Source organism: Candidatus Nitrosopumilus sp. bin_68KS (assembly GCF_054095825.1).
Window position 1 is genome coordinate 1 of record NZ_JBSWSP010000006.1, and the last position, 55,618, is coordinate 55,618.

At 34.0% G+C, this 55,618-nt stretch carries 69 protein-coding genes; 33 read left to right on the forward strand and 36 right to left on the reverse strand.

Annotated elements, in window-relative coordinates; genetic code table 11:
• The 3 genes from ACW9W3_RS01625 to ACW9W3_RS01635 form a co-directional block, all read right to left on the reverse strand.
• A partial coding sequence (locus ACW9W3_RS01625) for a 50S ribosomal protein L31e (protein ID WP_457764426.1) occupies nucleotides 1-441 on the reverse strand: 441 nt, incomplete at its 3' end.
• Entirely contained in the window at nucleotides 442-600 is a 159-nt protein-coding gene (locus ACW9W3_RS01630) for a 50S ribosomal protein L39e (RefSeq protein ID WP_048115676.1), read from the reverse strand.
• Nucleotides 601-637: 37 nt separating this feature from the next.
• Nucleotides 638-1,186, reverse strand: a complete 549-nt coding sequence (locus ACW9W3_RS01635) for an NUDIX hydrolase (protein ID WP_457764427.1) — start codon at nucleotides 1,184-1,186, stop codon at nucleotides 638-640.
• 73 nt (nucleotides 1,187-1,259) lie between these two features.
• On the opposite strand from ACW9W3_RS01635, the gene ACW9W3_RS01640 reads away from it, so the two are divergent.
• Entirely contained in the window at nucleotides 1,260-1,997 is a 738-nt protein-coding gene (locus ACW9W3_RS01640) for a 5,10-methenyltetrahydrofolate synthetase (RefSeq protein WP_457764428.1), read from the forward strand.
• On the opposite strand, the gene ACW9W3_RS01645 is transcribed toward ACW9W3_RS01640, so the two are convergent.
• Together ACW9W3_RS01645 and ACW9W3_RS01650 are read right to left on the reverse strand one after the other, a co-directional pair.
• Nucleotides 1,994-4,492 (reverse strand): dihydropteroate synthase, encoded by a 2,499-nt coding sequence (locus ACW9W3_RS01645; RefSeq protein ID WP_457764429.1) that lies wholly within the window; start codon nucleotides 4,490-4,492, stop codon nucleotides 1,994-1,996. The genes ACW9W3_RS01640 and ACW9W3_RS01645 overlap by 4 nt on opposite strands.
• A gap of 32 nt (nucleotides 4,493-4,524) precedes the next feature.
• Nucleotides 4,525-5,487 (reverse strand): homocysteine S-methyltransferase family protein, encoded by a 963-nt coding sequence (locus ACW9W3_RS01650; protein ID WP_457764496.1) that lies wholly within the window; start codon nucleotides 5,485-5,487, stop codon nucleotides 4,525-4,527.
• 112 nt (nucleotides 5,488-5,599) lie between these two features.
• Here ACW9W3_RS01650 and ACW9W3_RS01655 point away from each other — a divergent pair, with 112 nt between their 5' ends.
• Nucleotides 5,600-6,703, forward strand: coding sequence for an MFS transporter (locus tag ACW9W3_RS01655; RefSeq protein ID WP_457764430.1), 1,104 nt, complete (start codon nucleotides 5,600-5,602; stop codon nucleotides 6,701-6,703).
• Between the two features lie 5 nt (nucleotides 6,704-6,708).
• On the opposite strand, the gene ACW9W3_RS01660 is transcribed toward ACW9W3_RS01655, so the two are convergent.
• The 3 genes from ACW9W3_RS01660 to ACW9W3_RS01670 are packed head-to-tail and all read right to left on the reverse strand — an operon-like array spanning nucleotide 6,709 to nucleotide 9,262.
• Nucleotides 6,709-7,467: an ABC transporter permease gene (locus tag ACW9W3_RS01660; RefSeq protein ID WP_457764431.1), complete on the reverse strand. Its 759-nt coding sequence runs from the start codon at nucleotides 7,465-7,467 to the stop codon at nucleotides 6,709-6,711.
• 5 nt (nucleotides 7,468-7,472) lie between these two features.
• The gene (locus ACW9W3_RS01665; RefSeq protein WP_457764432.1) at nucleotides 7,473-8,237 is read right to left on the reverse strand and encodes an ABC transporter ATP-binding protein; all 765 of its coding nucleotides are present in this window, start codon (nucleotides 8,235-8,237) and stop codon (nucleotides 7,473-7,475) included.
• The gene (locus ACW9W3_RS01670) at nucleotides 8,237-9,262 is read right to left on the reverse strand and encodes an ABC transporter substrate-binding protein (RefSeq protein WP_457764433.1); all 1,026 of its coding nucleotides are present in this window, start codon (nucleotides 9,260-9,262) and stop codon (nucleotides 8,237-8,239) included. Before ACW9W3_RS01670 ends, ACW9W3_RS01665 begins: the two co-directional genes overlap by 1 nt.
• A 132-nt stretch (nucleotides 9,263-9,394) precedes the next feature.
• On the opposite strand from ACW9W3_RS01670, the gene ACW9W3_RS01675 reads away from it, so the two are divergent.
• The 13 genes from ACW9W3_RS01675 (at nucleotide 9,395) to ACW9W3_RS01735 (ending at nucleotide 20,216) form a co-directional block, all read left to right on the forward strand.
• Nucleotides 9,395-10,594 carry an argininosuccinate synthase gene (locus ACW9W3_RS01675; protein ID WP_457764434.1) on the forward strand — a complete coding sequence of 400 codons (1,200 nt, stop codon included), beginning with the start codon at nucleotides 9,395-9,397 and terminating at the stop codon, nucleotides 10,592-10,594.
• The gene (gene lysW/argW / locus ACW9W3_RS01680; RefSeq protein ID WP_014965593.1) at nucleotides 10,591-10,758 is read left to right on the forward strand and encodes an alpha-aminoadipate/glutamate carrier protein LysW; all 168 of its coding nucleotides are present in this window, start codon (nucleotides 10,591-10,593) and stop codon (nucleotides 10,756-10,758) included. Before ACW9W3_RS01675 ends, lysW/argW (ACW9W3_RS01680) begins: the two co-directional genes overlap by 4 nt.
• A complete protein-coding gene (gene lysX, locus ACW9W3_RS01685; RefSeq protein WP_457764435.1) occupies nucleotides 10,758-11,615 on the forward strand; it encodes a lysine biosynthesis protein LysX in 858 nt (285 codons plus the stop codon). Before lysW/argW (ACW9W3_RS01680) ends, lysX (ACW9W3_RS01685) begins: the two co-directional genes overlap by 1 nt.
• A 28-nt stretch (nucleotides 11,616-11,643) precedes the next feature.
• Nucleotides 11,644-12,690, forward strand: a complete 1,047-nt coding sequence (gene argC / locus ACW9W3_RS01690) for an N-acetyl-gamma-glutamyl-phosphate reductase (protein ID WP_457764436.1) — start codon at nucleotides 11,644-11,646, stop codon at nucleotides 12,688-12,690.
• Nucleotides 12,691-12,692: 2 nt separating this feature from the next.
• The gene (locus ACW9W3_RS01695) at nucleotides 12,693-13,496 is read left to right on the forward strand and encodes a [LysW]-aminoadipate/[LysW]-glutamate kinase (RefSeq protein WP_457764437.1); all 804 of its coding nucleotides are present in this window, start codon (nucleotides 12,693-12,695) and stop codon (nucleotides 13,494-13,496) included.
• Nucleotides 13,489-14,670, forward strand: a complete 1,182-nt coding sequence (locus ACW9W3_RS01700; RefSeq protein ID WP_457764438.1) for an aspartate aminotransferase family protein — start codon at nucleotides 13,489-13,491, stop codon at nucleotides 14,668-14,670. The genes ACW9W3_RS01695 and ACW9W3_RS01700 overlap by 8 nt, the downstream gene beginning before the upstream one ends.
• Nucleotides 14,657-15,076, forward strand: a complete 420-nt coding sequence (gene lysM / locus ACW9W3_RS01705) for an HTH-type transcriptional regulator LysM (protein WP_457764439.1) — start codon at nucleotides 14,657-14,659, stop codon at nucleotides 15,074-15,076. The genes ACW9W3_RS01700 and lysM overlap by 14 nt, the downstream gene beginning before the upstream one ends.
• A 117-nt stretch (nucleotides 15,077-15,193) precedes the next feature.
• Complete coding sequence (locus tag ACW9W3_RS01710; RefSeq protein WP_457764440.1) at nucleotides 15,194-16,360, forward strand: LeuA family protein; 1,167 nt, start codon at nucleotides 15,194-15,196, stop codon at nucleotides 16,358-16,360.
• Between the two features lie 22 nt (nucleotides 16,361-16,382).
• A complete protein-coding gene (lysW/argW, locus tag ACW9W3_RS01715; protein WP_457764441.1) occupies nucleotides 16,383-16,550 on the forward strand; it encodes an alpha-aminoadipate/glutamate carrier protein LysW/ArgW in 168 nt (55 codons plus the stop codon).
• On the forward strand, nucleotides 16,547-17,389 hold the full coding sequence (gene lysX, locus ACW9W3_RS01720; RefSeq protein ID WP_457764442.1) for a lysine biosynthesis protein LysX: 843 nt from the start codon (nucleotides 16,547-16,549) through the stop codon (nucleotides 17,387-17,389). The genes lysW/argW (ACW9W3_RS01715) and lysX (ACW9W3_RS01720) overlap by 4 nt, the downstream gene beginning before the upstream one ends.
• Nucleotides 17,390-17,431: 42 nt before the next feature.
• Nucleotides 17,432-18,517, forward strand: coding sequence for a M20/M25/M40 family metallo-hydrolase (locus ACW9W3_RS01725; RefSeq protein ID WP_457764497.1), 1,086 nt, complete (start codon nucleotides 17,432-17,434; stop codon nucleotides 18,515-18,517).
• The gene (gene dph5, locus ACW9W3_RS01730) at nucleotides 18,517-19,554 is read left to right on the forward strand and encodes a diphthine synthase (RefSeq protein WP_457764443.1); all 1,038 of its coding nucleotides are present in this window, start codon (nucleotides 18,517-18,519) and stop codon (nucleotides 19,552-19,554) included. The genes ACW9W3_RS01725 and dph5 overlap by 1 nt, the downstream gene beginning before the upstream one ends.
• Nucleotides 19,555-19,655: 101 nt before the next feature.
• Nucleotides 19,656-20,216, forward strand: coding sequence for an adenylyltransferase/cytidyltransferase family protein (locus ACW9W3_RS01735; protein ID WP_457764498.1), 561 nt, complete (start codon nucleotides 19,656-19,658; stop codon nucleotides 20,214-20,216).
• Here the strand turns inward: ACW9W3_RS01735 and ACW9W3_RS01740 are convergent.
• The 4 genes from ACW9W3_RS01740 to ACW9W3_RS01755 form a co-directional block, all read right to left on the reverse strand.
• Complete coding sequence (locus tag ACW9W3_RS01740; protein ID WP_457764444.1) at nucleotides 20,213-20,896, reverse strand: DUF120 domain-containing protein; 684 nt, start codon at nucleotides 20,894-20,896, stop codon at nucleotides 20,213-20,215. The genes ACW9W3_RS01735 and ACW9W3_RS01740 overlap by 4 nt on opposite strands.
• Before the next feature lie 8 nt (nucleotides 20,897-20,904).
• Nucleotides 20,905-22,050: a DNA primase DnaG gene (gene dnaG / locus ACW9W3_RS01745; protein WP_457764445.1), complete on the reverse strand. Its 1,146-nt coding sequence runs from the start codon at nucleotides 22,048-22,050 to the stop codon at nucleotides 20,905-20,907.
• A gap of 151 nt (nucleotides 22,051-22,201) precedes the next feature.
• Nucleotides 22,202-22,552, reverse strand: coding sequence for an iron-sulfur cluster insertion protein ErpA (gene erpA / locus ACW9W3_RS01750; protein WP_457764446.1), 351 nt, complete (start codon nucleotides 22,550-22,552; stop codon nucleotides 22,202-22,204).
• A gap of 90 nt (nucleotides 22,553-22,642) precedes the next feature.
• Complete coding sequence (locus ACW9W3_RS01755) at nucleotides 22,643-22,999, reverse strand: ArsR family transcriptional regulator (protein WP_457764447.1); 357 nt, start codon at nucleotides 22,997-22,999, stop codon at nucleotides 22,643-22,645.
• Nucleotides 23,000-23,094: 95 nt separating this feature from the next.
• Between ACW9W3_RS01755 and ACW9W3_RS01760 the strand changes: the two genes are divergently transcribed.
• Nucleotides 23,095-23,616, forward strand: coding sequence for a cupredoxin domain-containing protein (locus ACW9W3_RS01760; RefSeq protein WP_457764448.1), 522 nt, complete (start codon nucleotides 23,095-23,097; stop codon nucleotides 23,614-23,616).
• 62 nt (nucleotides 23,617-23,678) lie between these two features.
• Here the strand turns inward: ACW9W3_RS01760 and ACW9W3_RS01765 are convergent, their stop codons facing one another.
• From ACW9W3_RS01765 to ACW9W3_RS01775, 3 genes are all read right to left on the reverse strand, one after another.
• Nucleotides 23,679-24,440: an enoyl-CoA hydratase/isomerase family protein gene (locus tag ACW9W3_RS01765; protein ID WP_457764449.1), complete on the reverse strand. Its 762-nt coding sequence runs from the start codon at nucleotides 24,438-24,440 to the stop codon at nucleotides 23,679-23,681.
• A 36-nt stretch (nucleotides 24,441-24,476) separates the two neighbouring features.
• The gene (locus ACW9W3_RS01770; RefSeq protein WP_457764450.1) at nucleotides 24,477-26,594 is read right to left on the reverse strand and encodes a 3-hydroxypropionate--CoA ligase; all 2,118 of its coding nucleotides are present in this window, start codon (nucleotides 26,592-26,594) and stop codon (nucleotides 24,477-24,479) included.
• A 105-nt stretch (nucleotides 26,595-26,699) separates the two neighbouring features.
• Complete coding sequence (locus ACW9W3_RS01775; RefSeq protein ID WP_457764451.1) at nucleotides 26,700-27,449, reverse strand: sensor histidine kinase; 750 nt, start codon at nucleotides 27,447-27,449, stop codon at nucleotides 26,700-26,702.
• Between the two features lie 243 nt (nucleotides 27,450-27,692).
• Between ACW9W3_RS01775 and ACW9W3_RS01780 the strand changes: the two genes are divergently transcribed.
• The 3 genes from ACW9W3_RS01780 to ACW9W3_RS01790 all read left to right on the forward strand — a co-directional run bounded on the left by ACW9W3_RS01780 (nucleotide 27,693) and on the right by ACW9W3_RS01790 (nucleotide 30,917).
• The gene (locus ACW9W3_RS01780) at nucleotides 27,693-28,814 is read left to right on the forward strand and encodes a CFI-box-CTERM domain-containing protein (protein WP_457764452.1); all 1,122 of its coding nucleotides are present in this window, start codon (nucleotides 27,693-27,695) and stop codon (nucleotides 28,812-28,814) included.
• Nucleotides 28,815-28,970: 156 nt separating this feature from the next.
• Nucleotides 28,971-29,825, forward strand: a complete 855-nt coding sequence (locus tag ACW9W3_RS01785; protein WP_457764453.1) for a hypothetical protein — start codon at nucleotides 28,971-28,973, stop codon at nucleotides 29,823-29,825.
• Nucleotides 29,826-30,917 (forward strand): hypothetical protein, encoded by a 1,092-nt coding sequence (locus ACW9W3_RS01790; RefSeq protein WP_457764454.1) that lies wholly within the window; start codon nucleotides 29,826-29,828, stop codon nucleotides 30,915-30,917. It begins immediately after the preceding gene.
• Between the two features lie 117 nt (nucleotides 30,918-31,034).
• On the opposite strand, the gene ACW9W3_RS01795 is transcribed toward ACW9W3_RS01790, so the two are convergent.
• Entirely contained in the window at nucleotides 31,035-31,310 is a 276-nt protein-coding gene (locus ACW9W3_RS01795; RefSeq protein WP_457764455.1) for a hypothetical protein, read from the reverse strand.
• A 237-nt stretch (nucleotides 31,311-31,547) separates the two neighbouring features.
• Nucleotides 31,548-32,411, reverse strand: coding sequence for a matrixin family metalloprotease (locus tag ACW9W3_RS01800; protein ID WP_457764456.1), 864 nt, complete (start codon nucleotides 32,409-32,411; stop codon nucleotides 31,548-31,550).
• 124 nt (nucleotides 32,412-32,535) lie between these two features.
• On the opposite strand from ACW9W3_RS01800, the gene ACW9W3_RS01805 reads away from it, so the two are divergent.
• Nucleotides 32,536-32,850: a winged helix-turn-helix transcriptional regulator gene (locus ACW9W3_RS01805; protein WP_457764457.1), complete on the forward strand. Its 315-nt coding sequence runs from the start codon at nucleotides 32,536-32,538 to the stop codon at nucleotides 32,848-32,850.
• A 67-nt stretch (nucleotides 32,851-32,917) separates the two neighbouring features.
• Nucleotides 32,918-33,241, forward strand: a complete 324-nt coding sequence (locus ACW9W3_RS01810; protein WP_457764458.1) for a hypothetical protein — start codon at nucleotides 32,918-32,920, stop codon at nucleotides 33,239-33,241.
• 402 nt (nucleotides 33,242-33,643) lie between these two features.
• On the opposite strand, the gene ACW9W3_RS01815 is transcribed toward ACW9W3_RS01810, so the two are convergent.
• The 8 genes from ACW9W3_RS01815 to ACW9W3_RS01850 all read right to left on the reverse strand — a co-directional run bounded on the left by ACW9W3_RS01815 (nucleotide 33,644) and on the right by ACW9W3_RS01850 (nucleotide 39,160).
• On the reverse strand, nucleotides 33,644-34,588 hold the full coding sequence (locus ACW9W3_RS01815; protein WP_457764459.1) for a sensor histidine kinase: 945 nt from the start codon (nucleotides 34,586-34,588) through the stop codon (nucleotides 33,644-33,646).
• Between the two features lie 307 nt (nucleotides 34,589-34,895).
• Entirely contained in the window at nucleotides 34,896-35,096 is a 201-nt protein-coding gene (locus tag ACW9W3_RS01820; protein ID WP_457764460.1) for a hypothetical protein, read from the reverse strand.
• A 3-nt stretch (nucleotides 35,097-35,099) separates the two neighbouring features.
• Nucleotides 35,100-35,771, reverse strand: a complete 672-nt coding sequence (locus ACW9W3_RS01825; RefSeq protein ID WP_457764461.1) for a hypothetical protein — start codon at nucleotides 35,769-35,771, stop codon at nucleotides 35,100-35,102.
• A 3-nt stretch (nucleotides 35,772-35,774) separates the two neighbouring features.
• A complete protein-coding gene (locus ACW9W3_RS01830; RefSeq protein ID WP_457764462.1) occupies nucleotides 35,775-36,446 on the reverse strand; it encodes a hypothetical protein in 672 nt (223 codons plus the stop codon).
• 33 nt (nucleotides 36,447-36,479) lie between these two features.
• Nucleotides 36,480-36,941, reverse strand: a complete 462-nt coding sequence (locus ACW9W3_RS01835; RefSeq protein ID WP_457764463.1) for a hypothetical protein — start codon at nucleotides 36,939-36,941, stop codon at nucleotides 36,480-36,482.
• Nucleotides 36,942-37,066: 125 nt separating this feature from the next.
• Entirely contained in the window at nucleotides 37,067-38,380 is a 1,314-nt protein-coding gene (locus ACW9W3_RS01840) for a hypothetical protein (RefSeq protein ID WP_457764464.1), read from the reverse strand.
• A 71-nt stretch (nucleotides 38,381-38,451) separates the two neighbouring features.
• Entirely contained in the window at nucleotides 38,452-38,646 is a 195-nt protein-coding gene (locus ACW9W3_RS01845; protein ID WP_457764465.1) for a hypothetical protein, read from the reverse strand.
• Between the two features lie 61 nt (nucleotides 38,647-38,707).
• The gene (locus ACW9W3_RS01850) at nucleotides 38,708-39,160 is read right to left on the reverse strand and encodes a hypothetical protein (RefSeq protein WP_457764466.1); all 453 of its coding nucleotides are present in this window, start codon (nucleotides 39,158-39,160) and stop codon (nucleotides 38,708-38,710) included.
• A gap of 83 nt (nucleotides 39,161-39,243) precedes the next feature.
• Between ACW9W3_RS01850 and ACW9W3_RS01855 the strand changes: the two genes are divergently transcribed.
• From ACW9W3_RS01855 to ACW9W3_RS01885, 7 genes are all read left to right on the forward strand, one after another.
• Nucleotides 39,244-39,381 (forward strand): hypothetical protein, encoded by a 138-nt coding sequence (locus tag ACW9W3_RS01855; RefSeq protein ID WP_457764467.1) that lies wholly within the window; start codon nucleotides 39,244-39,246, stop codon nucleotides 39,379-39,381.
• Between the two features lie 178 nt (nucleotides 39,382-39,559).
• Nucleotides 39,560-39,817: a hypothetical protein gene (locus ACW9W3_RS01860; protein WP_457764468.1), complete on the forward strand. Its 258-nt coding sequence runs from the start codon at nucleotides 39,560-39,562 to the stop codon at nucleotides 39,815-39,817.
• A gap of 49 nt (nucleotides 39,818-39,866) precedes the next feature.
• Entirely contained in the window at nucleotides 39,867-40,268 is a 402-nt protein-coding gene (locus tag ACW9W3_RS01865) for a hypothetical protein (RefSeq protein ID WP_457764469.1), read from the forward strand.
• Nucleotides 40,265-41,086: a hypothetical protein gene (locus ACW9W3_RS01870; RefSeq protein ID WP_457764470.1), complete on the forward strand. Its 822-nt coding sequence runs from the start codon at nucleotides 40,265-40,267 to the stop codon at nucleotides 41,084-41,086. The genes ACW9W3_RS01865 and ACW9W3_RS01870 overlap by 4 nt, the downstream gene beginning before the upstream one ends.
• Nucleotides 41,079-41,639 (forward strand): hypothetical protein, encoded by a 561-nt coding sequence (locus ACW9W3_RS01875; protein ID WP_457764471.1) that lies wholly within the window; start codon nucleotides 41,079-41,081, stop codon nucleotides 41,637-41,639. The genes ACW9W3_RS01870 and ACW9W3_RS01875 overlap by 8 nt, the downstream gene beginning before the upstream one ends.
• The gene (locus tag ACW9W3_RS01880) at nucleotides 41,636-42,427 is read left to right on the forward strand and encodes a hypothetical protein (protein ID WP_457764472.1); all 792 of its coding nucleotides are present in this window, start codon (nucleotides 41,636-41,638) and stop codon (nucleotides 42,425-42,427) included. Before ACW9W3_RS01875 ends, ACW9W3_RS01880 begins: the two co-directional genes overlap by 4 nt.
• A gap of 160 nt (nucleotides 42,428-42,587) precedes the next feature.
• Complete coding sequence (locus ACW9W3_RS01885; RefSeq protein WP_457764473.1) at nucleotides 42,588-42,827, forward strand: hypothetical protein; 240 nt, start codon at nucleotides 42,588-42,590, stop codon at nucleotides 42,825-42,827.
• Nucleotides 42,828-42,938: 111 nt separating this feature from the next.
• Here ACW9W3_RS01885 and ACW9W3_RS01890 read toward each other — a convergent pair whose 3' ends face one another.
• The 3 genes from ACW9W3_RS01890 to ACW9W3_RS01900 all read right to left on the reverse strand — a co-directional run bounded on the left by ACW9W3_RS01890 (nucleotide 42,939) and on the right by ACW9W3_RS01900 (nucleotide 44,705).
• The gene (locus tag ACW9W3_RS01890; protein ID WP_457764474.1) at nucleotides 42,939-43,298 is read right to left on the reverse strand and encodes a hypothetical protein; all 360 of its coding nucleotides are present in this window, start codon (nucleotides 43,296-43,298) and stop codon (nucleotides 42,939-42,941) included.
• Nucleotides 43,299-43,441: 143 nt separating this feature from the next.
• Nucleotides 43,442-44,077 carry a transcriptional regulator gene (locus ACW9W3_RS01895; protein ID WP_457764475.1) on the reverse strand — a complete coding sequence of 212 codons (636 nt, stop codon included), beginning with the start codon at nucleotides 44,075-44,077 and terminating at the stop codon, nucleotides 43,442-43,444.
• 22 nt (nucleotides 44,078-44,099) lie between these two features.
• Nucleotides 44,100-44,705, reverse strand: coding sequence for a response regulator (locus ACW9W3_RS01900; protein WP_457764476.1), 606 nt, complete (start codon nucleotides 44,703-44,705; stop codon nucleotides 44,100-44,102).
• A 264-nt stretch (nucleotides 44,706-44,969) separates the two neighbouring features.
• Between ACW9W3_RS01900 and ACW9W3_RS01905 the strand changes: the two genes are divergently transcribed.
• On the forward strand, nucleotides 44,970-45,359 hold the full coding sequence (locus ACW9W3_RS01905; RefSeq protein WP_457764477.1) for a response regulator: 390 nt from the start codon (nucleotides 44,970-44,972) through the stop codon (nucleotides 45,357-45,359).
• Nucleotides 45,360-45,934: 575 nt separating this feature from the next.
• Here ACW9W3_RS01905 and ACW9W3_RS01910 read toward each other — a convergent pair.
• The 5 genes from ACW9W3_RS01910 to ACW9W3_RS01930 form a co-directional block, all read right to left on the reverse strand.
• Nucleotides 45,935-46,441, reverse strand: a complete 507-nt coding sequence (locus ACW9W3_RS01910; RefSeq protein WP_457764478.1) for a response regulator — start codon at nucleotides 46,439-46,441, stop codon at nucleotides 45,935-45,937.
• Between the two features lie 789 nt (nucleotides 46,442-47,230).
• Nucleotides 47,231-47,872, reverse strand: a complete 642-nt coding sequence (locus tag ACW9W3_RS01915; protein WP_457764479.1) for a hypothetical protein — start codon at nucleotides 47,870-47,872, stop codon at nucleotides 47,231-47,233.
• 32 nt (nucleotides 47,873-47,904) lie between these two features.
• The gene (locus ACW9W3_RS01920; protein ID WP_457764480.1) at nucleotides 47,905-48,207 is read right to left on the reverse strand and encodes a hypothetical protein; all 303 of its coding nucleotides are present in this window, start codon (nucleotides 48,205-48,207) and stop codon (nucleotides 47,905-47,907) included.
• 43 nt (nucleotides 48,208-48,250) lie between these two features.
• On the reverse strand, nucleotides 48,251-49,591 hold the full coding sequence (locus ACW9W3_RS01925; protein WP_457764481.1) for a tyrosine-type recombinase/integrase: 1,341 nt from the start codon (nucleotides 49,589-49,591) through the stop codon (nucleotides 48,251-48,253).
• Nucleotides 49,592-49,660: 69 nt separating this feature from the next.
• Entirely contained in the window at nucleotides 49,661-50,344 is a 684-nt protein-coding gene (locus ACW9W3_RS01930) for a type 1 glutamine amidotransferase (protein ID WP_457764482.1), read from the reverse strand.
• 50 nt (nucleotides 50,345-50,394) lie between these two features.
• On the opposite strand from ACW9W3_RS01930, the gene ACW9W3_RS01935 reads away from it, so the two are divergent.
• Nucleotides 50,395-50,772: a toprim domain-containing protein gene (locus ACW9W3_RS01935; RefSeq protein ID WP_457764499.1), complete on the forward strand. Its 378-nt coding sequence runs from the start codon at nucleotides 50,395-50,397 to the stop codon at nucleotides 50,770-50,772.
• Nucleotides 50,773-50,774: 2 nt separating this feature from the next.
• Here ACW9W3_RS01935 and ACW9W3_RS01940 read toward each other — a convergent pair whose 3' ends face one another.
• Together ACW9W3_RS01940 and ACW9W3_RS01945 are read right to left on the reverse strand one after the other, a co-directional pair.
• Nucleotides 50,775-52,049 carry a Glu/Leu/Phe/Val family dehydrogenase gene (locus ACW9W3_RS01940; protein ID WP_457764483.1) on the reverse strand — a complete coding sequence of 425 codons (1,275 nt, stop codon included), beginning with the start codon at nucleotides 52,047-52,049 and terminating at the stop codon, nucleotides 50,775-50,777.
• Nucleotides 52,050-52,116: 67 nt separating this feature from the next.
• On the reverse strand, nucleotides 52,117-52,500 hold the full coding sequence (locus ACW9W3_RS01945; RefSeq protein ID WP_457764484.1) for an ArsR/SmtB family transcription factor: 384 nt from the start codon (nucleotides 52,498-52,500) through the stop codon (nucleotides 52,117-52,119).
• A gap of 105 nt (nucleotides 52,501-52,605) precedes the next feature.
• Here ACW9W3_RS01945 and ACW9W3_RS01950 point away from each other — a divergent pair, with 105 nt between their 5' ends.
• Genes ACW9W3_RS01950 through ACW9W3_RS01960 form a run of 3 tightly spaced genes read left to right on the forward strand, consistent with a single transcriptional unit; the run spans nucleotide 52,606 to nucleotide 55,222 of the window.
• On the forward strand, nucleotides 52,606-53,331 hold the full coding sequence (locus ACW9W3_RS01950; protein ID WP_457764485.1) for an archaeal proteasome endopeptidase complex subunit alpha: 726 nt from the start codon (nucleotides 52,606-52,608) through the stop codon (nucleotides 53,329-53,331).
• 50 nt (nucleotides 53,332-53,381) lie between these two features.
• Complete coding sequence (locus ACW9W3_RS01955) at nucleotides 53,382-54,071, forward strand: class I SAM-dependent methyltransferase (RefSeq protein ID WP_457764486.1); 690 nt, start codon at nucleotides 53,382-53,384, stop codon at nucleotides 54,069-54,071.
• Entirely contained in the window at nucleotides 54,068-55,222 is a 1,155-nt protein-coding gene (locus tag ACW9W3_RS01960; RefSeq protein ID WP_457764487.1) for an MFS transporter, read from the forward strand. Before ACW9W3_RS01955 ends, ACW9W3_RS01960 begins: the two co-directional genes overlap by 4 nt.
• Here ACW9W3_RS01960 and ACW9W3_RS01965 read toward each other — a convergent pair.
• Nucleotides 55,219-55,533 (reverse strand): P-II family nitrogen regulator, encoded by a 315-nt coding sequence (locus ACW9W3_RS01965; protein WP_457764488.1) that lies wholly within the window; start codon nucleotides 55,531-55,533, stop codon nucleotides 55,219-55,221. The two genes, ACW9W3_RS01960 and ACW9W3_RS01965, sit on opposite strands and share 4 nt — an antisense overlap.
• Nucleotides 55,534-55,618: the final 85 nt, after the last annotated feature.

Here is a 55,618-nt window from a genome sequence, read left to right on the forward strand (position 1 = left end):
TTCTTCTTTCTTTGGTGCTTCTTTAGCTGGTTCTTCTTTCTTTGGTGCTTCTTTAGCTGGTTCTTCTTTCTTTGGTGCTTCTTTAGCTGGTTCTTCTTTCTTTGGTGCTTCTTTAGCTGGTTCTTCTACTTTATCTGGAATTTTTTTAGTTTCTTTTTCAGGAGTTACAGTAGATTCTACTTCATCAGTATATGGAGAAACAAGGACATATCCTTCATCAGTTTTACTCATTCTAACTCTAATTTTTCTTGGAGGACTTCTAACACCTTTTGCCCAAATCAAATGAGCAAGTTCTTCCTCAATTTTGATTTGTTCTACTTTCATATGATGGCGAGCAAATTCTTTGATCATGTTAATTGCTCTAACAGCTCTATGTTGAGACTGAGAAAGTAGAGCTTTACCTAGATTAATCGTATAAACACGTTCTAATTCTTGAGACATCTATCCTACCTCCACATCAGTTGATCTCCAAGCTCTACGTTTTGGATTTGTTCTAACACTTCTCTTTGTTTTGAGAATAATCCAAGCTGGTACGGGTGATGCTTGTCTTGTCTTTTTTAAAAGACGGATTTTTCTTGGAGAGGACTTGCGTGCAGCCATAGTTTTTCAGGCACGAAGAGCTCTTTTTAAATGAATCTCAAAATTTAAGAATATTTCGAATCTGTTTTAGGATTCTTGCAGATGCCCCCCAGACTATTTGATTTTGATACTCAAATGTATACATCTCTTGTATGATATTATGTGAAGGATCTGGATCTTTTGCCATGGTGTGCAAAAAGGATTCAAATGGAATATGAAAAATTTTTTCAACTTCACGGTTAGGCAATAGGGGAGGAATTTTATCAATGATTGAAATAAAGGGTAGAATTAGAAATCCAGAATTCAAAGTAACTACAGGTTCAAGTTGACCAATTACCTGCTCTCGTTTAATGTCAAGTCCAATCTCTTCACTAGTTTCACGCAATGCAGTATCAAGAAGATCTGTATCAGTATCATCCAATTTACCTCCAGGAAATGATATTTCTCCAGCATGAAATTTCATGTTTTGAGGTTTTTCAGTCATTACAATTATCGGATCTTTCCCATAAATTACAGCAAGTACTGATGCCAATCGGTAATTTTTATCATAATCAATTTTTGGATTTACAGGTCTAGATAGTACAGATTTTAGTTCATCTAAATTCATTTCAATCTTTCCTACAAACCCATATCAGTTTTGGTATTCAAAGGTTTTAACCAAGGTTGAAAGAAATTAGAATATGACAATCAGATATGAAGCAAATCCACCCAAAATTTTAACAGGTATAGATACTAATGAATCCATTTTAAAATTTATAGAAAAAATAAAAACTATTTCAAAAAAGTGTGATGCAGTTCATCTAACTGAAAATGTATTAGGATTTCAAAGAGTATCACCAATTGAGGTTGGAAGAATTATCAGAAAAGAAATTCCAGATTTACCAATCACAGTAAGTCTAAGAGTTAGAGACAAGAGTGAAAAGGAAATATTTACGTTTGTAGAAAATTGTATTTCAATTGGTTTTTCAGGAATTCTAGTATTAATGGGGGATCCATCACAATCAGGAAAGCAAGATTCAGGTCAAATTCCCAGTGTGATTGTCAAGAAATTAAGAGAACAAGGACTAGATTCAAAAATTGATTTGTATCTGTCTATTTCTAACAAGCCTAATTTTTCTAAGATTGTAAAAAAATTAGAATCAAAGCCAAAAGGATTCATGACTCAGGTAATTCAAAACATAGAACAGGTTGAAAATTTATCTAATAATTTAAAGGAATTTTCAATAATTCCCATCCTTTTGTACCCATCTCCAAAAAATGAAAAATCTGCAAAGTTTTTGAATTTAGATTTGGAATCATATAGCAAGGAATTTGAAGAGTTGTTAGAGAAAACACATGAAATGACTGAAGATGTGCTAATTACATCTCCAAATGACTTTAATGGATTGAATAATTTTTTGGGAAAATTACTGAATTAAAGAACAAAATATTTTGCATCTGGGTGATGAACTACAATTGCTGCAGTTGATTGCTCTGGAATAATTTGTCCAGATTCAGTCAAAGTCATTCCTGATTTTTCAGGTTGCAATAATTTCCACACCAAATGATGTTGAGAAACATCAGGACAACTAGGAAAACCCCAACTGTATCTTAGACCACCTTTTTCCAAACTCATTTCAGATTTTATTTTTTTATTTACCCATTCAGCTAAAGCTTCAGCAACTTCAACTGCAAGCCCATGTAGATAGTAAGCATCCGTGTATTTGTCTTCTTTATTCCATTGTTCAATAATATCTGCTACTTTATTTCCCACAGTTACAGATTGAAATGCAACTATATCATCATCACCAAAATAATCAGTCAGACATAGGTGTTCAGGTTTTGTAGAGCGAGGGAATTCTAATTCCACATCATCACCATAAGGATTCTCAACAAGTAACTTTCTATCTTTATTATGACATTTGAAAAAACCATAAACAATTTCAGGTTCAAAGAGTTTGTCTCTAATAATTTTCATTTTCCATTCAGTTAACAATTGTTCATGAGCATCCTCTGATTCAGAACCAGCTTTTCCTCTCAAACCCCAAGATAGTTTGAAGAGGGATTTTTTATCAATCATAGTCCAAACTTCGCCCATATTGATTTGTTCTGCTTTTAATCGAATTGGCTCTCCAATTGTTTTTGGGTTAGGTGCTTTTACTGGTTTGATGTCACTTTTTGGAAGTGTGTCAGGATCTATATCGGCTTTAGATTTTTCTTTCCAGTTTTCCAACTTTTCTTTCCAATCTGCTAATAGTTTTGATTTTTGATCTGAAACCAAAACATCCATTGTTTTAAGGCCCTCAAACATAGTATTGCAATAAAATACCCCTGGTTCATAAATTCCGTCTTCTTTTGCAATTCGATTTATGTAATTACTGTTAATTGCAGCACCACCACAAAGAATTGGAATCACCATATTGTTTTTTCTTGCATGTTCTACAAAGAATTTCATTTGTTTTGAAGTTGACACAAGTAATGCAGACAATCCAATTGCATCAGGTTTTGTTTCATCAATTTTTTCAAGGAATTTTTGTAACGGAACTTGTTTACCCAAATCATGTACAGTATATCCATTATTTTGAAAAATAGTCTTTACAAGATTCTTTCCAATATCATGAACATCACCATAAACAGTACCTAAAACAAGTACACCCTTACTTGTTCCCTCTTCTTTGACTAGATATTTCTCTAGTTCCCCAACTGCAGCCTTCATGCATTCTGCAGATTTTAGAACAAATGGTAAGATTAGTTCTCCTGAACCAAATTTATCCCCAACTTCTTTCATTGCAGGAAGTAAATCTTCATTGAGAGTTTTAATGGCACTATCATGAGTGACTTCTTTTGGTGCATCAAGTGACAGAATGCCACCAGTATCTTTGATAATATCATTTTTCCCAAGTTTTTCTGCAATTGCAGAGACAACATCATTTTGAATTCCATCTTTGAGTCTATTTACAATTCTAAAGTTGGAACGTTTTCCTGCAGGCCAAGAAGGATCAACATCCACTTTCTTTGAAGCAGTACCACTTTGAGGTCCGGCATTCTCAAAATAAGTAATTAGATCAGATAGGGCATTTGGATGAGTGTTAAAGATTAGATCTTCTGCAAGTTTTTTCTCTTTCTCATCAATTTCACCATAAGGAATAATCTCTTTTGCATTAACTATTGCAGTATCAAGACCAGTTTTGACTGCATGATACAAGAAAATAGAATTTAGAATTTTTCTCGCATAGGGTGCAAGGCCAAAGCTAATGTTACTAAGGCCCAAAGTAGTAAAACAGTTTGGAAATTTTTCCTTGACTAATCTTATTCCTTCAAGAGTATTTTTTCCTGCATCAAGGAATTCATCTTCTCCTGTTGCCAAAGTAAATGTAAGTACATCAAAAATAAATTGTTCAATTTTTAATCCATATTTTTTTCCAGTTTCATAAAGCAATTCTGCAGTATCAACTTTTTGTTGAGGTGTTTTGGCCATTCCCTCAGGTCCAATACACAAAGCAATTGCAGGTAAACCATACTTTGCCATAATAGGCGCTAATTTTTCAAACCTACTTCCATCACCTTCAAGATTTATTGAATTGATTATTGGCCTACCAGGTATCTGAGTAACAGAGGCCTCAATGACTTCAGGATCTGTAGAATCAATTACAAGTGGAGCATCAACTTCCAAACTCAATCGTTTTACTAAATTCAACATAAACTCACGTTCATCTGCACGTTCAGTAGTTGCAACACAGACATCAAGACAATGCGCACCATCCTCAACTTGAATTCTGCCTAAATCTACCAAACCGTCATAATCATCTTCAAGAACTAGCTTCTTTGCTTTTCGTGAACCCTGGGTATTGATTCTCTCCCCTATTATCAAAGGGGCAGGAATTTGTTTAAGATCCACCGCTTTTAGTGCTGAACTTACTCTTGGAACTGTCAATGTAGTAAAATCACATCTGTTTTTGTAAATACTTAACCCTCGATAGAGTTTGCTCTTTCGTCAATTACTTTCCTCAATGCCTTGATGTGTTCAGGATTCGTCCCACAGCAACCGCCAATTATTCGAACTTTTTTGTAATCATCAAGGAAATCACCTAGTGCCTTGCCCATTTTTTCAGGAGTCATTTTGTAAACTGCTTGTCCTCCATCATTTTCAGGCATGCCAGCATTTGGAACTACCAATACACTATGTTCATTTTGTTCATCAAGCCACCTAACACTAGAAGTCATCTCAATTGGGCCAGTTGAACAGTTCAATCCAAATATGTCAATACCCATATCAGAAACAGTTGTGTATGCTGCTTGAATATTTGTGCCAAGTAACATTTTCCCATATTGATCCAAAGTAGTATTGGCAATAATTGGAACTTTTTTACCCGTCTTTTTTATTGCATTATGACATGCCTCAATGACTAGTTTTACTTCAAGAATGTCTTGACTTGTTTCAATAAGTAATGCATCAACACCCCCAAGAATTAATCCTTCAGCTTGTAACTCAAAAGCCTCACGAATTTCATCAAGAGGTTTTTGACCTAGATCAGGATCATTTGAACTTGGTAGATAACCTGTCGGGCCCATTGACCCAATTACATATCGTGGTTTATCAGAATATTCTGCACAAACTTCAGAAGCAAGTGTGGCAATTTTTTTATTGAATTCAATTGTTTGATCACCAAAACCATATTCATCAAGTTTAATTTTATTTGAACCAAAAGAGTTTGTTTCAATACAATCAGAACCTGCATCTAAATAATTTCTGTGAATTTGTTTAATCCATTCTGGATGAGTAATTACTAAACCATCGTTAAAGCCATCTTGATTATTTGGAAAGTCTTCAGGTTTTGGATCATACCTTTGAATTTCAGTTCCCATCGCACCATCAAATAATAGTATTCGATTTTTCATTGCATCAAGAAATGGTTCTTTTTCAGTCAACATAATTTCAAAATATTCTAACACAGTTTAACTCTTTTCAGAAAAATACCTAGACATTGGTTAGAATGATACGTATGTTGAAATTAGGTAAAATGTTTTTTCCTATAGATTTATGCTTAAACTTCAAGTAAACAACCTAGTTCGAAGTGCCACATTTTTTCAGCATGCGGGTATTTCCATTATCTTTGTTTTCATGCCCATTATTGCAAAGGGTGTCACAGATTCAATTTTTGAGATTGGACTTTTAGTAGCCTCATTTAGTTTTGCCCAGATTTTATCTGAGATTTATTTTGGGAGACACTCAGATAAGAAAGGAACTAGGCTCAAATTCATCAGAATTGGTTTCATCGGATGTGCCATAGCCTTTGGACTGCATTATTTTGCAGAGGACCTCACCATGTTTTTCTTGGTAAGAATTGCTGCAGGAGTAGCAAGTGGAATTATGATTCCTGCAATGATCGCATATACCTATGAGGCAAATATTGACAAAAAGCGAGCAGCCACAGTGATATCTTTTCACGCATTAGGATGGTTAGCTGGAATTGCAGCAGCAGGAATTGCAAATGATCTCAAACTAATATTCTTACTTAGTTCGGCATCATTTGTAATCGGATTATTATTTACAATCAAACTACCAAATCCTCAACAAATAAAAGAACTCAAACCAGGAACTACAAAAAATGTTATTACTAAAAATAAATTTCTATTTTCATCATTATTGTTAAGACATATTGGAGCAGCAGCTGTATGGACAATTTTACCAATTATGTTAATGGAGAGATTGGGAGCTGAGCTATATCAAGTATCAATAGTATATGTTGCAAACACATTGACTGCATTTATTTTGATGAATGTAATGGCAAGTAAAATTCATCTATCAAATGTTACAAAATTTCAAATCGGTATTGGCTTTACAACTTTTGTATTCATTGGGTTAGCGCTAGTTACTGATTGGTGGATGGCAATGCCGTTTATGTCACTTGTTGGTGCAACATGGGCATTTTTATTTATTGGAGGTAATTTCCATTTGATGGAGAACAACCCACATTCCACATCGAGTGGAATATTCAGTTCTACTTTATCAATCGCTACAGTAGTTGGACCAGTAGTTGCAGGAGGTATTGCGTTTCTGTTTGATTATGTTGCAGTAATGTATTTTGCAATTGCGATAATTATTTGTGCATTTGCAGTATCACTGAAAATTAAAAAACAATAAAATAATTATCTCAATCCCCAACGAGACATTACTTTATTTTCAAGTCTAGTAAAGACGATTCCATCAATTGCTAATCCAATTCCCATTATCACCATCATTATAGCAATTACTTCTGAGACATCATTTAGAGAGCGTCCAGCATTTAGCAAAAACCCTAGACCTAAGAAAGAAAATAGAATTTCAGCACCTATTACACCTCTCCATGCAAATGCCCAGCCTTGTTTAAATCCAGAAATCATGTATGGGAATGCTGCAGGTATTAAGACTGCAGTGACTAGTTGACTACCCTTGGCACCCATATTTCGTGCAGCTTCAATAAAGTGAGGATCGATATTTTTGACACCTGTGTAGGTGTTTATTGTTACTGCAAAAATAGATCCAATTGCAGTAACAAAAATTATTCCACCGTCAGTTAATCCAAACCAAAGTATTGCAAGGGGAACCCAGGCAATTGAAGGTATTGATTGTAATCCCAAAACTAGTGAACCAACAGTTTGATTGATTGCCTCAACTCTTGCCATAAAAATTCCAAGAACTATTCCACCCATAATGGCTATTGCCAATCCAATTGACAACCTCCACATACTAGTTGCAATTCCATAAAATAGACTACCATCTGCAGCACCATATGCCAAATCTTCAGCTACTTCATAAGGTGATGGAAAAATATTGTCAGGCCAAATTCCACTCATTGCAATTATTTGCCAAACAACAACAATTCCAATGTAAAATGCTATTCTATGAGGTGTAAAATTTTTTGCCATGATGATCAGCCTTTACTTTTTTTTACCTCAGGTCTTAATTCTGCCAAAATATCTTGTTGAAATTTCAATAAGGTTTCGTCTTCAGTGACTCTAGGTCTTGGAAAATTATTATCAACTTCTTTTTTAATTATTGATGGACGATTACTAAAGATTGCAACTTTTGTTCCAAGAACTGCAGCTTCTGAAACATTATGAGTTACAAACAAAATGGTCTTTTTTGTCTTTTCCCAAATTAATTGCATCTCAACTAACAACAAGTCTCGAGTCTGTGCATCAAGTGCTGCAAATGGTTCATCCATTAATAACACATCAGGATCCATTACTAATGCTCTAGCAATAGCTACACGTTGTTTCATTCCGGTTGAAAGTTGGAAAGTGTAAGAGTCAGCAAATTTTGTAAGCTGCATCATGTCAAGATATCTATGAGATATCTTTGCTCTCTCCTCTTTGGGAATACCTGCCATCTTTAATCCAAATTCCACATTATCTTGAACCTTAAGCCATGGAAATAATGCACCCTCTTGAAAAACCATTATTCTCTCAGGTCCTGTTTGAGCAACAGGATGACCATCAAACAAAATTTGTCCCTCATCAGGAGATTCCAAGCCTGCAACTATGCGTAAAAATGTTGATTTTCCACATCCTGAAGGTCCAACCAAACACACAAAGTCTCCAGCCTCAACTTTGAGGTTTACGCCACCTAGTGCTTTTAGTTTATGAGAATCATGAGTAAAATATTTTACAATATTTTTTGCTTCTAGTTTAGTCATTACGAATTTTCCTCCAAGACAGAATTTGAATCAAGGGGGTAAAAAATCCCAGCTAAGTCATATCCATTTCTTCCCAAATATCCAAGAGCATCAGCTTTTTCTGCAAAAGAGTAAACAGAATCAAGAAGAGGATCAGTAGTTATTACAATATTGGATAAAGCAACATCCACAACATCATCAGAAAGAGATTGCCCCAAGTGAGATTTGAGAAAATTATTAAAAAGAATTCTAGTTTCTACAGGATTTTCATTAATCCAATTGGAGGTTTCATGATGAGAAGTCAACAAATCAGAAACGATCTTTTGGTTTTTTTCAACATAGTCCACATTTGCAATCAAAAGAACAGAAGCAAATTCGTTTTTTGGCCATAATTCCTCCTCATAGAATAATCTTTTTCCATCAAGTTCAGTTTCTAAAATAGTAGCCCACGGTTCAGCAACCCATGCGCCATCAATATCACCTTTTACAAATAAAGTATAGATATCAGGATTTGGAATATTATAAACAATTACTGAACCACCTTTTTCAGCAGTCTTCAAATTATTTACAGATAGATAGTGTCGTAAGGAAACATCTTGAGTGTTTCCAATTTGAGGTGCAGCAATCTTTTTGCCAGCAAAATCAGATGCAGATTTAATTTCAGATAAAGGATGAACAATAAAGCTTGCTCCACCACTAGCAGCTCCTGCAAGAATCTTTACATTGTGATTCTCTGAATTTAAAAATCCAATTATTGCAGGACCAGGTCCAACATATGCAAGATCAATGGAATTTGCAAATAGAGATTCTATTGCCTGAGGACCACTATCAAAAACGCGTGTTTCAATTTTTATTTCATCCCCAATACTTTTTTCAAAGAAACCCTTTTCCATTCCAACTATTGGAATTGCATGACTGATATTTGGAAAATATGCAATGCGAAGTTTATTTTCATAAGTTGAGTCACTAGAATTAAGAGCAATTCCTATTACAAATATCAGAATTATTCCAGTAATTCCTACTGAAACAATCGATCGAGTTTTCATAAAACAGCGTTATATTTGGCGGTTAAATAATCATCGAATTTTAGCTCAAGCTAGTCATCATTTTTTCAAAAATAATTGATTTCCAGGCCATCACAAAAGATAAATTCCAAAATACGACGGGAAAGTTGTTTTATGACACAAAAAGGAATTCTTGCATTTTCTGGAGGACTAGATACTTCAGTAGTTGTAAAATATTTGCAAGAAGAACATGACATGGATGTTATTACAGTAACAGTTGATGTAGGTCAATGCGATGATACTAAAAAAATTGCAGCTAAAGCAAAAAAACTTGGTGTAAAAAAACACTACAACATAGATGCCAGAAAAGAATTTGTTAAAGATTACATATTTCCATCAATCAAAGCTAATGCCCTTTATCAAAAAAAATATTGTCTTGCAACAGCTCTTGCACGACCATTAATTGCAGAAAAAGTTTTAGAAATTGCAAAGAAAGAAAAAGTAACATCACTGGCACATGGATGTTCAGGTAAAGGAAATGATCAAGTGAGATTTGATATCACATTACGTTCGGGTTCAGATCTTCCAATCATAGCTCCTATACGTGATAAAAATTTGGACAGAGAAACAGAACTAAAGTTTGCAAATAAACATGGAATTGAAATTGATGCTGTTGCAAAAAGATTCAGTATTGATCAAAACTTGTGGGGACGTGCAATAGAAGGCGGAGTATTAGAAGATCCATATAATGAACCACCAGAGGATGCTTTCATTTGGGTTAAAACAAAAAACTTACCAGACAAACCAACATACTTGGAAATTAAATTTGTGCAAGGAATTCCTGTTGCAGTTGATGGGAAGAAATTAGAATCACAAAAACTAATCGAATACATTAACAAAAAAGCAGGAGATGCAGGTGTTGGAATAGTCGATCATATAGAAGACAGGGTTGTTGGAATCAAATCCAGGGAAGTATATGAAACTCCAGCTGCCACATGTCTAATCGAAGCTCATTCAGATTTAGAAAAAATGGTCCATACAAAACATGAAAACAAGTTCAAATCAATAATAGATGATGAATGGGCATATTTGGTATATTCAGGACTTTGGCAAGATCCATTAAGAGTAGATCTAGACGGGTTTATTGAGCAATCACAAAAACCAGTTTCTGGAACTGTGAAACTAAAGATGTTCAAAGGAAGTCTCAGGGTTGTTGGAAGAAAATCAAATAACTCACTATACAGTCACAATATTGCCACATATGGTACAGAATCAACTTTTGATCAAAGATTGGCCAAAGGATTTGTAGAATTGTGGGGAATGCAATCAACAGAAGCTAATAAATTACAAAAGAAAAGGTCAACAAAAACATGAACTGCCCAGAATGTGACGCAACACTAAACATCCCAGATGATGCCTCAGTTGGAGAAATTGTCTCCTGTCCTGATTGTGGCGCTGACTTTGAAATCTCAAAAAAAGACGGATCAAATGTTGAGCTTAAACAAGCAGAAACCGTAGGCGAAGACTGGGGAGAGTAATGTCAAAAGTCTGTATTGTGTTTGACCGCCTAAGAGCGGAAGAGAAGATGCTCCAAAAAGAAGCATCAGAACTAGGACATGATGCAGTAATGCTTGATGCAAAAATCACACAGATTAACACAGATAGTAAGAAAGAAGAGTATGATTTAGGAGATGTCGTTCTAGAAAGATGTGTCAGTTATTTCAGAGGTCTTCATTTTACTGCAAGTTTAGAGTTTTTAGATATTCCAGTTTTAAACAAATTTGAAGTTGCAAATATTTGTGGAAATAAAATGTTCATGACTTTACTTTTAAAAAAAAATAACATCCCAACTCCTAAAACATATTTTTCATTTTCAAGTGAAAGTGCAGCTGAAAATCTAGAGAAAGTAGGATTCCCACTGGTAATCAAACCAGTAATTGGAAGTTGGGGAAGGGGAGTGATGCCACTAAAAGACAAAGATACCATGGAGGCGGTTTTTGAAATTAGAGATATCACAGATAGTCCACACGATAGAATTTACTATTTACAAGAATTAATCAAACGACCACCAAGAGATATCAGAATAATTACAGTTGGAGATGAGCCTATAGCTGCAATGTATAGAAAGTCATCAGGTGGTTTTAAAACAAATATTGCACTTGGAGCAGATCCAGAACTTTGTGAGATCACAAAAGAGATGGAGGACATGGCAGTTAAAGCATCAAAAGCAATGGGTGGTGGAATTTTAGGAATAGATATGATGGAAGACGATCAAAGAGGATTAGTAGTACATGAAGTGAATAACACTGTAGAATTCAAAGGGTTGGCAAGAGTATCACAACGAAATATACCAAAAGAAATGGTAGAATTTGCTTTAAACTACGTTAGAAAATAAATTATACTCCTTTGCGAGGAGGTTTATCATGAAAGTAGGTGTAGTCGGAGCATCAGGTTATGTAGGTGGAGAAACACTTCGTCTACTTGTTAATCATCCTGATGTTGAGATCGCCATGGTTACATCAAGACAGCATGTTGGAGAATATCTTCATAGAGTCCAACCAAGTTTGAAAGGATTTACAGATTTGATGTTTTCTGAATTAGATTATGATAAACTAACTGATCAATGTGATGTAGTTTTCACTGCAGTTCCACATGGAACTGCAACTGAAATTGTCAAGGCCCTATATGATAGAGGAGTCAAGGTAATAGATTTGAGTGCAGATTATAGATTGCATAATCAAGATGCATATGACAAATGGTATGGTTGGGAACATCCACATCCAGATTATTTGGCAAAATCAGTTTTTGGAGTACCAGAATTACATCGAGAAGAAATTAAAAAAGCACAACTAGTTTCATGTCCAGGATGCATGGCAGTAACATCAATGCTAGCACTTGCTCCGTTAATTCGAAATAATCTAATTGACGAAGAGCACATTGTAGTTGATTCAAAAATTGGATCTTCTGGGGCAGGTTCTGGTTCAGGAACTGCTCATGCAATGAGAGCAGGAGTAATCAGACCATACAAACCTGCAAAGCATAGACACACAGGTGAAATTGAGCAAGAATTAAGTGAAATTGCAGGACATAAAATTCGTGTTTCAATGAGTCCACATGCAGTAGATGTTGTCCGTGGAATTCTATGTACAAATCACACATTCTTGAAAAAAGATATTGATGAAAAAGAATTGTGGAAATTATATCGACAAACTTACGGTGAAGAAAGATTCATCAGATTAATTCGAGATAAAAAAGGATTATACAAATTCCCAGATCCAAAATTCTTAGTTGGCTCAAACTTTTGTGATATTGGATTTGATTTGGATGAAGACAATAATAGATTAATTGCATTATCTGCATCAGATAACTTGATGAAAGGTGCAGCCGGTTCAGCCATTCAAAACATGAATGTAATGTGTGGTTTTGATGAAATGGATGGACTTAGAAATACACCCCTAACTCCTGTTTAGAAATGATCACAATCAAAATTGGTGGAAGTGTAGTAGATGATTTACACCCATCCACAATTGCAGATATTAAAAAAGTTGCAGAGTCAGAAGGAATAATCTTAGTTCATGGTGGAGGAAAAGAAGTTACAAAAGTTTGTGAACAACTTGGAAAGGAACCAAAATTTGTTACATCACCAAGTGGAATCAAAAGTAGATATACGGATAAAGAAACCGCAGAGATTTTTACAATGGTAATGTCAGGAAGAATAAACAAAACTATTGTCCAGATGCTTCAAAAAAATGGAATCAATGCAATTGGTCTTTCAGGAGTTGATGCAAAAATTATTCAAGCAGATAGAAAAAAGAAGCTTCTCATAGTTAACGAAAAAGGCAGAAAACAAGCAATCGATGGTGGATATACAGGTAAAATTACCAATATCAACTCAGATTTTATAAAATTACTCTTAGAACAAGGATTGACACCAGTTATTTCACCTATAGCAATTAGTGAAGAATCAGAATTCCTTAATGTGGATGGAGATAGAGCCGCAGCATATGTAGCAGGAAAAGTAGGATGTGATAAAGTATTATTCATTACAAATGTAGATGGATTACTAATGGATGACAAACTTGTTTCAAAGTTGACATTAGTTGAAGCAAAAGAAATTAGACCTAAAATAGGACCTGGAATGGAAAAGAAGATTCTGGCATCAACAGAAGCATTAGATATGGGAGTAAAAGAAGCATTGATTGCAAATGGACAAAAAGAAAATCCAATATCATCTGCAATTGCACATGATAATTGTACGGTGATTGAACATGAGTGAAGATCAATTTATGGGGAATCTCTATCAGAGATTTCCAGTTACAGTTGAGAAAGGAAAGGGATCACATGTATGGGATATTGATGGTAAAGAATACATAGATTGTATGGGAGGATATGGTGTTGCACTAGTAGGTCATCAAAATCAAAGAGTCAACAATGCAATCAAAGAACAAGTGGATAAAATTATTACAGTTCACAGTTCTTTATACAATAAAACAAGAGAAGAGTTTTTGAAAACATTAATTGGATTAGCTCCTAAAGGACTCACACAAGTTCATCTAAACAATAGCGGTGCAGAAGCAATTGAAGCTGCAATAAAATTTGCAAGAAAATTCACAGGTAAAAAAGGAATGGTTGCAATGAAAGGATCATATCATGGTAAATCATTTGGTGCATTATCATTAACATTTAATCCAAAATACAAAAAAGCATTTAAACCACTAGTAGAAAAAGTTTCTTTTGCATCTTTTGGAGATATCGAATCACTTCGCGAAGTAATTGATGACGATACTGCATTTGTAATTTTAGAACCAATTCAAGGTGAAAGTGGAATTATTGTTGCACCAGATGGGTTTTTGCAGGACGTACGAAAACTTTGTGATGAAAAAGGAATTCTGTTAATTTTTGACGAAATACAAGCTGGTTTAGGAAGAACAGGACGATTATGGGCATCTCAGCATTGGAATACTGCACCAGATATTTTGTGTCTTGCAAAAGGAATTGCAGGCGGAGTGCCAATGGGGGCGACACTTGTAAGACCAGACATACTTGCTTCAATGAGCAAAGGTGAACATTCTTCAACGTTTGGAGGAAATCCATTATCATGTGCAGCAGGAACTGCAGCACTCAAAGCATTAACCGAAGATGGATTAATTGAAAATTCTGAAAAGATGGGCAAAATATTCAGAGAAGGTTTAGAGAAACTAAAAGAAAATCATACTATGATTAGAGAGATTCGCGGTAAAGGACTAATGATAGGTATAGAGATGAAATTTGAAGTTAAAGACATACTTATGGGATTAATGAAAAAGGGTGTTCTCATGTTATATTCTGGAAGAAATATTCTAAGAATTCTCCCACCACTGGTGATTTCCGAAGAAGACATAACAAAAGTTTTACATGCTCTAGATTCTGTACTAAGTGAAGAGGAGCAAAAAAAAGTTGTACAAGGATAAAGTAGACGAGAAAATTATTGGGTATCTAAAAGAAGATGCTAGAGAATCGTTTGTAGATATAGGCAAAAAATTAAAACTTTCTGAATCAGCAGTAAGAAGACGAGTTAAAAATCTTGTAGATAGTGGAACTATTAAAAAATTCACTTTGGAGCTTGGGGAAGAGAATGCAACAAGTGCAATAGTTTTAGTATCAGTGGATTCTGCCACAGACACATCAAAAGTTTCTCTTAAACTTGCAAAATTAGAAGGGGTAAAAACAGTTTATGAAATAACTGGACAATACGACATTACAACAATAATGAGTGCATCAAGTATTGCTGAAATTAATAACACCATTGACGCATTAAGGAAGATTCAAGGTGTTGTAGATACAAATACTGTGATCATTTTGAGAAAAATAATCTAAAAACGACTTTCGTAAAAAAAAATCGCTTCATAACTAATTTAGGATCATTAATAGTTTTTTTCAACGAAGATAGTACGAATATGTTTATATCATCTAATTATGTCAACGATTTCAGTAATGAAAGATCCGAATCACTATGCAAACATCTACAATGCATATGACAAAAATCCAAAGAAGATTAGAGTGTTAGACAGTACTCTAAGAGAAGGAGAACAACACCCAGGTGTATCCTTTACTAACAAACAAAGAATTCAGATTGCATGGATGTTAGATTATTTTGGAGTAGATCAAATTGAGATATCACCAGTAGTTTCAAAAGATCATAAGGAAGCAACAAAGACAATAATTAAACAAGGGTTAAAAGCAGACATTGTTTCACACGGACGTGCATTAAAAGAAGATATTGACATTTCATTAGATTGTGATGCCAAATGGTGTGCGGCATATTTAGGGATTTCAGATATTCATCTTAAAGACAAGTTACGTATTTCAAGAGACGAAGCATTAAGAAGATCAGTTGAAACAGTAGAGTATGCCAAATCCCACGGTCTAAAAATTAGATTTACAGTAGAGGATGGAAGTAGAGCAGAACCAGAATTTTTAATTAAAATTTGTAAAGCTATAGAAGAAGCAGGTGTTGATAGAATTAGTCTTCCAGACACAGTTGGAATATTACGTCCAATCGGAATGTATAATTTTGTTAAAAAAGTCAGAGACGCAGTTGACGTTCCACTAGATGCACATGTTCATAATGATATTGGATTTGCAGTAGCAAATGCATTTTCAGCATGTGATGCTGGAGTTGATCAAATTCACACTACAATTGACGGTATTGGAGAAAGAACTGGAATTCCACCACTAGCTGAAGTTGCAGTTGCGTTGACATACCTATACAAATCACCAAATGATTTTAGATTAGATATGTTACTAGATCTTTCAAGATTAATTGAAGAGTATACCTCAATCAAACCATATGATTCAAAACCAATTGTAGGCTCATCAGCATACAAACACAAAGCAGGAACACATCTTGCAGCCATCCTAAGAAATCCTGCAGCATATGAGCCCATTCCACCAAGAGCAGTAGGTAACCGAAGAAGAATTGTTTTTGGAGAACTAGCGGGGAAAACAGGTGCAGCTTATTTGATGTCATTATTAGGACTAGAGAAAGACGATGAGAGTGCAAAAGCAGTAGCTGCTGGATTAAAAGGTCTCAGAATGGGAGATCTAATAGAAATACCACTTGAAGATAGACTTGAAAAAAAGATAATTAATGATAAATAAAGAGGGTTGTGGAAGATAAAATATGTCAAAATGTGAAGAATGTGATGCAGAAATATCCATCCCAAGTGATGCACTTGAAGGAGAAATTGTAACATGTCCAGAATGTGGCGCAAGTTTTGAATTAGAAAAAAGTTCAGACGGTTTCCATCTAAAGCCTGCCCAAACGGTTGGCGAGGATTGGGGACAGTGAGTCCTGACGTTACTATTCTTTACGATTCCATCCGTTGGGAAGAAAAAGCCCTTCTAGAAGCAGGTAAAAAAAACAACATCAATATTCAGATGGTAGATTGTAAGAAACTAGCATTAAATTTAGAAAAAAAACCTGAAGATTATGGAATAGTAATTCAGAGATGTGTAAGCTATTATAGAAATCTACATTCAACTGCAGCTCTTGAAGGATTAGGAGTCAAGGTAATTAATTGCCTAAACACAGGAGTATTTGCAGGAAATAAATTATTTACACATATGTTACTAAAAAAATTTGGCGTTCCAACACCAGATGCCACTGTAGCATTTTCAAAAGATGCTGCATTGGAGGCATTAGATGCAGAAGGGTTTCCCAAAGTAATCAAACCAACTGTAGGAAGTTGGGGAAGATTAATTTCAAAACTTAACGACAGAGATTCAGCTGAAGGTATTATTGAAAGTAGAGAAAACATGTATCCAATTTACCAAATCCATTACCTAGAAGAATTTGTAAAAAGACCTCCAAGAGACATCAGAGCTATAATGGTAGGAGACAAAATTGTCGCTGCAATATACAGAAAATCAAAGCATTGGAAGACAAACATGGCACTTGGTGGAGAAGCAGAACCATGTAAGGTTACATCAGAAATGGAAGAGATGTGTATAAAAGCAAAAAACGCAGTTCAGGGAGACATCGTAGGCGTAGATTTGATGGAAAGTGATGAAAAAGGATTGGTAGTGCATGAAGTGAATAACACTACAGAATACAAAAATACAGTTAGAGTTTGTGAAGTAGACATTCCATCATTAATGCTAAATTATGCCCTAAATATAGAAAAATAAGAATTGACCAACCACCTATCAGAATCAAGATTTGCAGTAAAGATGCTAGAGAAAGCACTGAGACTCTACACACCATCACTAAGTGAAAAACCAATGGCAGAATTTTTAGCAGACAAATGTGATGACTTGGGATTTGAAGATATAGAAATAGACGAGGTTGGAAATGTTATTGCAAGGAAAGGTACAGGATCCCCAAAAATAATGCTATGTGGTCACATGGATGTGGTACCAGGAAAAGTCAAAGTTAGAAAAGAAGGAGATGCACTATATGGTAGAGGAGCATCAGATGCAAAAGCCCCATTAATGGCAATGTTGTTTGCAGCAGCATCAATTCAAAATAATAATGGAACAATAATTTTTGTAGGAGCAGTTGATGAAGAAGGAAACGCAACTGGAATTAAAAATCTTGTTAAAAAAGAAATCGGAATTGACTATGCAATTTTTGGGGAACCTAGTGGAATTAACCAAGTAACAATTGCATACAAAGGAAGATTAGCCATCAATCTCAAAATAAGTGTAGATGATAGTTCACATGCAAGTGCACCATGGCTTTCAAAAAATGCTATTCATGAATCAATGATTTTTGCAAGAGAATTAAAAGAAAGATTAGAGGAAAACCAAGAAAATAGATCCAAAGGAATGTTGTTGACTTCATCAATGACTGAGATTAGAGGCGGTACTAGTCACAATATTACACCAAAGGAATGTGAAACAATTTTCGATATCAGAATTCCTGTAGATATGAACTGTAAAACAATTGAACAAAAGATTGCAGATATTGTTAAAGAGATTTCTCAAAAAAGAGAAGTAGAAGCATTTTATTCAATTCTTGATGAGACTGAACCATTTGAGGCACCACATAATTCACCACTAGTTAGAGCATTGACATTAGGCATACTTGAGGAAACACAGTCAAGGGCCACATTAATTAGAAAAACAGGAACTGGAGACATGAATGTTTTAGGTAATCAATGGGCAATTCCCGTAGTTACCTATGGGCCAGGAGATCCTCATGAAGCACATACAATTGATGAAAAAGTATCCATCGAAGAATACCTAAAAGGGATAGAAATCTTAAAGAAAACTCTACAGCATTTAAAAAGACTTCATGACAGAAAGATGCAGTAATGCTGTGGTTTGTAGGTTTAGGAATTTCGGGATTCAAATCAATTCCCATAGAAGCAATAGATATTTTATCAAAGGCAGATATTGTGTACCTTGAACAATTTACAAGTCCAATTGGAAAATCAGATTTAACTAAAATTAAAAACGCAACTAAAGGTGAATTCAAACCAGCAAAAAGATGGCTTGTAGAAGATGGAAATGAGATTCTAAAAAATGCAAAGAAAAAAAAAGTTGTTTTACTGTCATATGGTGATCCTTACATTGCAACAACCCATATTGAGTTAAGAACAAGAGCAATTGAAGAAAAAATAAAAACACATTCTATTCATGCATCATCATCTCTTACTTCAATGATTGGGGAATGTGGTTTACATTTTTACAAAGTTGGAAGAATTGCAACAATAATGAGTGAAATGAAATCTCTTACAACTCCATATTATGTCATTTACAAAAACATTATTGAAGGAAACCACACAGTTCTTCTTTTAGAATATAATCAAGACAAAGATTTTTTCTTAGATCCTAAAGATGCACTAAATGGACTATTAGAAACAGAGAAAGGACAAAAAAGAAATGTAATTAGTTTAGACAGTTATGCAATTGTTGCATCAAGAGTAGGATTCAAAGATCAGTTAATCATGTCAGGAAAAATTTCTAGTTTAAAGAAAAAAGATTTTGGAAAACCACCTCACACCGTGATAATACCTGGGAGATTACATTTTACAGAATCAGATGCATTGAAAATATTAGGTCAATGTATTGATGAGCCATTTGATAATTCTGAAAAGACAAAGAAAATTTCAAAACAAATGATGGGAAAATACGTACCAATGGTAAGAGAAGCTTTAGAAGAAATTCAACCATATTATAAAAATCAAAAAGAATTTCAGGTAATTTTAGAAAATGCAGAACTATACATAAAAGATGCAGAAAAATTTCTCGAAGATGGTCAAGATGAGGTAGCAATATTGAGTATTGGGTATGCAGATGGTTTAGTAGATGCATTAAGACTGGCCAAAGGCCTTGATCCAAAGATGTAATGTTTAGCGATGAATTAAAGAGAGGGTCAAAAATAGAAAAAATATTGGATCAAAGTGAAAAAATAATTCTATCAGTGATGTACGTATGTCAAATTGATGGAATGCCGTTATCTCAAGCTATAATGAAAAAATGTACGTTATCAGAAGAAATGATAAATTCAAAGATTGACGAATTGATAAAAAACCAATTTGTTAATGAAGATAGATGTACACTTACAGAAATTGGTAGAAGTTCATTACGAGTGGTATTAGCTGGGGGGGTTTTTGACATCATACATCCAGGTCATATCCATACACTAAATGCAGCAAAGGCATTAGGCGACGTACTGGTAGTCGTTGTAGCAACAGATCATACAGCAATTAAGATGAAAAAAAGAAATCCAATTCACACCCAAGAGCAAAGACAAGAATTGGTAAATTCACTATCAATGGTAGATCTATGTCTAGTAGGACAAGAAGATGATATTTTCAAAACAGTTAATCTTGTTAGACCGGAGATAATTGCATTAGGTTATGATCAAGTGCATCAAGAGAAATTCATTACCGAGGGATGTAAAAAAATTAAGCTTGATGCAAAGGTTGCAAGATTACAATCTCCAATTCCAGAAAGTTCCAGCTCCAAAATTGAAAAAGAGTATGGCGAATCTATTCACGGAATCTAAGAATCAATTTTAATTTTAATTGAAATTTTTGAGCCATCCTTAAGTTTTGCAGTCTTTCTCAAACAGGATTTAGAAATTAATTCAATAATTGAATCATCATGATGTGTTCTCTCAAGGATGATTAATTCGCAATTAGCCAAATTATTTAATTTAGCTGGAAAGCATTTTACCCACCCATAGGTTCGTTTTCCATCTGAGAAGCTCTTAATTTTTACACCATTCAAAGTTTCAAATTGTTTAATAGATTCTTGATGTATTTTTTGATCTAATCGTACATTAAGAGTTCCAGGAAATGGAATATATCCAATTTTCGACTGGAATTGTTTTGTGTACCCTTTTAATCCCATATAGTAGGCACCTTCACCCATTCCAGAAACTAAAGTTCCTTTAAGTTCAACATATGAGGGAGAGGAATCCAAACTTTTTCTAAGTATAGCAGATAGTTTGACCATTTCACTGAATCCTTTAGGAGTAATTTTAACAGAGATATTGCGGCCACTAATTATTCTATCTATGAATTGATTCTGTTCTAATTCTAAGAGATGTTTTGATGCAGATTGCTGAGATTTTTTAATATTTTTTCCAAGAGAAGAAGTAGTTATAGTAACATAGTTGTGTTTTGCACCTTTTGATAAGAGATATGAGAGAGTTAAGATGTGCTGAATTTTTAGTTCAGTCATCTAGTTTCCTAAGATACGCCCAAGTCACCGAATGTTTTTAGTGTCATGCCATCAGAGTTTGAAAGTTTAGCAACTCTATGACCAACAACACATTCAACACCTGCATTTTTGGCGCCTTCCAAAAGTCGCTGGGTAATAATTCCATCAAGTAGAAGATATTTTATTCCAGATTGGGATGATAGTTTACTTACTACTTCACTGATTGGGACTTTGAAAACTTCATTTTGATCACCGTCTAAAGCAACGGCTTCAAGCGTTTCATTGAGATTTGGAAAAACTTTTGATGCAACTTCTGCAAGAGGTTTATCATCTTCACTTTTGAGAGCTGGGGCAGGTTTTCCAGATTTAATTTCATCGGCAATTGGTCTTAGAATTTCATCAATTCTTTGTGGAGTTAGTTCTTCGACTTCAACGCCAGTATCAGCTTGTAATTCATAGTCTAAAGTTACAACGGATTTTAATTCTTTGAGAATAAATCCACCAGATCTATCTCCATCAAGAAATGCTACTACAGTGTCTTTATTATTACAAAGTTCTTTGATAGATTCATCAATTTTGGCACCTTCAATTGCTAAAACATTGTCATATCCAGCTCTTAGAAGATTGATTACATCTGCTCTTCCTTCTACCAGTATTACCCATTTAGAATCAAAAACACCAGAACTACATGTTAATTTAGATGGTCCGTATGTTGCTAGTTTTCCAGCATCACCTTGATGAACGTCATTAAGCATTGTTTCTCCTTCACTAACTGTTTTAGTAGCCCATTTTTGCTTGATTTCTTTTGCACGTCTTACAATGTCATCTTTCTTTGCAGCTCGTACATCATCAATTGCTTCTAATTTGAATGTGCAATCAAAAGGTCCGACTTTGTCAATGCTTTCAATTCCGGCAGCAATTAATGCACATGTATCAATATCTGTACTCATTGGAATTAAAGCATCACCTGCAGTAGTATTTGCAGTAGATTTACTATTAACTTCAATACGTCCTACTTTAGAAACTCGTTGCAGCTCATTCAGATTCATCTCTGGGCCTAACAGTCCTTCTGTTTGGCCAAAGATGGCTCCGATTATATCTGCTCTTTCAACGAGTCCATCGACTTCATAGGAAAGTTTAACGTGATATTTGACAATTCCTGATTTACCGGACATAAGTTCATCTCCTTTATTATCATAATTTGGGTTTCTACCTTCGATATATGAGGGTATCGCAATAAATGTTGCAACATACGAAATCTTTCAAAAGATTAATGAGCTTAGCAAATGCTATGTCAATCTAAAAATGAAAAATAATGATAGTTGTTTATTCAGTACTAAATGAGTGACCACATGAACAGGATTTTGTAACGTTTGGATTATTGATTTTAAATCCAGATCCCATTAGACTTTCAATATAGTCTACGTTTGCACCTTGTAGATGGTCAACACTATAACTGTCAACTAGGAGTTTTACTCCATTTTCTTCCATGACTATGTCATCTTCTTCTGGTGCCTTTTCAAAGCCCATCCCATATGATAGACCAGAACAACCACCACCTTGGACATATACTCGAAGATATTCAGGTGATTCTGCTTCTTCTTTCATGAATTCTTTGATCTTCTCAGCTGCTTTTGAGCTGACTGTGATCATCTTTTGTGTTTGCTCAGTTGCCATTATAAACAGAAAAGACGCTTCAAATTATAATAAGCTTTTCCCCCCGAACACACTAGTAATTCAAGAATTAATCATGTTTTTGATTATTTTCTATAGATCTGCATCAGAATCTCCAGAAAATGAATTTGTAATTAATTCAACTGTTGTAACTTCCAAATCACATTTTAAAGAAATTGATTTCACCTTACTTTTGTATAGAAAATATTTTTTTCCGTCCTGATTGATGGATCCAGAAATTGTCAGTAATTTTGCATCATATAGTGTCTGCAATCTTCTATATACAGTGCTAATTGGAATCTTTTTTTCATTTGAAATTTCCATTGCAGATTTTGGTTTTTCTAATGTATTATGTAGAATTTGCTTACAGTATTTATCGGCAAGTATTTCTAAAATAACCTGCTTTCTTTCATCATCAATGATTTTTTTAGATTGGAATAATTCCTGCATATCCTAAAAAAAGAAAAGATATGATTTAATCAATATGATTGCACTGCAAGACATCGTATACAACTATAATTAATTCCTCAAAAAAAAACAAAAGTATGGAACAATTACAGAAAAAAATAGTTCTTCCAACAATAGTATTTTCAATTTTACTGATTTCATTTTCAGTGAATTTTGCAAGTGCTCAGACAGTTCCCGAATGGGTAAAAAACACGGCATTATGGTATGGAGAAGGAGTTGTTTCAGAACAAGAATTTCTAAACATGGTTAAATTTTTGATAGAGAGCAAAGTCATTGTAATAGAAAGTATTGATACTGAAAAAGTAACACATCAAGCAACGGTTACAATTCCTAATGGAAACTCAGAGATTGCAAGTGCAGGATTTTACTTACCTTTGAATCTAGAAATTTCTAAAGGTACCACAGTTACATGGGTAAGTGACGACTCGGTGCTACATAACATTCAAAGTCTAGATGCATCGGGAAACGTAATTGATTGGTTTAACAGTCCTCCATTAAACACAGGTGATAAATTTGAATTCGCTTTTGAAGAACCTGGTATCTACAACTACTATTGTTCATTTCATCCATGGAGAATAGGTTCAGTTACAGTAAAGTAGAGTTGTATAAACTCTAATTTTATTTTTTAAATTGAATAAAATAAGAAAGAGATTGGAAATAACTATTTCTTTGACTTGTTAACAAATGCCGTCATACGTTCTTGTCTATCTGGATGAGTGAAACAATTTCTCCATGCAAGTAATTCAAGACCAAGACCAGTATCAAGATCTGCATTTCGTCCTTTGTTAATTGCAACTTTAGACATTTGAACTCCCATAGTAGAGTTTCCAGCTATTTGTTGTGCCATTTTCAAAGCTTCTTCTTGTAATGATGCAAGAGGAACAACATGGTTAACAAGACCAATTTCTTTTGCTTCATCTGCTTTGATCATTTTACCTGTGTAAACAAGTTCTTTTGCTTTTGCTATTCCCACAATTCGCATTAGTCTTTGAGTCCCACCCCATCCAGGTGGAACTCCAATGGTTACTTCTGGTTGACCAAGTCTAGCAGTATCTGCTGCTATTCTAATATCACAAGACATTGCAAGTTCGCAACCTCCACCTAAAGCAAAGCCATTAACAGCAGCAATAGTTGGTTGTTTTACTAACTCAACAGTTGAAGTTACAAGCTGACCAATTTTTGCATAATCAACTGATTCGTCTGCAGAGATTTTGGACATGTATTCAATATCTGCACCAGCAGAAAATGCCTTTTCTCCTTCACCAGTCAAAATGATAACTTTAACATTATCATCATGATTTAGTTCTTCAAAAGTTTTGATTAGTTCTTTTGCAACATCTATGTTCATAGCATTGAGTTTGTCAGGTCTGTTAATTTTGACAGTACAAACTCCATCAGAAGTAGATGTGGTAACTAGTGACATGTTAATTTGGCAATAGATATGGGAATTAAATGTTCTCTATTTTCCAAGAACTTTGCCCCATTGGGCTAGTGCTGATGCAGCTGCAACCCAAGTTCGAAGATCTTGATATACTGGAACATTATGTTTTTCAATCAATTTAATCATTTTTTCAGTATATGGACCACCATTTCCACCTGCAAGAATTGGTTTCTTCTTTTTCTTTGACAGATCATCTAGAAAACAAACAATTGTTTCTTCCAAGGGATCATCTTGGAAAACAAACCATGGCATTGCAATATCAATATTTTTTTCATCCAAGAATTGTTGAATTACAAATCGATAATCATCAGCGGTTGCTCCACCACCAACATCAGCTGGGTTTCCATTGTGAATTGGAACAGTTGGTGGGAAACGTGCCTTTATTTTTTTGAGAATTGGCGGAGACATTTTTCCTATTGTGAGACCTAATCTTTCTAATTGATCAATTCCCCCAATCATTGGACCAGCACCATTACTAGTCATTGCAACACGGTTACCCTTTGCAGGAGGTTGCCATGCTAATGCCTTTAAAGCTCCAACTAATTCTTGATAACTATCAACTGAAATAATTCCTGCTTGTTTGAAAGCACCCATAATCATTGCATTTGAACCTCCAAGCGAACCTGTATGTGATGCAGCTTGTTTTGCACCTGCAGCAGTTCGTCCACTCTTCCAAATTACTATAGGCTTCTTCTTTTCTTTCATTACACGTTTTGCAGTATTGATGAATTTTCTGCCATCACCAAATCCTTCAACGTATAATCCAATTACTTTAGTTTGAGGATCATTTGCAGCATACCAAATCATATCTGCTTCATCAACATCAGAACGATTTCCAAAACTAATCATCTTTGATAAACCAAAGACATCTGCACTTTCTAGCATACTAATTCCCATAGTTCCACTTTGAGAGAAAAATGCAACATTTCCTAATTTTGAACGTACCATTCTTGCTTGTCCTTGGAATGCACAATCAAGACGATTTGCAGCATTAAACATTCCAATACAATTTGGACCGATAACACGGATTTTGTGTTTTAGGGATAATTCTTTTACTTCAGCTTCCATTGCGGCTCTGTCTCCACCAAGCTCTTTACCTCCACCAGAAACGATTACAACATTATGAATTCCTTTCTTTGCACAGGTTTTCATAATTGGTCCACATAATGAAAGATCAATACATACAACAACAAGATCAACTTTAGCAGGAATGTCATCCAATGATGGATAACATTTGATTCCAAGAATTGATTTTTGCTTAGGATTAATTGGGTATACTTTACCTTTGTAATCTTGTTTTCCAAGTGCATCTAAAACAGAATTACCAATTTTTCCTGGTGTTGCAGATGCACCAACTAATGCGACAGACTTTGGAGTAAAGAAAGACTCCATTGATGCAATGTTTGGTTTTGCTTTTGAGATGGAGTTCTTTTTTAATTTATTATTAAGAATAATTTTTGCATCAACTACAAAATGGGATTTTGGATAAACAATTACCGGGTTAAAGTCAATACTGTTAATGTAATCGGCATTTTCCACGCCTAATTTTCCAATGTTTACTAACATTTTTGCCACCATGTTAAGATCAACAGGTTCACTTCCTCTGAAACCTTTGAGAAGTTTGGAACCCTTGAGTTCGTTTATCATAGATTTTGCATCAGAAGTAGTAATAGGTAGCATTCTAAATGCAACATCTTTGAAAACTTCAGTCATCACTCCTCCCAATCCAGCCATAATCATTGGACCAAATTGTGGATCATTTTGAATACCTACAATTAGTTCAACGCCTTTTGGAACCATCTTTTCCAAAAGAATTCCTTTAACTTCAACACCTTTCTTTTTAGAAAGACGACCATACATGTCATTGAACGTCTTTTTCACGTCATTGACATTATCAATTCCAACTTTTACTCCACCAACATCAGTCTTGTGTAAAATTTGTGGAGATACAACTTTCATTACAAGTGGAAATCCAATTTTTTTTGCTTGTTTTGCTGCGTCATCTGCAGAAGTAGCAAGTGCATAAGGTGGAACTTTTACGCCATAAGTTTTGAGAATAGATTTAGATGATTCTTCAGTGATTACTTTGTGATCTGTTTGAATAATTTCTTCAAAAATTTTCTTCACTGCAGCCATCGTTCGATCGATGAAATCAAATCTAAGTATATTAATGTAAAGTTATTGACAAAGTTTAGGTTCAGATTTTTTAATAATTACGGATTAAATGGAAATTTTTATACATTATTCTAGATTGCGATCAAGATTTTTAGGTATTGTGATTTTAAAAATCGTAGGGGATGATTTAGCTATGATTGTTCCTCCATGTGATTCAACAATAGATTTTACGCTAACTAAACCAAGACCTGTTCCAGTATACTTTGTGGTGAATAAGGGCTCAAAAATATGAGGCAGATTCTCCTCTAAAATGCCTGTGCCAGAGTCTTCTACTTCAAAAATTATAGATTTTTTATTTTCTTCAACTCGAATGTTAATAATTCCATCTCTCCCGATAGCCTGAATTGCATTCAAAATTAAATTATTAATTGCGACAGATATTTTTCTTTGATCACAAATAATATCATAATCCTTTTTTGGAGTAGTTATCACGATACCACGAGGGATGGTTATTGATTCAAGGGAATCTGAAATAATTTTAGAAGTTTTTGTTTTTCCAAATGTATGAGGCCTGTCTTTTACATAATCTAGCACATTATCTATTTGATGTGTAATTCGATCAATTGAATGTTTTATCCTCTCAATCTGCCTTTGTTTTCCATCATCGATTCCATATAGTAAGATTAAATTTTCAACAGATACTTGAATAACTGAAAGAGGGTTTCGCAAATCATGGGATAATCTTGATGCCAATTCCCCAATGTGTGCCATTTTTTGTTGTTTAATTAGTTCATTTGATTGTATTTGGATAATTTCTTGCAATTCTTTTATTGTTTTATTATAGGAATGATTCTGCAATACTGTAAATTCATCCATATAGGAATAATTATTATAGTATTATTTAATATCTTAGTGTAACACTAATCATACAAGTGTATACTTGGACAATTTTATTTATATATTCACGTACATCTTCACTAACACCATGTTTTAAAGTGTTCAACTACATTTAATAGTGTATCTGTATCATATAGTTAATAATTATGCGTTATGAGTATGATGTTTTTGTTAAGGATATGGACAAAAATATAGAAATTAATAATTTTGTGAGGATTACTTTTGGCAGGTAAATTTCTACAATCACATTCAATTATTTTAGGAATTATTATAATTTTTACTGTATTTACTGTGACATTAACTGAGACAATTCAGATTGTTGAGGGATTAGCAGCTGGTGGTGATAAAATGATTTACAAATTACAAAGGGGGGAATCTCAATTACTTACATGGACCCTGATAAATGATGAAGATAAAAAACTCGATGTGGAATTTTATGCAACTGGTCCCGGATCTGAACTTTTCGTGTTTGAAGAATACATAACTATGGAGCCAAAAAGTTCCGAAAAATTTGAAATTTTAGTTGTTGTTCCAAAGGATCATGAAGATAATGTGGAATACCATCCAAAATTATTCGCTTTAACAAGAGGTGAAAAACTTGAAAATGTTGGTGCAGGAATTGTTATGAATTTACAAATGCAGACTAATCCAATAATCAAAATCGGCGACAATCCAATTTATACTTCTCCTATAACTGAAGATAGTAAAAAAATACCAGAAGCTAGAATTGTTAAAGAAAAAACAGTTGAAGAAAAAAAAGAGAAAGTTGAAGAAGAAAAAATAGAAACAATTGAAGAAAAACTCGCTAGAATTCAAGCAGCGAATGCTGCAAATAATATTCCAGAAATGCAAGTGTATGACACAGTGGAAGAAACCTTTGAAAAAGAATCAGTGATAGATTATGATCCAGAACCAATTCCAGATCCAGAACCAATCGTAGAGCAAGTCACCAAAGAGGAAAATGAAGGAGGTGGATGTTTAATTGCAACAGCTGCATTCGGTACAGAATTAGCCCCTCAAGTCCAGATCTTGAGAGAAATCAGAGATAACACCATAATGAGTACGGGTGTTGGTAAATCCTTTATGACAGGATTTAACACAGCATATTATTCATTTTCTCCAACAATCGCTGACATGGAAAGAGAAAATCCCATGTTCAAAGAAGTAGTTAGAGTATTTATCACTCCAATGATTTCAACATTATCAATTATGAAATTGGGTGAAGAAGGGAATGATATACAAGTTTTTGGTTTAGGGATTTCAGTTATTGTACTAAACTTGGGATTGTATGTTGTTGCCCCTATTGTGACAGGTTATGCAGTTGGCAAACTTAAAAGAAAATAGGACTTATTGCAATAAATTTACCTTTTTCTATTTTCATTAATTTCAAATTTGTGATTAATGTAACTGATCCAGTCGCCAGATATTTATAACACTATTTATAGTGGTGTTACACTAGTAATAGAAACCTTATTAAAAACCATGCTGGTGAAACTTTCAATGACATATAACACAAAAAATTCAACAATTGTGTTTTCGTTTGCAGCTTTGTTAATGATAATGCCATTTGTTAACTCAAACGCATTTGGAGACGGTTCAGCAGATTTGGATAATGTATGTGGTTTCACTACAACTAACCCCTTTGCTTTTGGTGATTTCGCCAGAGGTGCAACAGTCTCTGAAGCAACAGTTCAATTTCCAGCCGTAGCTGATACTACAGGATCTGCAAGATTTACAGTCTCTGCAACCGATTGGATTGGTGATGGTGATCGTGCTTCTGGTACAGTTACCGTTGTGAATGTAGTTGAAGATGAAACAATAACAATCAATTCAATTGTATACACTGCAAAAGATTCTCCATCACTTGCAACTGAGTTTCTAAGTGGTGCGACAAATGATCTTGACAGTGCACAGTCATTAGCTGATAAAGTTAGAGCGAATGATGCCGATGTAAGAACTTCGACATCCGGAACTAATGTAGTAACTGTTGCAGCCGAAACTAGAGGTACTGGTGGAAACGCCTTTACTCTAGCAGAATCTGTAACTGATGCTGGCACAGTATTAAGTGGTAACACATTAACTGGTGGCGGCTCTAATGCAATAAAACACATGGAAGCAGAAGTAACCAAATTTGATATTACATCAGACGGTACTTCTAGTGCTGGCACAGCTTATGCATCAAAACAAGCATTCAATGCAGCTGGTGTAGATAAAGAAATGATTGGAGGCACAGATCCAGATAATTCACTTGACATATCATTGGAAATAACTGGTGTTGGAACTCTAATCAACATGCCATATGATGGGCCACTAACACAAACCTTGACATTCACTGTTACCTGTGACGGAACATAATTGCCAAAATCTTTTCTATTTTTTTTATTCTTAATTCCATTTCTAATTATACAGGTTTCAATTGCATATGGAGATACGGTAGCTACTGCATATTTGCTTCCAGAAGGAGAAACTGCAATAGCTAACGATGAAGTTGTTTTAAATGATAATTCCAATTTGAATTTGTCGGAAAATGTAATTGTCGTTGATCAAACTACTAAAAGTATTGGAGGGATAGATGTTAATTTAACTCAAAAGGTCAAATTTATAGCCACTAAAGGCACTGGAATCAAAATAACCAACACACAATTGTCATCTATAACAGTATCCATTCCTGATAAAACAACAATGTCTGCACCTAGTTCATGGAATGGGAAAATCACACCGCCTAAACAAATCACTACGTCCGGTACTATCCCATCAGGATTTCAAACGCCTACAACTTCAATTCAAGTTGGTAGTCCTGACGTTATTTTAATATTTGATAAATCAGTTACCATTATACTTGAAGGAACAACAGGACAGACTGCATACAAACTTCCAGGACAAACATCATGGATTCTAATCTCTACATGTCTTGGAACATATGATAACCCCACAGATCCCCCAGTAGATGGTGAATGTTCTATCTCTAATGGTGTTGATACAAAAATTGTAACTTTTCACTTTACAGAATTTACTGGACTATCAACCACCTCCACAACTACGACTACGACAACCCCTACAATTTCATCAGGAACATCAAATTCGGGAGGTGGAGGAGGCAGTCGTTCTTCATCCTCTAGTTCAGGATCATCCAGTACAGGATACGCAGGAAAACTCCTCCCAGAAGGCGCAGTTTCTGAATCAAGTGTGTTCCCAAAATGGTTTCAAACATCTCTAGTTACATATTGGATTGATGGTTTGATTACCGATTATGAATTCAAAAATGCAATGAATTACATGCTAAACAAAAATATAATAAAAATCGATATTATCAAAGAAAAAGATGTGCCATTATTGGATTTGGCACCATCAATAAAGCAACTATTCAAACTGTGGTCATTAGACAAACTTTCAGATTCAGCAATTATCAACATTGTAAAGCATTACAGAACCGTTGGTGTTTGGTAGCAAGTATGATTTTTGGAGTATTTGTTCGGACAACATAAATTATTTTTAATGATCACACTAGTTATGGACATATGATTATTGTCAATCCCATGAATCAACTCTCAACAATGTTTAGAATTATTTTATTTTGAGTAAAAATTTATCAATGTCTCTAGTCTCAATAAATTCTTCCAAATTTTCTTCAACAGCATTAATAATTTTTCGGTGTTTTTTCCCACATGCTTCCTTTAAAACATCATTAATGTATTGGGGAGTGACATAACAATTATTTAATTCACAGTTATATTTTGAATTTAATTTTTTAGAGACTAATTCTATCATGGATTTGCCACCTACATCTAAAAGTGCTTGTTCTAATGCATAGCTTACAAGAGCTTTCTTTACTACTGTCAAAAACACCCCTCTTGATCATATTTCATGTCAGACAAACTCATTATTTAAAACAGATTTTGATTTAAAAAGAGGTGTAAGTTTACAACGAGCATAATTATTTTTGTGCCTAATTTCATAATTTTTTTTTATAATAACATAATAAGGAGCACATATCGTATTATTTTTCATCAATAATACAATATCATAATATGTTTATAACACTTTTGTTAATGGCGTATAATATTATTATTAGTGTAACTATTTTTTACAGATATGTTGAGAATTCAGATCTCCTCGATATAATGATTCTAAAGCGCCCAAGTCACATTCAGAAATATATTGATTATTTGTATTAATTTTATAATACATAATATCATCAGGATCTGATGAATGTTGTAATCCCAATGCATGTCCCATTTCATGACGTGTAATGTCTGCCAATCTATGCCCATCCAATTGACCTGCATCATAAATTGTAATACGTGATTTTAGTATCTGATTTTGTTCATCATCAATTATAGAACGTGTATACCCAGAATACCCCTCTGAATTTTTTTCATTTATCAAGAGAATTAGTATGTCCCCATCATTATCCATTGATTCATGAGTATGTAGTGTATTGGGCAGATTGTATTGGAATCCAGTTCTATCCACATCATTTAGTATACCTTGCCATCCAGTATAGAATTTTGATGAATTCATCGACGATCCTTTATGTGTCTCTAAATCATTTATCACAATAATTTTTTCAGACATTATTGATTCTTCAATCATTGCTAAATTTCTTTTTGAGACTTGTGCATGATTAGATATGTGGACATGTAAAATGCTCTCAGGTTCAGGCAAATTCCAAGCCAACCACGTAATTACGGAATCCCCCCTTAGGGACTGTGTTATGAAATGACCACCTTCTAAAAAGACATTATTTGAATGCAAAATAGAAGGAAAAATGAAAAACAACATTATTGTAATAATCAAAAACACTAGAATGAAAAAATGATGGTTTTTTCGCCGTAATGCAAAGTTTAGTTTTTCATACTTTTGGGCGGTAATGCTTATTTGGTTTGTTAATTGATCAATTTTGTAATTAAGAACCTCTTTATCCGTTAATTGTTTGTTCAAATGCACATACACCACCATTAATAGTGTAACACTATTAGATAAATAATGCATATTCTAGTGTCAAAAATAGGTAAAAAACCAAGAAATATCCATAGTTTAAATAAAAATCAATTTAACCAAGGAATTGAGGGAATATTCAATGGATAATGGTGACTTTGTGATCTTATTACGAATGTTGTCTAAAAAAGGATTTTTAGATACTTTATGGTACATTAATGATAAAAAACAACTTCACTATAATGAACTTCAAAAATACTTGATGAGGAAGAAAGTTGTAACTAGTCAGGCATCAGTAACCATCATTTTGAATGGCTTGACAAATCTCAAATTGCTTGATAGGGCAGTCATTGATGGAAAGCCACCCAGAACAAGTTATTCTGTTACTAAATTGGGCAAAACAGTTCTTAATCAATTAAATAATTTAAAAAAATCTTTTTAATTCAATAACCTTAAATTTCTGTGTAACACCAAATTTAGTGGTGTACATATTGTGAGTGTGGCTCCAAATGGGTAAAAAAGTGCAAATTGATGCCATCACAAAAAACCAAATGAAGCAAGCCTTAATTTCATTTACAATCGAGCAAAGTTTGATTGACGGGGGAGGAAAAGAAATTTTTGATAAGACCATAGATGACTTGAGGCATAAATTTGATTGCGATACTTCAGAATGTTATAATCATCCAGAATACTTTATTCAGATTTTAAATGAAATGCCCAAAAGAATTCAAGAAAAAATCATCAAAACAATCATTGAGAGGTTAAAAGAATTTGAATATCAAGAAGAGATTAAGGAGTTCATAAGAGTACTTTCCAAAAATAAAAAATCTTGAAGATCATGGGTAAAAAAAGAAGCATTTCATTGGATGATGAGATAATAAAAAAACTAAAAAAACAACAAGGGAATATGATAAAGGATTCAAAAAAACACATTAGTTTTTCTTTTGTTATTAATGAATATCTGAGAAAGGCTCTATAGATGAGATATTTTATTTATACATAAAATTGTGTTCCAGCATCAAATGTCTAGTTTTCATAACTATTCCTCCAACACAATTACTTTGCCAATCATTCAAGGATGGGTTCACCATGATATTCAAAAATACCTGTCTGATTAAAGATTACAGTTGATTCTTTGTTGGGATGAATTATCCCAGTTGTCCAAAAGTTCTCCTCACCTTCATTACTGGTAAACCTATGAGCAGCATCATCAGATAGTAATTGTAATTTTGCAGTTATTTAGAAAAATGCATAAAAAATACACACCCTCTTTTTAGTCTATTTGACGCCTTGATTAAGCCCCCTTGACTTTCCATTATGCTTTTACAACAAGACAACCCCAAACCCGTCCCATTCTGTTTTGTGGTAATTAATGGTTCAAAAATTTTATCTAGAATTTTGGGTTTAATTCCAACTCCATCATCTTCAATTTTTACGATTGTCCAGTTTTTGTTTGAAACAAAGGAAACCCGTATGGTTCCATCATTTTCAATTGCCTGAATTGCATTGGTAAAAATATTTACAAACACTATGATTGTTTTTTCATTATCGCATAATATTTCACAGTCATTTAGAGGCAATTGAATCTTAATTCTTGCAGGAAAATTTGTTCTCTCAATACTATCCTGCAACATGGACGTCAAAGAATGATGTTTCTTTTCCACAGTTGGTGATTTTAAAAAATCCCAAATGTCATCTATTTGATGAGTAATTCTAAAAATTGAACGGCTGATTTTTTCAAATTGCTTTTCTTGCTCTTCATTTAATGCATATCGTATTCTGAAATTTTCCAAAGTAATTTGAATTACGGATAGAGGATTTCTCATATCATGTGCAATTCTTGAGGATAAATCTCCAATAATTGCTAGTTTTTCAATTTGAGTCTTTTTTTTATTTTCATTTTTCAATACTGTCATCATGCCAAATATCATTGCGAAACTAGACATTAAATTAATCAGTATAAAATTAGTATCTGAAATCACAAATGATTCTTTGTAATCAGGTTCAAAAACAAATTTTTCAATTTGTGAGAAATCTTTTATCGGTGTTTGTGTGATTCTTTGCTGTTCAAATGTAATTGTATCATATGATTGGTTGATGGGAGTCAAAAACTGAGTTGTTATCAGTATTGTTGAAATTTGCATTACAACTAACAACCCTATAATGATTTTAGTTTTCACTGTGTTTTTGAGTTTTTTGGATTTCTAAAACATTGTATAGTCAATTTGATCAAACTATTCATATTATAATATGATATGAGTATATTAATGTAAAGTTATTGACAAAGTTTAGGTTCAAATTTTTCAATAATTATAGATTAAATGATAATTTTTACACGTTATTCCATATTGCGATCAATGATTTTTAGAGTATTCCTACTATTAAGAATAAGACTCTATTGTTTGTATGAATTCATTTTAAATTAAATAGTTAGATTTTGTGAGATTATTTATTTCAACAATCCAATCAGAAACCAACATTTGCAAATTATTGGAATTGTGCAGGGTGGCTTGCCCTAAAACATCCCACCAAAGATTCAGGAGAATCTGAGAAATATCCAAGCATATCTTTAATTTTGCAATCAATTGGAATGTATGAGTAACCACTAAGATCATTTGTCACAAAAAACAAAGTTGCAGCAGAGATCAATACTGCAACAATACAAAAAACAAAAAGTCTAATTTTCATTTTCTAATCAAATCCAAATTCTTCATACTCAGGTAAGAATATATCATATTTTATTTTCAAAGAAGAATCTATTATCTTAGGCATATCACATGGGAATAATTCTGGAGGAGTGTATGGATGAAGACCCCAAAATTCAGCATATGTTTTATTTTCATATTCGTATAGACCTATGTATCGTACAAGATGTGTTGATTTCCATGGATTCAAACATGAAAGAAAAGTATCATTTGGAGATAATGTTGCAGTGTGAATGATATTTGAAGTAGCATCCACATCATTTGATTCATTAAAATCAACTTGTATTGTATTTGAATTTTTATCAATTATCTTTAGATTTTCAATACTAAACCATTTAACATCAGATTTACCTTCTGGAAAAGATACAAGTTCTCCATAAGAGATTGGTCCTGCTGAACTAGATTTAACTTCCCGATTTCCAATTGCATCTCCTCTTTCTCGTCTGCAAACAAATTCATCTTGTTTTATCTCTACACATTTGTAGGAATCATTCATTTTTTTGACACATTCTTTATCACATTTAGGATCATCAGGGTATAGGGCAACTCTTGACAAGGGTTCTTGAAAGTAAATGTAATCACTGATAAGCAAAATTGCAGGAAGAATGATCACAATGGATGAAATTGCATAAACTGTATTTTTGAGATTAGGATTCATTTTCTAATCCATCTTAAAACTAGTTCCAAGACTCAAATCATATGGAATTGAATGCTCTACCATATCAGGCATCTTACAGGGAAGTAATGTATCAGGCATCCTTACATGACTCCCCCAGAATTCAAGGTATGTTTTTCCACCCATTTCAATTGCATCAAGATATTCTACAACATGTCCCATTTTTCTTTCAGTTCCAGTACAGTGAGATACAAATGTTTGTCCCGGGACAAGATTTGCAAAGTATTCAAACTGAGGTTCTGGCGGGTTTATGTTATGATTTGCAAATTTTATTCTAATTTGCTTAGTATCAGGATCGATTAAATCTACTTTGTCAATATCAAAGAGTCGTCCATCATCGGTCGTAATACCGTTTGGAAAATATAGAAATTCACCATATTCTGGTGGAAATGCAGTGCGCACCTGTATTTCTCTGTCAGGATAAAAAATTTCTCTAGGTGGCCTACAAACATATTCATTTTTTGTGGTTTCAGTACAGATACGCCCCTCCTCTTCTTGTTTGAATTTGCATTCTTCATCACATCCAATGTCATGGTATTGTTCGACATCATGCAGTGCCTCCCAATACGGGATAGAACTTGGCTGAATGGAAATTAATACCAAAGATGTAAAAGCCAAAACTCCAACAGTTACAATTATTCCATATTCTAGTTTCATTTTCTAATCATCAAAAGTCCAGATTTTATTTTTCTATCTCTCTAAAACAAACTCTATCTCATTATTAATTATAGAATATGTCAAGACATCACTACAACTCTTCATAGTAACACTAGCAGTACTTCCAGAACCAGTTTCAATCTCACAGTACTGTGTTATCACATCAGATTCTAATAGAAAATAGTTTGTTGCCCATTCAGGAAGTTCTTCGCCAAGTTCTATTACAAAGATGCATTCATTGTTGTGAAGTAACTGGCCTTTTATACAATCAATTTCAGTCAAAGTGTAAGTGGGTTCAGATACTACCACATATTCCAACTCAACTGGCGGGGAAAGTGCAGTTGGATTATCGATGCTTTCCCAGACAAAAAATGTAGTTCTGTATTCTCCCGCACTTTGTGGAATCCACGAACATGTTCTGTGAGTATCTACATGAAATTCGGTAAATTTTTCACAGGTTGGATCATCAAAATGTTTAGTATAGAATATTTTCAATTACTCAAGCTAAAATTATGATATTCATAAGTAATTCGATTCTTTTACTCTGAGATTAAAAGCAGAATCAAAAATGAGTATAACAAATACGGAAATAATTATCAGTAAAAAATACTTGTTTCATTCTAGTTGTTAGGCGTATATTGCTGATATTCATCATCGTCAACTTCTTCTGGAACATAATTTTCAATAAACAAAACTATGCTCATATTTAGCGAGTCTTTGGGTATTTTGAAAATATAATCAGTGTGTAGTTGTGGATATGGTGCTTCTGGTGCTCGAATGTATGGTTGAGTTTTGTACCCTACTTCCACACCATCAACCAGAATTGAAACATCAGTGATGTCTCCTGCATTCCAATCATTGGGACCATAACTCATATAATAATTTCCACCGTTTTGTGGAACTCTAATTTTTGCAAAAGTCTCCGTTTTTGTTGGTGCATCAAAATTCCAATGTGTGGTACTTTCTTCTGGCACAAAGGTTATAGTAGATATTTCAAATGATGTGGAATATTCAAACATGTTGTAATGCATACTTTCAGGATACATGTAATTTCTCTCCAAGAGTCTCTCAACTGAACTATCTTTTAGAAAGACTGTTTCCATTCGCATATTTTTCCATGCTTGCAGATTTTCAGGTACATCTGATTTTTGATTAGTTTTAATTGAATGTATTTTTGCATCATCTCTCATTGCACAAAGTGGGGGAAGACTATCATCTAAATGAAAATCCCCTAAGACATTATTTTTTAATGTTCCACCAAAATATTTCAACCCAGATTTTATCTTTTGAAATTCACCACAAAAAGACAACGTATTAACTCCATAGTCAAAATTAAATTTGCCAACTGTAAAATCCTGACTGAAAAGATTGGGATTTCCCCTTAACTCATGTTTTATTGCAGCTGCAACAATCGATTCTTCTTTTTCAGTCAAGTATGATTTGTCTTCAAGAAAGATTAACGCTACTTGTTCTTTTAGTGGACCAAAACACCACCCTAGATTGTATTCTTCAATTTCTATTCCGGGGGAAACATTTGGTTTTGGAGTATCGGTAGAGATTTTTGCATACTGAATAGCAGTACTGTTAATTCCAGCCTCTAGCCAATACACTTGGTTGTCTGAATAGTCAATTACATATCCACAATTGTAACTTGATTCCTGATACATTGAAATTTGTGGACCGCGATTAAGTACAATATCTCTTTGTGCAATATCTACACCTATCTTTTGTAATTTATCTTGAAATATTTCAGGCATTATTTTTTTAATTAACAAGTCATAGTCAATCCTTCCCTCATAATCAAAGGGAACATTATAATTTTCAGTATATGGAACATAGTCCCTATGTGAAGGAATTAGTTCTTCAGAAAAAGCAATCCCGAATATGCCGACACTGAGAATCATTGCAAGCAATGTGATTTGTTTTGATATCACTAAAAGCGATTCAAAATAGTAATACTATAAGAGTTTCCACAATTGAGATTGATCCGATTATTCAATAATTGTCAATAGTTTTCATCTTTAGATTCCTTGAGATTTTTTTTAGATTCATTATATTTTAAAACATACAACAAAACAGACAGCATTACAATAAACAATCCAATGAATGCCAGCAAGTATATTGCCTCTAATGGCTGATTATACCAGTCAGGATAATACCCATCAGTCCTAATTCCACCTTGACCTCTACAGTAAATCAAAAGATTTCCTGGCTCCTCAAAACACAATGCAAAAGCTTTCTGAAGCGAATAAGTGATGAAGCTATTCAGCAGGAGAAAGGCACTCAGTACTTTTAATGAATTCAATTATCATAACCTCTTCGGCATTCATTCTTTCACCTGCTTTTCTCTTTATTGCATCACAATGGGCCTGAAGATTCGGAGAACCATCATTATTGTCTTGTCTGATCTCCAAAAGTAATGCATTTTCAGTAGTTGGTTCGTATTGCATAACAGTTAGCATAATTCTATAATTATCTAGTTTGATTTTATCTAAACTATCAGGATACAGTTCCTTGAATTTTTTATATTCAGGTAAATTGTAAAAACTATTCAATACCTTTTGTTGATCTTCTTCAGAAAACAAATAATTTGTTCTGTCAAATCTGATATCAAATTCATGGTGAAGTATCATCAATGTGAAACCAACTGCAACTAAGGAGGCAAGAACCATGCCTGAAAGAATTCCAATTTTGGCATAAGTTTCAAGTTTCAAAATTATAACAGCAATTTTTTCAAAAGTTCTCTAATAAAGGATTCTACTTTGACATCAAATCATTTTTTAGTGTTTGAGTATCCATGTCTACAATGACTTTTTGGCCAATTCATATTCCATCTGATCAACTAAATGACATTATAAAATTTGGCGGGATTTTAATTGGAGGTTTGTTTGGATTAGGATTGCTAACTTGGTATCTCTCAACAATTATGGAATAGATTATAATTAATAGTCTAGTTTTGATTTTCTTAATTGCCGAATTTTATTCCATATTTTGGACATACGTAGTAGTGTAATGGAAACTCATAAAGTGTTCTAGCCATCGATTCAAATCTGTAAAATGACACTGTTGTAAGACTAAAAAGAATTAAAAATCAAAACAAGTCATCATACAACATGGAAACTCTGTCAAAGAAAAAGGCACTGGTGGGAACTGTATTAATGTTAATGGGTGTTTTAATAACAAATGCAAACATGCCCATATTTTACAGAGAGTTATTTGGAAATTCATTATTGCAGTTTACTGTAGGAATTATGGTGATTGGAACTGGTTTTGTAATTTTTACAAAGGCATTACAGCATGAAAGACAAAAGACAGTAGACAAAAAGCAAAAATCAAAACACAGAATTTTAGAAATTTTCGGCCTAGAGTAGTTAGTTTGAACTTTCAGCGTTACTGATTTCAAATCAGAATACTTTATGAATGTCTAACAAAGAATCAGCAGATATGCCTTCAGAGAACAAAGTAAGTGTAAAGTGGCAAATATTATTTTCATTAATATCACCACTAAACATATGGGCGTTTTACAGAATACAGAAACTTAGAAAATATCTCCTGTATGTGCTTGTTCCATCAATGATTATCAGTAGTTTATTGTTTGGAATTGGATTTTATGAAATGAATTTCATAGATCCACTTGAAACTGCAATTAAAGATCCTGAACCAACACTGCCACCATACATGACTCCCATAGAGCCTCAGGTTGGAAAATTTGATTATGTTCCTTATCCGTTAATTGGAATTGTATCATCCATCGGTTTTTCAGCATTTTCGATTTACTTGGTGATAAGATGGTCTAGAGAATGGAATGCAGATAGAGAATGAAGACCAAACTTTTGATAGTTGTCACAGTATTTCTTGTTTTGATTCCTTGGGTTGGAGGATTGAACTTGGATAGGAATAATCAAGTCCTAGCAGATGGAATCACAGTCAGTTCGGTAGTTGTTATGTCCCTTGCAATTATTTTTTCTCTAGTATCTTGGCTTTTGTTTTCATGGGCATCTAAAACCATCAAAATAACAGGAGTCTTGCTGAGCGTAATTGTAGGATCTTCATTAGTAATTCCATTTCTTCAAGTTCTAGGACCAATGGCCGGAATTATTGTTGGGGCTGTGTCTGGATTTGCATCTTTCATGCTTCAAAAAAAGATAGCAAATTCCACACAAAACCGCCCTCTGATAATTGCTACAATAACCATTACTGTTAGCTATTTTGTTTTAATCACGATGATTTTAGCCGCTCAGACAACCATATGGAATACTGATGATGGTATTGGCGAATGGACAGGTACTGCGACTGAAATGGAGCAAAAAAGCTTTGGCAATGTAGTAAGTAACAACAGCGGATTTGCTTTCTTTCTAGTAACGATTCCAGCTTTGATAATGACTGGATTGATAGCTAGAAACAAGACAGCACATTCTAAATTTTTAATATTTGTAGGAATTGCTTTAATGCTTGAGGGTTTCTTGACAGTTTTTTATGTATCATTTATTCTATTTCCTCCTACCGAACCTCCAATGATGCGTTCTCTTGATGAGATAGATTATGTTCTGTTCATTTCTCGTCAAACATTTTTGTTTAGTGGGGTAATAGGAATTTTTGCAACCATTGCAGGAATGATTATGTGGAGAAAAAATGATTGATTACAAAAAAAACATACGTAAAAGAATAATCTACATCATAATTGGCATTGCGGTATCGTATGTAAGCATTATACCTTTAACTTTAATTTTTTCACTATTACAATTTAGAGAGTTACCGGATCCAATTACGTCATATTTTTTCTACAATGGTATTAGAATTGGAATTGTGATTTTGTTTTTCTATTTTGCATTTATTGTTGTAAAGCCATCGCTTGTTCCACAGCTAGGCAAATACAAAAGATTGATCATGTTTACAATATTGTTAATTGTGACATTGACTATTTTATTTCCGAGTGGGTATTTGATTCCTCAATTGGAGCAAGGCGCATGTATCACAAAATCTGGAAGTTATAATGAAGAGGGGCACTTTAGCGGTTCATCATCACAGGGAATGAGTAACGAATCAGATTGTGTTGAGAGTTGTATCTTTTCGGGCAAGCTCAACACAAGAGGGGAAAAATTATGCGAGTTTAAAGGGATGTTTGGAAAAACACATTGGGTGAAAACCCCTGATGAATTTGATAAATCGGTGCTGGGAGAAATTATAAAATGAAAACCAAATTTTTGATTATTATTGGTATTTTGACAATTGCAATCATTTCAACTGGATTAATTTTTAATTTCTTAGTTTCAGACAATACAGATGAAAATGCTTCAGGCTCTATTTTTCCACGACCTCCATTCAAACATGTAATCTTTGCATCTTTAGAAAATGACTTTGATTATACATCAATGTCCTTTAAAGAAAAGTCACGAAACTCAAAATTTGCCAAAACACTTTTGGTAAATGAGGATGAACTAAAACAATTTCCAAGTCTATTGTCTGCCATAGGGGATATTGGCAAGTACGATTCATTTCCAAACAAGGGATACTCGAATATTTCTGAAGAAGAAAGGAGATCATTTAAGAAATTCATTATGAATACATCTGAAGAACAAACAGGTATTGTTAGCTCATCATACTACTCGTTACAATTTAATGACAATGTATACCATATTGACTATAATTTTCGCCAACATCCTGCAAATGACCTATTCTTGTACGTATTTGTCATGGATCCTAAAGATACTACCAGTTTGTTTGTAGAAATCAAAAAAGAAGACTTTGATGTCATTCCAATCATCGGAGAATATTTGATCAAGAAGCAGTTTCTTTCAGTTGATCCTGTACCTGAAGCAATTCAAGTTAAAGATCAAATAGCATATCAAAATTATCTTGATTCAAAATTTGAGGAAAAATACGGTGATGGCACTGCACCGTTTGGTATAAATCACATTCTATATGCGGATGAAAATTCAAACGAGTTTAGGCTAGTTGTCCAATTTGAAAGACTTTTTTGAATCTCAAAGAAGTTTTAGTTTGAGGGCACTATTTTTAATAAGACATATGTAAATCCAACAAAAATTACACCATCTGTTTTCTCAACATTACTCAGAATTCTATCCATTCGAGATAGGTACACACATGCATTTTAAATAAAACAAAAACCATAGTGGATCCGTGAATACTGAATTGGACATAGTCAAATCAATATACGTATCTGGCAATTACGCTAATGTGTTTTTTTCAAGAGATGATGTTCAAAAACATCTTGAGTTGATGAATGACGGGAGTGGAGCACCGCCTAAAGGAACAAACGTAATGTATACCGAAAAAAAATTATTGATTCCTAAAACCAAAAACGAGATACTTTTTGCAACCCCAAAACAACTTAGGGAATGGGTTTGGACTAGAGACTAGAATGCGGTCAAATACATGGCAAGGCTTTAGCATGAATCTTACCATCTAGACTCATGTGTAATCTAATATAATTTTGATAAATCTTGAGTTTCTTTAGCGGTATTTTCTGTATTAGTTTAGCACTCCAAAATAGTCTATAATTTTGGAATGGTTTTGTTTGCTTGTGTTCATTTTCCTGTCCACAAATGCAGTGTGTGGTTTGCGCTCAAGCTTGTCCGAGCAGATAATCTCCAGTCTTGATGAATTGATTTGCTTTCTCAGATGGATTTTGTACAGGTCAGATGCCTTTTTGCTCCCCACATACAGAATATTGTTTTGTGTATTACCACATTGCAATGAAATATCATTTGCTATCATCTGAATCCTTTGCGGATCTTCAGAAAACTTTTGCACATTGGCATTCATTTCATTGAATCCAGTCATGTGCAGGAGTACCATTCTTGATTCAACATGTATTGTGTCATTCTGCATTAACATGTATTAGTAAAAACAAATACAACGATCAATGCCAACATTATGCGATGGAGTTGTGAAAAAATATCATTTTTTATCGAATGTATTTTCGAGACATCCAATATCACAGTATTTTTCAAATCCAACAGACTCTTAGTGTTTTATTCCCCATAAACAGTCTTTAGAATAGAGCTGTTCCTAACAACCTCGGAGGTAAACTGAACATTGACTGTAACCTTGTTGTTAAAATCAATGTTGACATTATCAAACAGAGACTTGTATTTGTCCACTGCTCTTCTATTATCTGTAAACCCAATTCCTGTCTTAACTAGCAGACCCTGATCTATTAAGAAGTTGATTTTTCTGTATCCTGAGGTTCGAGGAAGGTTTAGTTTCTCTATAATTTCAGCAATTGTCCATGGTTCTCCAATTGACGCATTAAGAATTTTTGACATTTCATCGTCACAGAATGCCTTTACAATGGATTGGTTTATCGCCGAATCATATATTGTAAATCGCTTATCAGACTTGTCTTTGTTTGATTTGATGCTGCAGATCTCTTTGAGAAACTTTTTTTCCAGTCCTTCTGCGCCTGCTCCAAAGAATTCTCGCAATACACAGTCTATCTTGTCAAACTCTCGCATTGCAGCAGTCATGGATATACCAAATTTTTCAAACAACCTGTCCTGTATCTTACGAAAGGTGTTTTTGCCCAAATTATCCAAAATTATTCTCTCCAATGATTCTGCAAGAAAAGAGTCTGCTCCAGACATACCTTCATAAGATGATACTTTCATATTAACACTCCGCTGTTGGGAATCATCCTACAATCTCCGACAACATGCGAATGTGTGTTAGATCATTTTTACATGCCAAATCAAGGGCTTTTTGCATTTTTTCTGTATATGACTTAAAGTCGCTCTTGCTATTTCCTAGGATTTTGCACTCTTGGATAATCGGTAATATTTTCAAATTCTTGTATTGCTCAAAAGTCACCACACATGAGTAAACAGAATCATCATCTTTGAACTTGTATTGAATCTCAAATGGAAACTGCTTGCCAGATTCATCAAGAAAGACATCAGTTATTGTTTGCTTTATTGTGTGTATATCAAATGGCTTGCGGATCACAGGTACGTTTAGAGAGTCAATAATTATGGATTCTTCAGCATTAGCATCTCCTGTAACCATGATTATCTTTGCATCTGGGTTTTTGTCTTTGATACTCTCAACTGCATACAGTCCGTCATATGCAGGCATCTGCAAGTCTGTAAAGACTAGGTCAGGTTTGTGTTTCTCATACAAATTGACTGCATCCTGTCCATCATATCCCTTGGCAAGAACATCTACATGCATAATATCTAACAACTCACAGAACAAATCCACAATGTTTTGATCGTCATCTATTACAATACAGCTAACCACTGTGCAAAACTCTCCAATTTATCATTATATATAATAACATGTTATATTCATACTTTATTGTATAACATAATTATATGATACCATTAATTCCCATTTTTGGAACCACATTCACTTCATAAGACAAAGTTCATAGATATTATTTAAAAAATACACATTGAAATTACATATAAAATCATACATTCATGACATCATGAAAAACAGTTACATGATGTCTGTGCAATATTACATACAGTATTTCATAAGGTATTATCACGTACTTGGAATATGAGTTCCAATCCAAGAGTCATTATTGCAGATGATACACAATCAAATTCGGATGTTTTTTGCGAATTTTTACTTTTAAACAACATCGAAGTCGTAGGCATAGGCAGGAACGGCCTTGAGGCAGTGCAGTTATTTGAAAAACATAGTCCTGATGTAGCACTGGTTGACTTGGCCATGCCCAGTTATGACGGATATTTTGCATTAAAGAACATGTTGGCAATAAACAATAATGCCAAAGTCATCATAGTAACAGCATTGCAAGATAAGAAAAACAAAAAGAAATTGCTAGAAATGGGAGCACTAAGAGTACTTCACAAACCGTTTGAGCTAAACAAAATTGTAAAGATCATCAATACCATATACCAAGAAAAGAACATTCTTTCAGTATAGAGAATACGAATTGTTTTCTTTTACTGATTGAAAATATTTAGTAATGTCTGTCCAACAAGAACAGACTATTCCTTATGTTATTTTATGATGTTATGATTATTAATGAAAATTCCATGTGCTAACTGTAATCAACGTTATGAATTGGCATCATCTGTGGAATATCTGATGAAGATGGGCTTGGTTCCTTTTGACAAGCCACTGTTCTGTGAAGGATGTAGATAGTAAAAATTATTTCATATTTTTGGCCAACATTTCACTGATCACTCTGGAAAAACTCACAGCCTTAGCCTCAGTTTTAATCCTTTTTGCTTGGACATCCCTTAATTTTTTTATCATGTCATCGGATAATACGATTGTTACACGTTTTGGCATTACTTTCTATTAACCTGCTTTGATGTATAACTTATTTCTTCCAGATTTTTTCCAGCACATTCTAATGAACAAAAATAACTTGATCTATTTTCAAACACTTGGCCACACTCTTTACAGATTTTTTTCAACAATAATGATTAGTGGATTTACAGTATTAAACCATACCAATTTCATTAAAACCAAATGGCCTGTATTTTGAGTATCTAATTGGTCAACATGGAAAAGCTATCCATGGATAAATCGTTGATAGTTTCTGCCAAGACACCAATTTTGCACGGTTTTGGCAATATTGCAGTTGCTCCCAATTTTGTCAATTCATCATGTAATTTTTCATCAATACTTCCGGTGACCATAATGACTTTTGCATCAGGGTTTATCTTGATAATGTTTTCAAGCCCATATGCTCCATTAAATTCGGGCATTAGATAATCCATCACCACCACATCAGGAGCATGTTCTTTGTACAGGTCTACTGCGTCTTGCCCATTGTGTCCTGTAGCCAATACGCTAATTGAGTTAAATTCAAGAAGTTCTTTCATCACCTCTGCAATATCACGATAGTCATCAATTACGATTACTGTGGGTTTAGTCATGATAATTATAAAATCTAAGACATACAATACTGATTGTTTGTAGTGATTTACAAACAAAGGGCAATTCAAGACATTAATGATTTTATGAGAACATAATTCCATCAAAGGGATTTGCATAACCAGTTTAACACCCGCATCAAATTTTCAAAGTCAACAAATACTAACCAAACTTTTTGAAAAATAATTTATAAATTTCTTGAATTGTTTATAAATTTCTCAGATAATTTATAAATTAATTTATAAATTGTTTCACGCCTAGCGTTTCAAAATCACTAAAAACCTTGGTAAGGTGGACAAAACCCTACTGTAAGGTGTAAATCCTTACTTTTTGATTCGTGCCTAGAAAAAACCGAGGTGAACAAGGATAGGTAAGGATAGTGAGGTAAGGGTAAGGATAGTGAGGTTTTGCAAGATAAAATTCGAGGCTAATATCATGAACCCTTAGTAAGGTGAACCCTACCTCACTATTTTCAACCTCAGTTATATAGCTGAAAAATTTTTTCAAAAAAATTTGTGTAAGGGTATAGTAAGGATGCAAACCCCACATCAAAAACACAAGTTTTTGTTTTTTGTATATAACTAGGGTCAGAAATTTTTGCAAAAATATGTTGTCAACAAAAACGATCCTGAAAATAATTTATAAATTAACTTATAAATTATTTCAGAAATTTATAAATTAATTTTATCGGAGTGCTGAACTGATTTGTTAAATCCCTATGAGGCATGTAATTATTTGCTGTAAAATAATTTCAAATAATTCTTTTAAGGGGTTTTACTGTTTTGGTTCAAATCCCTGTCACTAGGCGTTAACGAATTTATCGACAATCAGTAAAAAGGCAATCCCCCCTCTTTATGCTCAAAAACCTGCGGTCAACTAAAGAAAGACGATGGTATGATTTGTTGGAATTATTTTTTGAAAAATGAAAAATTAAAGACGCTTTCTTGAGGGTTTTTCAATTTTTCAGAAAGTAGCAAGTCAGTCACAGAAGAAAGCAAAGCATAGTTTTTTTCAAAATGATTTCTAAGTTCTAATGATGATGTTTGTATATCTTCTAAATTATCTGAATAAACCATACGCTTTAATTCATTAATTGTAAATTCAAATGAATCGAATAATGAATTAAGTGGTTTTTGGAATTTTTCAGGAGATTTAAAATGTAAATCAATAAGGGTATCAAAGTGATGACATTTGTGTTGTAATTCGATATTTTTAAACATCAATTTTTTATAATCATCTAAGAAAAGTTTTACTGGTTTTTCATTTTCGTTTTGAGGAAAATTCACTATAGCTAAATGAGAAGCATGATCCATCTTAGAATCTCGTGGAAGTGTGGTATATTCTTCAGATATTTTTACGTATAATTCATAGAGTCCTATATTTGATTTTGAAAAAGATTCATGAAAAGAAGATATCAAATCTTTTCTCAACGAAAATTTTTCTTTTCTAATTTGCCAAGCATTGATTAAAAAATTCGAACCTAGAACACCTATCACAGTAGGTACTACGACCAATATCAAATTTGTTACAAAAGTATCATCAAATGCCATCGGGGATTTTTCTATTCAGTGTTGATATTTAATCATATTTTCATATGGTCAAAAATGGATAGATTAAAGGGCGTTGAAATATTCCTCTCCTTTAACCTCACATCAGTTAGTTTTCCCCACCATTGCCGACCTCTATCACCGTTTAGTTTCAAGTTCTTCTTTACAGTGGTAAATGCCCCAATGTTTTCAATGGTATGTTGCTTGATGTTGAGTTTCAAAGTTCCGACTCTGGTTTTTTCAAACTCATAGACCAATCTACCTTTGGAATCTAATTTCGTATCTTTATGGATAATAGTATCATCTCCTAACTGCCCAATTCCGCGTGATTTTTCCAATATCATTAATCTTGTTTTGAATAATACTTGAAAAGTAGAAATTTTAATCTGTAAAATTATGCAAAAGAGGTTTCCATGAAAGTGCTTCTGGTTTTCTATTACTTTGAGACTCCAATTGTTTTAGGTCAACTACGGTAGGAATTCCCCTCATTGCGTTGTGCAATGCTATAGATGATCTTTGCAATACCATCTCCTTTTGCATCTCATGCATCATTTCTTCCATCTCTGCAATCTTTTGCTCGTGCAGTTTGGTTTGCTGCTTCTCTCTTTTCTCAAACTCTTTTTCAATGTCAGATGCCTTGAGATCAGAATAAACCGTAACGTAGGGCTCTACCATCTCATAGAAGGTCTCAAGTTCCTCTCTTGACTTTGACTGGTATGTCTTTGAAGACATTCCCTTCTGTCCCATGAACACTCGTGCCATGTCGTCTTGCAGTCCTGCGTGCTGACATGCCTGTCTGAATCCGTGTCTGAATCTCTTTGGACGCAATGGTGCCTGTATTCCGTTTTGCAGTTGTATCCCAAGCAGTTCTTGCGCTTTTCTAAAGTTGGTTGCAACGACTCGAGTGTCAATCCTTCTTCCCCTTGGAAGCGTGTCAATTCCATCAGATGCAAATCTCCTGCCATGCTCTTTTTTGAACTGCCTCTTTCTCTCCTTTTTTGATGTGACAAATATCGGTTCTGAATCGGCTGCATCAAGGCGTTCTTCTAAGACATACTTGCGCAGCATGGATGTTGCCTCCCTGCTAAAAAATGTCTTTATCCACTCTCCGTTTTTCTCCCTGTATCCGGAAAGAAAAAGTCTCTGACTTTTCTGCTGTCCTGCTACAAAACTCAGATCAATCTTTGCAAGGTCACCAATGTCAAGTCCAGACGAAAAGAGACATACGGCAATTGTCTCGTCTCGAAAACTTAATTTTTTTAGAAAAGATCTGACAAGCGTCATGTCAAGCTCCAGTTTTTTTGTCGTATCATTTGTCCTAAACAGTGCATATCCTGCATCTGTCTGCATTACCTGCCTTGGCTGCATCTTGGGACTTGACCATCTTCTTGTGTCCACATTGTTATGCGAATAGAATCCACGAAGAACCCCATACACTCCGATGATTGCAGAGTTGTGATTCTGATTGTGCTTTTTGCACCACTCAAAACACTCATAGAGTCTATCCTCGCCATGTTCAGGATTTTCAAGTGCCTCTGATACCAGATTGTGTGGGTTGAGTCCTGAGGATATCAGTATCTTTTTCATCCAATAGGTAGAGCTCTTCCATGTAGATTGCGAGAGCTCGCCCTTGATGCTTTTTTTGGTAAGGCTCATCTTCCATTTTTTTATTGCAGAGTATTCTTCCCAATCATAGTCAATCGTAAGCGTCTTTGCTCTCAAGATACATTACATTGCAAAATCATCAATTAAAGTTTGACAATGAACAAAGTTTTGTATATTAAACTTTGGTCAAAGGTCAAATGACGTTTTGAAATTGTTGTAAAAATTCTCCATATTTGATTTTACAGTTGAAATATTTTCAACAATGTCAGAGCGAATTTTTTGTGGATCGATATATGAGATTTTTTGTAGTTTTTCCTCGGTATTATCAAGCCACAGATTCACCATTTCCTCATTTACCTCCAAATGAAATTGTAATCCAATAGCACTTTTGTATTGAAATGCCTGATTAGGATAATACTGAGATGAGACCAAATTAACAGCACCATCAGGTAAATCAAAAGTATCACCATGCCAATGAAACACAGTAAACGGATTTGTGAATCCTTTGAAAAGAGAAGTATTATTGCTAATTTTCAAATCACTGTAAAATCCAATTTCTTTTCTGGGTCCACGATAGACTTTGGCACCAAATGATTTTGCAATTAACTGTGAACCCAAACAAATTCCAAGTACAGGTACATTATGTTCAACAGATTTTTTGACAAGTTGTTGTTCTTCTTGGAGGTATGGTAAATCATCATTTGCACTTTCAGGTGCACCTAAAATTACGACTAGCTGAAAATCTTTGTCTGGGAGTTTTTCATGTTTGGCATTTACAGATGTAATTTCAAATCCATCTTTTTGTAATAATTCACCCAGATAACCTGAGCCTTCAATTCTTGTATTTTGTACAAGTAGAACATCGGACATTATTTTCTATTTCCAAAAGTGCTTAATATGTTAAAATGACATCAGACAATGTGCTAGTTTCTGAACAAGAAATTATAGAATTAAAGAATTTTATTTTTCATCTAAACTCTAAAAAAGATTGTGTAGTGATTGTTGAAGGGAAAAGAGATTCTAGAGCATTAAGAAAGGTTGGTTTCTTCGGGAAGATATTAGAATTTCACAAGTTCAGGGGAATGGTAGACTTTACAGATAATGCAGCAAAATATGAAAACATCATAATCCTTTTTGACAGAGATAAAAAAGGAAGACATCTTACTGGAAAAACAATTCAATTATTACAAAGACGTACTAACATTGATCTTTCTTATAAAAGAAAACTAAAAGCAATTACAAAAGGAAAAATTATGTTCATTGAGCAATTAGTTTGTTACGAATCTTTTCTAGTATAAGATTAAGGCCAAATACCTTTTTGGTTAAATGCTTCTACAACTCTTTCTACTGCCAAAGCCATAGTAGCCCTTCTCATGTCAACTTTGTGTTTCTTTGACATTTCATATGCATCCTTGAAACCTTTAGTGATATTTTTCTCCATCTTGTTTGCAACCTCATCAAAGCTCCAATAGTAGCCCATGTTATTTTGAACCCATTCAAGATATGAGATACATACACCGCCAGAGTTTGCTAAAATATCAGGAATAACTAAAATTTTCTTTTGGAAGATAATTGGATCTGCTTCAGGTAATGTTGGACCATTGGCAGCTTCTGCAATAATTTTACAATTTAGATTCTTTGCAATCTTTGCATTGATTTGATTTTCAAGTGCACCTGGAACTAAAACATCACATTTTGTTGTAAGTAATTCCTCAGTTGAGATTTTTTTGCTTCCTGGGAATCCAACTACAGAACCATGTTTTTGTTTATACTCTAAAATTTTGCTAACTTTTGCACCACTTGGAATTGAGATAGAGCCTTTAGAATCACTACAACCAATAATTTTGGCACCCATTTTTTCAAGATACTCACCTGCAAATGTTGACGCATTTCCAAATCCTTGTAAAACAACTTTGGCACCTTTTAGATTTAGTTTAATTGCTTTTGCAGCCTCTCTTACACAGTATGCTGCACCCAAACCAGTTGCAACATTTCTTGCTAGAGAACCTCCCATTGAAATTGGTTTTCCAGTAATAACACCAGGTGTAGATATGTTACCGTTTAATTTGTTAAATGTATCCATGATTTGTGTCATTTCTTTTCCAGTTGTGTAAACATCAGGAGCTGGAATATCTTTTCCAGGTCCAATAATCTCATTAATTTTAAATGCAAAACCACGTGTCAATCTTTCAAGTTCTGCTTCACTAATTTTTTCAGTTTTTGGATTTACAAATACACCGCCTTTTCCTCCACCTAATGGAACATCAACAATTGCACATTTCCAAGTCATCCAAGATGAAAGAGCCATTACTTCACGTTCCATATATTCAACTCCTCCTTCTGGGTTAAAGTAACGAATGCCGCCTTTGTATGGACCTCTATCATTATTATGTTGACTTCTAAAACCCATGAAAATTCTAATTTTTCCATTATCCATTAGTACAGGAATTTTTACTCTCAAAACTTTGTTAGGAATTGCAAGATATTCACGCAACCCCTTATCTTTAATCCCTAAAAGATCACATGCATCATTAACTTGCTGAGTTGCATTTGCAAATGGATCATGTTTGACCAAGATAATTTTTAAAATTTAGCATATTATATTAAGTTTCATTTACAATTTCAGATCGCTAACTTCAAAATTACATGTATATTTTTTTCTGATTCATTTTTCTATCTAGCTTGTCTATAGCTTCTTCCAAAGTATGAATATTTAATTCAAGAAAGTTTGAGAGATGGTAAATCGCCCCGTATTTCTCACCAACTTTTGAAATCATGTTATTTTTTTCAAGTACTTTCAAATGATGTTGAATAGCCTTGTAATCAAGGTCAAGTGTTTGTGCTAATTGATGAGTATTGTATGGTTTTGCAAGCAAGTGAATTATTATTCGTAATCTACTAAAACCTCCTCGCGTACTTGTAAACAAGTAAAGTAGTAATTTTCGGGTCTGTTTGTCAGGCTTTCTTTGCGGTAATACTTGTCGAGATCTAATGATTTCTTTGAATTCTAGAAGCTGATTCATCATTAAATAAAAATAGTAAAAATTTGCTTAAAACACTATTTCCAGATCTTTTCCATATTCAGGCAAGACAATTACCCTTAAATTGACTGAGAATGGACTCGTGATAACATGATGGCATCACGTGGTTATGATATGACACCAACCATGTATTCTCCAGATGGAAGAATATACCAAGTGGAATATGCAATTGAGACCGTAAAAAGAGGAACTTTAGCAATAGGTATTCTCAGTAAAGAAGGTGTCATTTTAGCAGTAGAAGAAAAACCACGTCCATTACAAACTAAAAATATTACACAGAAAATCTTTCAAGTCGATTATCATATAGGAGTTGCAGCAGCAGGATACATTCCAGATGCACGTGTTCAAGTAGACAGTGCAAGATTCTTTTCACAGGGGAATAGAATGACTTATGATGAATCAGTAGAGGTTGCAACAGTTGCAAAGCATTTAGCTGATCAAGCACATCAATTTACACAATATGGTGGAGTACGTCCAAACGGTGTCTCTATGATTATTGCAGGAATTGATCAGAAAGGGGAATCAATCTATGTTACAGATCCAAGTGGAACTTATTTACAATATTCAGCAGTTGCAATTGGTGCAGGTGCAGATGATGTCAATGAATTTTTGGAAAAATTCTACAAGGACGACATGAATTTAGAAGATGCAGCAGCATTAGCTATTGCAGCAATTAATCTAAAGGCAGAACAAAAAGATGGTGCAAGCAATGTAAAAATGGCGAAGATAACAGCAGAATCAAAAGTTTTTGAGAAAATTTCTGAATCAGACGTAGAAAACTATTCTAAAAACGCATCAAAATTTGATACCAAATAGAAGTTTTAGATTTGAAAAATATTCAACCTAATTTACTGAGACGATAAATTATGGGATTAGGAAGTTATTGGGGTGAAGTAATGGAAGTACTTCGTGAAATCATTCCAGTTTATGACAAAGTAAATTCCATCATCTCATTGGGAAAAGACGTTGAACATAGAAATCGTGGAATTTCAGGAAGAGTTCTTCCAGGAAACAAGATTCTTGATGCAGGTTCTGGTTTTGGTAACATGTCAAAAACGGCCATGAGATTAACTGACGGTAAAATTTCAATTACACTTTATGACCCACTTGTCCCGATGCTAAAAAATACAAGTAATCATTTTGATAAATCTCCAGATATGGCAAATGGAGTATTTGAGCATATTCCGTTTAGAGATGAAGAATTTGATGCTGTGTTATGCGGATATTCTTTAAGGGATGCAATCAATTTGAGAATTGCAATTTCAGAAATTCATAGAGTTTTAAAAAAAGATGGCAGATTTGTAATTGTAGATTTAGGAAAACCAGATAATGTATTCATCAGAGCAGGGGTTTCATTTTATCTTCGATGCATTTTACCAATTCTAGCATTTATTGCAGGTGGGAGATTGGGATTAAAGTTTGGAACACTTTATGGAACATTCAAGAGATGGCCTGCAAATAAAAAACTTGAAGGATTAATTCTAGAAAAATTTTCTAGAGTTGAATTTGAGAAAGATCTTATGGGTGGGGCAATAATGGTTGCCGCATACAAATGAACAGAGTACTGATTCTAGTTAACATTACAGGCCTAATAATTGGAATTTCATATGGACTTCATGGTCCAATCTTACCAGTATTTGCAAAGAACGTCATTGGCGCAACATATTCAGAGCTTGGTTTAATCGGATTAACAAATTTCATTCCCTACATGTTCATCCCATTGTTTGTAGGAATTCTCCTAGACAGAATCAACAACGGGTATTTACTTGCAGTAGGTGCTGCATTGAATTCTGCATCAATTTATCTTCTATCTATTGCACAATCGGTTCCAGAGATTATGGGATTTCGAGTAATGACAGGAATTGCTCACGCATTTTTTTGGCCTCCATGTGAGTCAATAATATCTAATGAAAGTTCTGAGAAAAATAGAGTCAGAAATATTTCGTGGTTTACAATGTTTTTTGTGATGGGGTTTATGGTAGGTCCATTACTTGGAACAGTATTCTTAGAAAGTCTAGACATATCTTATAGAATTCTATTCCAAATTGCAGCATTCATTCTAGCAGCAGGAATAATTACTTCACTTTTAGCCTCAAGAAAGAGTGTTAGAAATCACCATGAGGGATTTTCTTTTTCATCAATTAAACAAATGAGAAAATTTCCCGAAGTCATAGTATTATTGATTTTTTGTACATCCTCTTTTGGGATAATTCTCACAATTTTTCCTGCATTTCTAAATGACAGAGGAATGACTGCATCAGACATTTTATTGCTGTATTTTGTTTTTGGAATATCTAGAGTTGTGTCTCTAGCACTAGCAGGAAAGTTTGCAAGAAATACGAGTCAGACTCTGATTGCAGGAACGATTGCAGTGTCAATCGGATTGGCAATATCAATTTATGCTGAATCAATCATTACTTTTGGAATTGCATTAGTTTTGATGGGATTTGGATTTAGTATTTTCTTCCCGCTTACATTGGAGATAATTTTGAGTAAGACAAGAAAAGCAATATCAGGAAAAATAATTGGGGCTTATGAAACAATTTTCGGTATGGGGTGGGCGATAGGACCAACACTTGGAGGTCCAATATCACAATCATTTGGAAATGAAACACCGTATGCCTTATTTTGTGTAATAGGAATAGCAGTTGCAGTATTTGCAATAATATCTAGAAAGAAACTAGAACCACAAAGAGTTTTGAATTAGATATCCATTGTTCCACGTTTTTTGGTGCAGATATCAAGTGCATCAATTACATCTGTAACAAAGACTTTACCATCACCTTTCGTTCCAGTACATGCAACATTTGCAATTGCGTCTATTACATCATTTAGTTTAGGATCATCTACGATACAAATAATCAGGTCTCTACTGAAGTATTGTCCGACTAAAGGAGGATCTTGCGCGCCTTGACCTTGAACTTGATGTACAGTAACTCCACCAACACCAACTTTTTTGATAGCAGAAATTACTGCATCTTTTGCTCCCGGTTGAATTATTGCTTCGACTTTTTTCATAATTTGTGACAAGTTTGAATTTATTTAAAATCAGGAATCGATTCTCATCTATGAAATTCAATAAGATCTAATTTTAGGCATAAAT

What these genes read in the sequence shown, in the direction of transcription:
- ACW9W3_RS01725 (WP_457764497.1), top strand. Translation starts at nt 17,432, where the DNA reads ATGCTAGAGAAAGCACTGAGACTCTACACACCATCACTAAGTGAAAAA.
- argC (WP_457764436.1), top strand. Translation starts at nt 11,644, where the DNA reads ATGAAAGTAGGTGTAGTCGGAGCATCAGGTTATGTAGGTGGAGAAACA.
- ACW9W3_RS01950 (WP_457764485.1), top strand. Translation starts at nt 52,606, where the DNA reads ATGATGGCATCACGTGGTTATGATATGACACCAACCATGTATTCTCCA.
- ACW9W3_RS01890 (WP_457764474.1), bottom strand. Translation starts at nt 43,298, where the DNA reads ATGCAGAATGACACAATACATGTTGAATCAAGAATGGTACTCCTGCAC.
- erpA (WP_457764446.1), bottom strand. Translation starts at nt 22,552, where the DNA reads ATGGCAACTGAGCAAACACAAAAGATGATCACAGTCAGCTCAAAAGCA.
- ACW9W3_RS01855 (WP_457764467.1), top strand. Translation starts at nt 39,244, where the DNA reads ATGTCTACAATGACTTTTTGGCCAATTCATATTCCATCTGATCAACTA.
- ACW9W3_RS01755 (WP_457764447.1), bottom strand. Translation starts at nt 22,999, where the DNA reads ATGCAGGAATTATTCCAATCTAAAAAAATCATTGATGATGAAAGAAAG.
- lysX (WP_457764435.1), top strand. Translation starts at nt 10,758, where the DNA reads ATGTCAAAAGTCTGTATTGTGTTTGACCGCCTAAGAGCGGAAGAGAAG.
- ACW9W3_RS01785 (WP_457764453.1), top strand. Translation starts at nt 28,971, where the DNA reads ATGACATATAACACAAAAAATTCAACAATTGTGTTTTCGTTTGCAGCT.
- ACW9W3_RS01945 (WP_457764484.1), bottom strand. Translation starts at nt 52,500, where the DNA reads ATGATGAATCAGCTTCTAGAATTCAAAGAAATCATTAGATCTCGACAA.
- ACW9W3_RS01960 (WP_457764487.1), top strand. Translation starts at nt 54,068, where the DNA reads ATGAACAGAGTACTGATTCTAGTTAACATTACAGGCCTAATAATTGGA.
- ACW9W3_RS01640 (WP_457764428.1), top strand. Translation starts at nt 1,260, where the DNA reads ATGACAATCAGATATGAAGCAAATCCACCCAAAATTTTAACAGGTATA.
- ACW9W3_RS01825 (WP_457764461.1), bottom strand. Translation starts at nt 35,771, where the DNA reads ATGAATCCTAATCTCAAAAATACAGTTTATGCAATTTCATCCATTGTG.
- ACW9W3_RS01670 (WP_457764433.1), bottom strand. Translation starts at nt 9,262, where the DNA reads ATGAAAACTCGATCGATTGTTTCAGTAGGAATTACTGGAATAATTCTG.
- ACW9W3_RS01775 (WP_457764451.1), bottom strand. Translation starts at nt 27,449, where the DNA reads ATGGATGAATTTACAGTATTGCAGAATCATTCCTATAATAAAACAATA.
- ACW9W3_RS01875 (WP_457764471.1), top strand. Translation starts at nt 41,079, where the DNA reads ATGATTGATTACAAAAAAAACATACGTAAAAGAATAATCTACATCATA.
- ACW9W3_RS01760 (WP_457764448.1), top strand. Translation starts at nt 23,095, where the DNA reads ATGGAACAATTACAGAAAAAAATAGTTCTTCCAACAATAGTATTTTCA.
- ACW9W3_RS01735 (WP_457764498.1), top strand. Translation starts at nt 19,656, where the DNA reads ATGCCGTTATCTCAAGCTATAATGAAAAAATGTACGTTATCAGAAGAA.
- ACW9W3_RS01880 (WP_457764472.1), top strand. Translation starts at nt 41,636, where the DNA reads ATGAAAACCAAATTTTTGATTATTATTGGTATTTTGACAATTGCAATC.
- ACW9W3_RS01665 (WP_457764432.1), bottom strand. Translation starts at nt 8,237, where the DNA reads ATGACTAAACTAGAAGCAAAAAATATTGTAAAATATTTTACTCATGAT.
- ACW9W3_RS01915 (WP_457764479.1), bottom strand. Translation starts at nt 47,872, where the DNA reads ATGGCATTTGATGATACTTTTGTAACAAATTTGATATTGGTCGTAGTA.
- lysW/argW (WP_457764441.1), top strand. Translation starts at nt 16,383, where the DNA reads ATGTCAAAATGTGAAGAATGTGATGCAGAAATATCCATCCCAAGTGAT.
- ACW9W3_RS01865 (WP_457764469.1), top strand. Translation starts at nt 39,867, where the DNA reads ATGTCTAACAAAGAATCAGCAGATATGCCTTCAGAGAACAAAGTAAGT.
- ACW9W3_RS01830 (WP_457764462.1), bottom strand. Translation starts at nt 36,446, where the DNA reads ATGAAACTAGAATATGGAATAATTGTAACTGTTGGAGTTTTGGCTTTT.
- ACW9W3_RS01910 (WP_457764478.1), bottom strand. Translation starts at nt 46,441, where the DNA reads ATGCAAATCCCTTTGATGGAATTATGTTCTCATAAAATCATTAATGTC.
- ACW9W3_RS01810 (WP_457764458.1), top strand. Translation starts at nt 32,918, where the DNA reads ATGGGTAAAAAAGTGCAAATTGATGCCATCACAAAAAACCAAATGAAG.
- ACW9W3_RS01695 (WP_457764437.1), top strand. Translation starts at nt 12,693, where the DNA reads ATGATCACAATCAAAATTGGTGGAAGTGTAGTAGATGATTTACACCCA.
- ACW9W3_RS01820 (WP_457764460.1), bottom strand. Translation starts at nt 35,096, where the DNA reads ATGAAAATTAGACTTTTTGTTTTTTGTATTGTTGCAGTATTGATCTCT.
- dph5 (WP_457764443.1), top strand. Translation starts at nt 18,517, where the DNA reads ATGCTGTGGTTTGTAGGTTTAGGAATTTCGGGATTCAAATCAATTCCC.
- ACW9W3_RS01895 (WP_457764475.1), bottom strand. Translation starts at nt 44,077, where the DNA reads ATGAAAGTATCATCTTATGAAGGTATGTCTGGAGCAGACTCTTTTCTT.
- ACW9W3_RS01765 (WP_457764449.1), bottom strand. Translation starts at nt 24,440, where the DNA reads ATGTCACTAGTTACCACATCTACTTCTGATGGAGTTTGTACTGTCAAA.
- ACW9W3_RS01905 (WP_457764477.1), top strand. Translation starts at nt 44,970, where the DNA reads ATGAGTTCCAATCCAAGAGTCATTATTGCAGATGATACACAATCAAAT.
- ACW9W3_RS01630 (WP_048115676.1), bottom strand. Translation starts at nt 600, where the DNA reads ATGGCTGCACGCAAGTCCTCTCCAAGAAAAATCCGTCTTTTAAAAAAG.
- dnaG (WP_457764445.1), bottom strand. Translation starts at nt 22,050, where the DNA reads ATGTCCGGTAAATCAGGAATTGTCAAATATCACGTTAAACTTTCCTAT.
- ACW9W3_RS01860 (WP_457764468.1), top strand. Translation starts at nt 39,560, where the DNA reads ATGGAAACTCTGTCAAAGAAAAAGGCACTGGTGGGAACTGTATTAATG.
- ACW9W3_RS01655 (WP_457764430.1), top strand. Translation starts at nt 5,600, where the DNA reads ATGCTTAAACTTCAAGTAAACAACCTAGTTCGAAGTGCCACATTTTTT.
- ACW9W3_RS01710 (WP_457764440.1), top strand. Translation starts at nt 15,194, where the DNA reads ATGAAAGATCCGAATCACTATGCAAACATCTACAATGCATATGACAAA.
- ACW9W3_RS01660 (WP_457764431.1), bottom strand. Translation starts at nt 7,467, where the DNA reads ATGGCAAAAAATTTTACACCTCATAGAATAGCATTTTACATTGGAATT.
- ACW9W3_RS01740 (WP_457764444.1), bottom strand. Translation starts at nt 20,896, where the DNA reads ATGACTGAACTAAAAATTCAGCACATCTTAACTCTCTCATATCTCTTA.
- ACW9W3_RS01965 (WP_457764488.1), bottom strand. Translation starts at nt 55,533, where the DNA reads ATGAAAAAAGTCGAAGCAATAATTCAACCGGGAGCAAAAGATGCAGTA.
- ACW9W3_RS01870 (WP_457764470.1), top strand. Translation starts at nt 40,265, where the DNA reads ATGAAGACCAAACTTTTGATAGTTGTCACAGTATTTCTTGTTTTGATT.
- ACW9W3_RS01700 (WP_457764438.1), top strand. Translation starts at nt 13,489, where the DNA reads ATGAGTGAAGATCAATTTATGGGGAATCTCTATCAGAGATTTCCAGTT.
- ACW9W3_RS01770 (WP_457764450.1), bottom strand. Translation starts at nt 26,594, where the DNA reads ATGGCTGCAGTGAAGAAAATTTTTGAAGAAATTATTCAAACAGATCAC.
- ACW9W3_RS01635 (WP_457764427.1), bottom strand. Translation starts at nt 1,186, where the DNA reads ATGAATTTAGATGAACTAAAATCTGTACTATCTAGACCTGTAAATCCA.
- ACW9W3_RS01675 (WP_457764434.1), top strand. Translation starts at nt 9,395, where the DNA reads ATGACACAAAAAGGAATTCTTGCATTTTCTGGAGGACTAGATACTTCA.
- lysW/argW (WP_014965593.1), top strand. Translation starts at nt 10,591, where the DNA reads ATGAACTGCCCAGAATGTGACGCAACACTAAACATCCCAGATGATGCC.
- ACW9W3_RS01930 (WP_457764482.1), bottom strand. Translation starts at nt 50,344, where the DNA reads ATGTCCGATGTTCTACTTGTACAAAATACAAGAATTGAAGGCTCAGGT.
- ACW9W3_RS01955 (WP_457764486.1), top strand. Translation starts at nt 53,382, where the DNA reads ATGGGATTAGGAAGTTATTGGGGTGAAGTAATGGAAGTACTTCGTGAA.